Origin of the sequence: Pseudomonas sp. RIT-To-2, from assembly GCF_029623465.1 — a bacterium.
GTDB lineage: Bacteria > Pseudomonadota > Gammaproteobacteria > Pseudomonadales > Pseudomonadaceae > Aquipseudomonas > Aquipseudomonas silvicola.
Genome location: NZ_JAPYKM010000027.1, coordinates 1 through 57,671, shown reverse-complemented (window position 1 = coordinate 57,671; position 57,671 = coordinate 1). Strand labels below are relative to the sequence as shown.

Here is a 57,671-nt window from a genome sequence, read left to right as displayed (position 1 = left end):
TGGCGGTGGCTCTCCAGCAGCGACAGGTGCACGCAGATCGCGTGCACTTCCTCATGCCCGGGCACTTGCAGCACACAGTGCAGCAGCCCGCGGCGTTCGGGGCCGGTGATGGACACGTCGAGGTTGCGGTAGTGCAGGATGGGGTATTTGGACAACAACGCATTGCCGTGGTGGCCGTCGGGGTACACGGCGTTGCGGCCGTAGGCGAAGTCGCTCCACATGCTGTCGGCGAGAAATTCGTACTGGGACATTTGCGGCCAGTTGTGGTGGCGTTCGGCGTGGCGGTCATGCTCGCCCAGCACCTCTTGCAGAAACACCAGGTCGGCGCCGGTGCTGCGTACCGCTTCGCGCAGTTCGGGCAGAATGAAACGGCGGTTGAAGGCAGTGAAGCCTTTGTGCGTGTTGACGGTCAGGATGCGCATGCGATGCACCGCCACAGGGGGCTCGGGAGGGTGCTGGCGGCTGGCCTGGCCGGGGGCTTGGGCGGTCACGGTTGCTCCTTGGATGACAGGGCGCTCATGGGTTGGGACCGGCGGCGCCTGATATCGGTTCCCCTTGAAGCGGGCAACGCGGTCGATCCGGCAGCCCCCTTCCCGAGCTTCGCCCGGTCTTGCAAGATTGCCGTGACCCGGTAGCAGCGTGGCGTTGTGGGACTGGACGCAAGCTCGGGAAGCGGACAACGCGGTGGACCTGACAGTCCTCTTCCCGATCTTCGTCCGGCACTGCCTCAGCGCAAGCCTTCGTGCTGGGCCACCGAACGCGGGTCTCGGCCCCACAGCTGCAGGACGAAATCAGCTTCCCGGTGCTCCAGCAATGAGGTCATGCCCAAGCCAATGCCTAGCCGGTGATGCACGGCATCACCGTCCAGGCTGCAGCCGTGAATGGGCGTGCGCCAGTGGCAGGCCAAGACCTGGCCGTCGTCGCTGAGGCTGGCGCGGCAGGCTTCTATCAGGTGTGTCAGGTCGGCGTCGTCCAGGTAGTAGCCCAGTTCGTTGATCACCACCAGGTCGAACGGTCCCTTGGGCCATTGACCGGGCAGCCGGCCTTGCTCGACGCTGGCATGGGGCACGGCGGCCAGCTTTTGCCGGGTCAGGGCGACGGCTCGCTCGGCCGTGTCGGAGCACAGCAGGCGTCGGCAACGCTGGGCAAGCACGGCGCTGGTTTCGCCATTGGCACAGCCAGGCTCGAAGATCGACTGGTATTCGGCGCGCGGCAGGCAAGCCAGCAGCAAGGCCCGCTTGCGCTGTTCGTACCAGCGCTGGCGCATGGCCCAGGGGTCGTCATTGTTGGCGAACAGGCGGTCGAATTCGGTATCGGCGACACTCATAACAGCACCACTTCGTAGGATTGCATCAGGCGCTCCAGCACCGTGGCAGACAGCACCGGTGCCAGCCCGGCCTCGGGGTCGCCCTGCAACTGGCTGGTGAATGCCTGCGCCGCATGGCGCTTGCGGGCGAGCATACCGGCACTCAGGGGGACTTTACGGGCACGTTGCCACGGCACTCGAGGGTCACCGGGCGTGGCCCAGTGCCACGTCCAGATCGGCAGTTCATGTACCGTGGCCCCCACGGCTTCGGCCGCAGCGCGGCTGGCCAGGCCGACGGCTTCGTGGTCGCAATGGCCGTCCTGGCTCCAGGTGGCGAACACCACGTCGCTGGGCAGCAGGTGGTTCTCCAGGAAGGCCTGCAGCCGGCCCTGGCCGGCCGGCACCTGGCTGTCGCCGAGGCCAACGCGCAACCAGGGCAATTCTCCCGGCTCAAAGCCCAGGCGTCGCAATGCCTCAGCGCTTTCGCGAGGCCGCTCAGCGGCCAGTCGCGCCACCGGCCATTGCTGCGAACCCGGGTGGCTGGCGGTGCCATCGGTGACCGATATCAGTTGCACGGGCCGGCCCAGGGCCAGCAGGTGTTGCAGCAGGCCGCCGCAGCCCAGCACCTCGTCGTCCGGGTGGGGCGCAACGATCACTGCACGGGCGCCCGCCGGTACCAGCCGGTCCACCTCGCAGAACGGCAGGTTCGCCAGCAGCGGGCAGGCCTGCCAGGCTTCGGGCGCGGTGCCTTGGCCGACAATGGGGTTGGCTTTCATAGGTTGAACTCGCTAGGGCCGGTCTGGCTGGCCAGGGCGCCCAATTCAGCCAGGTCGCGCTCGGCATGGCTCTGGCGCAGGTACACGGGGAGGTCGGCGGCCAGGCGGGCAAAATGGGCGTCACGGCAGAACGGCGCGGCGCCCAGGGCATGGCCGACATGAATGAGGGTCTGCTCGCACGCCTCTTCCGCCACGGCGCGTACCCGTCGGGCCAGGTATTCACAGGATTCGTCGGGTGCCGCGTCGACGCTGGCGGCGGCTTGGCGCAGCACAGTGCGCAGCGCAAACAGGGCGCTGTCGACGGTACCCAGGTGCGCACGGGCGTGAGGCTCGTCGCGCGGATGAGCCTGCAGGCGCAGGGCCAGTTGCTGGGCGGCACCATACCAGCAGGCGGCGATGCCGATCGCCCCCTGCCAAAACCCAGGGCGCTCAAGGTACTCGCCCGGGCCACCCACCGGCGTGCCTTCGGCCTGGTCGAATTGCACCTGAACGCTGGCAGTGGCGCCCATGCCGACCGCTTGCCAGCCTTCGTTGACCACGGTCACACCGGGCTGACGCAGGGCCACGGCCACCAGTTGCTGCTGGCCGTGTTCATCCCAGGCGGTGAGCAAGGCGTGGCTGAGGTGCCCGGCGCCGGAACACCACGCCTTGCGGCCATTGAGCTGGTAGCCGTCGCGGTGGCGTTTGACAGTGACCCGGGCGTTGGGCGGTTCGGCCGCCCACATGCCCCAGGTGCTGCCCACTGCCACGCGTGGCGCCGCCAGCTCGGTCATGATCGCCAGGGCATCGGTGTGCCCTTCGTAGAACTTGCACAGGCCCAGGTCCTGGCCCGCGACCACGGCCAGGCAGCGCCAGCGCTCAAGGGTGCGCCCGCTGCCCGGCAGGGCCAGGCGGTCGAGGCCGTCGGCCACCAGGGCCTGCAAGGCCTGGTGCAGCGCCGCGGCGTCCGGGTAGCCAGAGGCCGGGCGTTGCAGGCTTGCCGCGAGCACCCGGTTCATTCCTCCACTTCCCGGTGCAGCTCGAACAGCAACAGCGAGCGGCCCGTCACCAGGAAGTCGCTGCCGAACGGCAGCGGTTCATGGTCGCGCAGTTCCGGGCGGTTGGTATCGACCAGGCAGGTCCAGTATTCGCCTTCCGGTACCTCGGGCAGGACAAAATTGACCACGTCGTGGTGGGCGTTGACGATGAGCAGCAAGGTGGCATCGGCCCCCGGTTTGCGAATGCCGCTGGTCTGCGCGCGGCCATCGAGCAGCATGCCCAGGCAGCGGCCGTTGCCGTCTTGCCATTGCTCGGTGGTCATCTCGCTGGCGTCGGGGGCCAGCCAGGTGACGTCCTTGACGCCAATGTCTTCGTTGTAGGTACCCACCAGGAAGCGGTTGCGACGCAAAATGGGGTAGGAATTGCGCAGGCGGATCAGGCGGCGCACGAAGCGCAGCAGGGCCTTGCCGTCTTCGTCCAGGTCCCAGTTGACCCAGCCGATCTCGCTGTCCTGGCAGTAGGCGTTGTTGTTGCCGTTCTGGGTACGGGCGAACTCGTCACCGGCCACGATCATGGGCGTGCCTTGGGAGAACAGCAGGGTGGCCATGAAATTGCGCATCTGGCGCAGGCGCAATTCGACGATTTCGCGGTCATCGGTGGGGCCTTCGACGCCGTGGTTCCAGGACAGGTTGTTGTTGCTGCCGTCCTGGTTGTTCTCGTCGTTGTCTTCGTTGTGCTTGTCGTTGTAGGAGACCAGGTCGCGCAGGGTAAAGCCGTCGTGGGCGGTGATGAAGTTCACCGAGGTGTAGGGGCGCCGGCCGCGCTGGTTGAACAGTTCGCCGGAGCCTGTGAGGCGCCCGGCGAAGTCGGCCAGTTGGCCGTCGTCACCTTTCCAGAAGGCGCGGGCGGTGTCGCGGAAGCGGTCGTTCCATTCGGCCCAGCCGGGGGCGAAGCCGCCCACCTGGTAGCCGCCGGGGCCGCAGTCCCAGGGTTCGGCGATCAGCTTGACCTGGCGCAGCACCGGGTCTTGGCGGCAAGCCACCAGGAAGCTGTGGCGCTCATCGAAGCCCTCGTGGTAACGGCCCAGGATGGTTGCCAGGTCGAAGCGGAAGCCATCCACGTGCATTTCCGTTGCCCAGTAGCGCAGCGAGTCGGTCACCATCTGCAGCACGCAGGGGTGGCTCAGGTCCAGGGTGTTGCCGGTGCCGGAATCGTTGATGTAGAAGCGCTTGTTGTCCGGCATCAGCCGGTAGTAGCTGGCGTTGTCGATGCCGCGCATGGACAGGGTGGGGCCCTGCTCGTTGCCCTCGGCGGTGTGGTTGTAGACCACGTCGAGGATCACCTCGAGGCCCGCGTCATGCAGGTGCGCGACCATTTCCTTGAACTCGGCGATCTTGCCGTTGGCCAGGTAGCGCGGGTGCGGGGCGAAAAAGGTGATGGTGTTGTAGCCCCAATAGTTGTTCAGGCCTTTTTGCAGCAGGTGCTGGTCATTGACGAAACCGTGGATGGGCAGCAGCTCGATGGAGGTCACCCCCAGTTTGCGGATGTGCTCAACCACTTCAGGCACCATGAGGCCGGCGAAGGTACCGCGCTGATCTTCGGGGACCGCCGGGTGGCGCATGCTGATGCCGCGCACGTGGGTCTCGTAGAAAATGGTCTTGTCCCACGGCACGTTGACCCGCTGGTCGCGGCCCCAGGTGTAGGCAGGGTCGATGACGCGGCACTTGGGCACGAAGGGGGCGCTGTCACGCTCGTCGAAGCTGAGGTCGCCGTCGGGGTGGCCGATGGTGTAGCCGAACAAGGCTTCGGACCACTTCAGCTGGCCCACCATCTGTTTGGCGTAGGGGTCGATCAGCAGCTTGTTGTGGTTGAAGCGGTGGCCGTTCTCGGGGTCGTACGGGCCGTACACGCGGTAGCCATAGGTCAGCCCAGGGTGGGCGTCGGGCAGGTAGCCGTGGAAGATCTCGTCGGTGTACTCCGGCAATTCGATGCGTTCCAGTTCCGTTTCACCGGTGGAGTCGAACAGGCACAGTTCCACCTTGGTGGCGTTGGCCGAAAACAGCGCGAAATTGACCCCCAGCCCGTCCCAGGTAGCCCCGAGCGGAAAGGGCAGGCCTTCACGAATGCGGGTTGGATCGGTGCCGGGGGCGGGGGTGAACTTCTTTTGACGGCTCATGGGATGTCCTTTGCACTGCGAATTCAGGGCGATAGCGGGCCGTACCGGCGCAGTGGCCAGTGAGGCGGGTCAGAGAGCGAGTGACGACGCACGCTGCTCCAGCCAGCCCTGGGTGGGCTGGCCGGAGCAACGGGAGCGTTGCCGGAATCAGCTGGCGGGCGGTTTCTTCGCGCCGGTGCGAGGTTTTTTCTCGGCAGCCGGTTTCACCGGGGCAGGGGTCGCGGCAGGTTTGGGTTTGGCCGCCGCGGCTGCCTTGGGCGCGGCCGGTTTAGCGGCGGGCGCTGGCTTGGCCTTGACGTCGGCGGCGTTGGCGGCCGGCTTGGCTTTGCCTTCGGCGCTGCTGGCGACGGCCTTGGGTTTGGCAGCGGGCTTGGCTTTGCCAGGCTTGGTGGGCGCCAGGGCTTCGGCTTCAGCCAGCTTGCGCGCCATCTCCCAATGGCGGTCTTCGTGGCCTTCGGGTTTGCCTTCCGATTCCCAGATCTGATAGGCAAATTCGCGTATACGTTTGTCGTCGGCACTCATTTCAACGCTCCTGATCACAAGTCACTTTGTACTAAGAGATTGACGGGAAAATCCTTCAGAGCGGCATCGAGCCGCAGTTCCTTATTGGCTGTGACTGCCACGTCTGAAAAAAGTCCCTTAAATGTAGGCAGAGTGTAGTTGGACGGTAGCACGACGCAGGTGTCTCCCCACTTGGGTGCCTCGATAAGCGGGCTGCCGGTGTCCCCCAGCAGTTCGCTGGCCAGTCGTGGCACGATGACGATGGCCAGTTCGTCGTCGCCGATTCGGGCAAAGGCCAGTACGCGTTCAGCCTGTTCGCCTCGGAGTTCCAGAGGCTGATAAGCGCCCCGGGCAAACAGCGCCACGTGCTCGGCACGGCGGCGCAGGGTACGGGCGATCAGCTGCTGTTTGAGGTGGCCGTCCTGCCAGCGCGCCAGCAACTCGGCGGGGCTGGCGGGTGTGGCCAGCGCCTGCTCACGAGCAGCGTAGTCCACGGGGCGACGGTTGTCCGGGTCCACCAGGCTCAGGTCCCAGAACTCGGCGCCCTGGTACAGGTCGGGAATGCCTGGGACGGTCATGCGCAGCAAGGTCTGCACGAGGCCGTTGAGGGCGCCAGCCACGCTCAGGCGTTGCACGGCGGCCACCAGTGAAGCACGCAACTGTTGGCCCTGCGGGTCAAGCAGCAGGCGTTCCAGGTAAGCCTTGCAGGCCTGCTCGTAAGACTCGTTGGGCGCGCTCCAGCTACTGGCCAGCTTGGCTTCGCGCAGGGCTTTCTGCTGCCACTGGAACAGACGCTCGGCGTAGGCTTCAAGCCCCGGCGTGTCATCGCTGCCCAGGCCCAGGGGCCAGCTGCCGAGCAGTGCCTGGAACAGGATCAATTCATCACCCGGGGTGGGCGCGACGTTATCGGCCACCTGGCTGCGCAGGGGCTCTGCCAGTTCCTGCCAATGGTTGACCCGGCCCGGGTACCAACTGCTGCGCTCACTGAGCACGGCCAGGCGCGCGCGGGTATCTTCGCCACGCTTGTGGTCGTGGGTGGCGGTGGCCAGCAGGTTGTCGGGGAAGTCCGCCAGGCGCTGCTCGCAGGCCTGGTGGAACACCTCGGGCGGCGCACTGAAGTGTTCAGCATCAAAACCCACGTCGTTGCGTGAAAGCAGCACCGCGCTGCGGTAGAACGCGGTGTCCTCCACGGCCTTGGCCGCAGTGGGTGACGTCAGCTGCTGGAAGCGCACGCAGGCATGGCGCAACAACTTGCGCGGCCGGCCCGGTGGCAGGTCGCGCCAAGGCTGGCCGCCCAGCCAGCGCGCGAGGTAGTCGAGCACCGGCCAGTCGGCCTCGCCGAGGCTGGCGCGGGCGCCTTCCAGGGCTTGCTGGAAATAACCTTCATCCTCGGCGGGGCGCCCGCAGGCACTGATGTAGGTGCGGTACACCGGAAAGTGCACCACCAGCGCCTGCAAGGCGCGGCGGATGGCGCCCAATGTCAGGTCGCGGCTCATCAGGTCGCCCCTGGCCACCTGCAGCAGGGCCTGGGCGACGGATTCGAAGTCACCGGCCAGGCTGCCATTGATCACCAGGTGGCGGGCGGCCAGGGCTTCTTCCTGGAACACCGCCGGGCGACCGCTGAGGCTGCTCCACAGCTCGGCCAGAGGCTCGGCGCCAGCGGGGTCATGCTGCAGGCGCGAGACCTGGTTCATGAACTCGTAGCCGGTGGTGCCATCCACGTGCCAGTCGCGGTGCAGACGTTCGTCGGCGCCCAGGATCTTCTCCACGTAGATGGGGAAGTGCGCCACCGCCGCGTTGGGCGGGCGCTTGCTCAACAGGCGTTCGACTCGCCGGCGCAGCTTGCGGCAGTAACCGCGGGGGTCGGCCAGGCCGTCCACGTGGTCAATGCGCAGCCCGTCGATCAGGCCTTCTTCGATCAGCTCGAAAATCTTCGCATGGGTGGCTTCGAACACTGCGGCGCGTTCTACCCGCAGGCCGCCCAGTTCGTTGACGTCGAAGAAACGCCGCCAGTTGATGTCGTCCCCCGCCGTGCGCCAACTGGCCAGGCGGTAGTGCTGTTTCTCCAGCAGCCGGTGCAAGCGTTCGAAGCCTTCCGGCGTGGTGCTGTCAAAGCGCTGCAGCAGGGCATCCAGCGCCTGCTTGTGGCTATGGCTCAGGGCGGCCAGCTCGGCGCGCAGTTCCACCGCCTTGTCGTAGGCATGGGGGTCTTGTTCGAGCGCACCAAAGCGCCCGCCCAGCTTGCTCAGTACCGGGTCATCGGCCGCGCTGAGCAAGTCGGCGTAGTCGGGTGGCGATACCGGGAAACGGTGCTCGTAGTGCTCGATGAAGAACCGCCCTTCACGGGCATCCAGCCGCACCGGAATATCCCCGGCAGACAGGCACGCGCCGTAGTCGTTGCCCAGGAACGGCAGCAGCAACTGGCCTTCGAGCAGGGGGTCGGGAGAGTGCCACTGAATATCGAAGAACTCCGAGTAGGGGCTGCGCCGGCCCCACTCCAGGAGGTCCAGCCACCAGGGGTTGTGCCCGCCGCCCACCGCCATGTGGTTGGAGACGATGTCCAGCACCAGGCCCATGTCGTGTTCGCGCAGGGTCTTGACCAGCCGGCGCAGGGCCGGCTCGCCGCCCAACTCAGGGTTGATGCGCGTGGGGTCGACCACGTCGTAGCCGTGCATGGAACCGGGGCGGGCCTTGAGGATGGGCGAGGCATACAAATGGCTGATGCCCAGTTGCTTGAAGTACGGCACCCTGGCAGCGGCATCGTCCAGGGTGAAATCTTTGTGAAACTGCAGCCGCAGGCTGCCGGTCATGGCCTTCATCGATCACGCTCATTGGCTTGTTGGCGGGCGCAGGCCAGCAGTTCAAGGCGCCGCGCGGCGTCTTCATCCTCCAGCAGGGTCTGGCTGTCACCGGTGAAGCGGCGGCGCCAGTTGGGGTGGCTGTCGGTAGTGCCGGGCAGGTTGGGTTGCTCTTCCACGCCCAGGGCGTCTTCCAGTGGCAGCAGTACCAGGGGGGCGCGGGTGTGCCCGAGGAAACGCACGCAGGCATCGATGACCTGATCGGTCTCGCTGCCGGCTTCGACGAAATTCTGGCTGTCCTGGGCCAGTACATGACGCAGGCCCCGGCGCTCGTGCTCGCGGGTGTCGCGCCATTGGTGCTCGGTGTGTGCATCGATCAGGCTGAGCTTGTGGTTCCAGTCGATGTCACGGGCTTTCCACCAGCCGTGCAGGGTGGGCAGGTCATGGGTAGTGCTGGTGGCCAGGGCGTTGTCGGGCCAGTGCAGCACGGGGTGGAAATGCCCGGCGTGGGCTTGTTCGAACAGCAGCACGCGCATGCCCAGCATGTGCCGGGCGGCGAGTTTTTCGCGCAGGCCGTCAGGCACCGTGCCCAGGTCTTCGCCCAGGACAATGGCCTTGTGGCGGTGTGATTCGAGGGTCAGCAGGCGCAGCAGGTCATCGATGGGGTAGTGCAGGTAGGCGCCTTCGCTGGGGGGCGAGTCCATGGGGATCACCCACAGCCGTTGCAGGCCCATCACGTGGTCGATGCGCAGGCCGCCAGCGTGGGCGAAGTTGGCTCGCAGCATTTCGATGAAGGCACGAAAGCCGTTGCGCACCAGCCCTTCAGGGGAAAACGCGGAAATACCCCAGCCTTGCCCGGCACGATTGAGGATATCGGGTGGGGCGCCGACGGTGAGGTCGGCCAGCAGCTCGTCCTGGCGGCTCCAGGCCTGGCTGCCGGCGCCGTCGGCGCCCACCGCCAGGTCGGCTATCAGGCCGATGCGCATGCCGCTGCCCTTGGCGGCGTGGTGCGCGCGCTCCAGGCTGCGGGCTACCAGCCATTGGCAGAAGGCGTAGAAACCCACTTCGTCGGCGTGCTCGCGGGCAAACGCAGCGATGGTCGGGTGGCGCGGGTCGTGCCATTCGGCCGGCCACTGGCGCCAGTCCTGGCTCACGCCGCGGGCGGCGCAGTCGGCTTGCAAGGCCTCGAAGCGGCAGTGGTTTTCCAGCGCTTCGCCGCCGGCATGGCGGAAACTGGCGAAATCGGCGGTCAGCGGGTGATCGCCGTGGCGGAAGCCGTTGTACAGCGAACGCAGCAGGCGGAACTTGGCGTCGGCCGCGGCGGGCCAGTCAACCAGTGGCAACTGTTCCAGCTCTTCCAGGGTGGCGCCCAGGTCGGCATCGTCCAGGGCCACGCGCAGGGCACGCTCCCCGAGGATGGCGCCCGGGGCGGCGTACAGCACGTTGAGAAACAGCCGGCTGGAGGGGGAATAGGGGCTGTAGCGGTGCGCATCGCTGCTGAACATGGCGTGCATGGGGCTGATGGCCAGGGCGTCGCAGCCACGCTCGCCGGCGCTGCGCGCAAAGGCTTCCAGGGCCTGGGTATCGCCGAAGCCGCCGTCACCGGGGCGGCGCAGGCTGTACAACTGCGCACTCAGGCCCCAGGCACGCGGGGCCGATTCGGCCAATGCATCAGCCACGCTGTAGCAGCGTGCCGGGGCCACGGCCAGGGTGAACTGCTGGCCCTCGATGCGCACGTCCTGGTAGCCCACCGGCACCAGCCCGGGCAAGGCCCCCCGGGCATCCAGACGCAAGTCCAGCACGGCGCTGTTTTCCAGGTGCACTTGCAGGGGCGTGTGGGGCGGGAAGTAGTGGCCCAGGTCCAGCGGCTGGCCGTGGTCGACGGTCAGCAGTGGGGGCAGGTGGGTGTCGCGGCGTACCTGTTCCAGGTCCTTGAGGCTGGCCTCTACCGCATCGGCGTCATGGGCGCGGTGGCCGAGGCCGGCCAGCACCTTGCGCAGCACCGGGTCGGCCACGGTCTGCGGCCGGCCGTTGGCATCGGTCCAGTGCACGGCCAGGCCGGCGTATTGCGCCAATTGCCGCAGGCGTTCGTCACTCATGCATCATCTCCGGCTGGGGTCAGGCTGACCAGGGCGCTATAGGGGGGCTGTACATCCAGCGGGGCCGCGTCGGCAGGGGCCAGGCGGCTGTCGAACAGCCGGTGGCGCGGCGCGGGCAAGTGGGTCGCCACGGCGCTGTCGCTGAGGTTGAGGTCGATACGCAACACGCTGCCGTTGCTCAGTTGCCAGCGGGCGTACAGGGCACCCGGGGCCAGCACCTCTGCACCCAGCGAGCGGCTGCCGGACAGGTGTTCGGTAATGTGCTGGTGACGCAGGCCCAGCAACGTACGGTACAGGGTGGGCCAGGCATCGTCGGGGGCCGCCACGCTGGGCAACGAGGCGCTGAAAGTCGACTCGGCGTTGGGGTCGGGAATGCGCTCGCGCTGCTCGGCGTCGGCGAACACGGCGAAGTGCTTGAACTCGGCGCGTCGGCCTTCGCGTACCGCTTCGGCCAGCTCACCGTGGTGGCTGGTGAAAAACAGGAAGGGTTCTTCGGCGCCGCTTTCATCGCCCATGAACAGCAGCGGGGTCATGGGGCTCAGCAGCAACAAGGCGGTGGCGGCGCGCAGGGCCTCCGGGCTGCACAGCCGGGTCAGGCGTTCACCAAAGGCCCGGTTGCCGATCTGGTCGTGGTTTTGCAGGAACAGCACGAAGGCATTGGGTGGCAGGTGAGCGCTGGGTTCACCACGGGGTTCGCCATGGCGGTTGCGTTCGCCCTGGTAGATGAAGCCTTCGCTCAGGCAGCGCGCCAGCTTGGCGGTGGGCTGCTCTGCGAAGTCGCTGTAGTAGGCTTCGGTCTCGCCAGTCAGCAACACGTGCAAGGCGTTGTGGCCGTCGTCGTTCCACTGGGCGTCGAAGCCTTCCTCCAGCAGGTGCGCCTGGTTGAGCTCGTTTTCCAGGGTGAGCCACACGTGCCGCGGGCCGTCTACCTGCTGACGAATGCGCGCCGCCATCTGCTTGAGGAAACCGGGGTCTTCGATGGCGTGCACGGCGTCAAAGCGCAGGCCGTCGAAGCGGTATTCCAGCAGCCACATCAGGGCGTTGTCGATGAAGAAGTCGCGCACCTGGGGGCGGCGGAAATCGATGGCGTCGCCCCAGGGGGTGGTCTGGTCGTGGCGAAAGAAGCCCTTGGCGTAACGCCCCAGGTAATTGCCGTCAGGGCCGAAGTGGTTGTACACCACGTCGAGGATCACCATCAGGCCGTGGCCGTGGGCGCAATCGATCAGGTGCTTGAGTTGCTCGGGAGTACCGTAGGAGGACTGCGGGGCGTAGGGCAGCACGCCGTCATAACCCCAGTTGCGCTCGCCCGGAAACTGGGCAATGGGCATCAGTTCGATGGCGGTCACGCCCAGATCGGCCAGGCGCCCCAGGTGTTTCTCCACTGCGGCGAAGCCGCCGAGCACGCCCACATGCAGCTCATGAATCACTGCCTCGTGCCAGGGGCGGCCCTGCCATTCGGGAAACTGCCATTGGTAGGTGTTGGGGTCGACCACCAGGCTGTGGCCGTGGACGTCGCCTTGCTGGGCTCGCGACGCGGGGTCGGGCACCAGCAGTTCGCCGTCGATGAGGTAGCGGTAGGGAGTACCGGGGGGGCAGGGCGTGTTGATCACGAACCAGCCGTCGTCCTGGCTCAGCATGGGCAGGGACTGGCCGTCGCCCAACTCGACGCTGACGGCGAATGCGTCAGGCGCCCAGAGGGCGAAACGGGTCAACCCCGAGTCCAGCAGATGTGCACCATGTGACCAGGTTTCAGGTGTCGGTAGCGGCATCGGTGAAACCTCTTCCGTTTAGTGGCTACCTGATACGGCCACCGATTTGTGCACGAGTTCCTCGTAAAGTTTGGCGTAGGGTTCCACTGCCTGGCTCCAGTTGAATGGCTGGGTCATGGACAGGCAGCGCATGGCATTGAGCAGCTCGGGTTTGCCGTAAACGTAGAAGGCCCTGCGCAGGGCTTCTTCGTAGCTGGCTACCGTGGATTCGTTGAACAGAAAGCCGGTGACGCCGTCTTCGATGGTGTCGGCCAGGCCACCGGTATTGCGTGCCACGGGCAGCGAACCATAACGCTGGGCGTACATCTGGCTCAGGCCGCAGGGCTCGTAGCGCGACGGCATCAGCAAGAAGTCGCTGCCGGCGAACATGCGCCGTGCGTCGGTTTCATTGAAGCCGATGCGCACGCTGATGCGGCCGGGGAAGCGGGTGGCCAGTTCACGCATGGCCTGTTCTTCCTCGGGCTCACCGCGGCCAATGATGGCGATCTGGCCGCCATTGTTGACGATGAACTCGGCCACACCCTGGGTCAGGTCCAGACCTTTCTGGTACACCAGGCGCGATACCACGGCAAACAGCGGGCCGTCGGAGTCGTCCAGTTCGAACAACTGGCGCACGTGGTCAGCGTTGACCTTCTTGCCTTCCCAATCATTCAGGCTGAACGGGCACACCAGGTGCGCGTCGGTGGCCGAGTCCCAGCTGTCGTCGATGCCGTTGGGAATGCCGCCCAGCAGGCCCTGGTAGGCCTTGCTGCTGAGAAATCCGTCAAGGCCGCAGCCAAATTCCGGGGTGGTGATTTCCTCGGCATACGTGGCGCTGACGGTGGTGATATGGCTGGAGTACGCCATGCCGGCCTTGAGGAACGACAACTTGCCGTAAAACTCCATGCCCTCCTGTTGCAGCGCGTGTTCGGGCACACCGAGTTCCGGGCAGCAGGCGCGGCTTACCACGCCCTGGTACGCCAGGTTGTGAATGGTGAACAGGGTAGGGGTGTTCAAACCACGCCAGTGCATGTAGGCCGGTGCCATGCCGGCCGGCCAGTCGTGGGCATGCACCAGGTCGGGTTTCCAGTGCACCATGCCCAGGCCTGCGGCAATGTCGGCGGCCGCCAGGCCCAGGCGGGCGAAACGAATGTGGTTGTCGGGCCAGTCGCGGCCGTTGTTGGCGCCGTAGGGGGTGCCATCACGCTCGTAGAGTTCGGGGCAGATCAATACATAGATGACCAAGCCATCCTTGAGGTCCATGCGCCCGATCTTGCACGGCGGCAGTGCGGCGTGGCCGCCCAGTTCGCCGACGATGTGGATCGGGTTGTCACTGTTGAGTACTTGGGGGTAGCCGGGAATCAGCACCCTGACATCGTGCAGCGGGCTCATCGCCCGGGGCAGTGCCTGTGACACGTCGCCCAAGCCACCGGTCTTGACCAGATCGGCGATCTCGGACGTTACGAACAGCACTTTCTGACGGTTGGGGTTACCGCGTGCTTCGGCGTGATGGATCTTGCCTGTCGAAGCGATCTGCGCCAGTTGTGTCGGCTCGCTTTCCTGCTTGTTAAAACGCTCTCCATGGGTTTCGACAGCGGCACTGATCATCGTTCTCTCCCGTGCATTAATGCAATGTGGCAAGCACCTGTTTTGTGATCCAGCGCCCCACAGTCAAGCGCGCAAGCGCAACGCTTACCGGCGACCCTGCCGGTGGCGAATTGACGGAGTGGGGTGGTTTGGCCGCAGAGACGAACAGCATTTCCATGGCCTACCTTTAACCTGACCTGCCGCAATTTCAGAAGTTTCGACTTTTTGCGTACGAAGATTCCGAGCGGTGTGCGGGCTGAGTTTTGAGTGTAGGAAATATTTGCGACCCTGTGGTCATGGTGCGACTGACGGATGGTAATGCCCTACGGTGGCGGTCGGGCATGGGTTGGCAAGGGCTTTGTTTTCAAGGGGTTGGGCGGGGTGCTGATTAGAGGGAGATTTCTAGAAGTGTGCGCATTGGGCGCCGATCCCCGGGGAGATCTCCCCGTGGGACCGGGCGAAGCTCGGGAAGGCCGCGCCGCGATTGACCTGTTGCACTGCGGCGTCTCGTTCCCGAGCTGGTGCCCGGTCCCACAGCGTCGGCTGCTATAGGGGGACGCTGTTCAATGCGCAGGTTCAGGCATCAGCGAGGAATGATGGCTTGCGATCAGCCATTGCTGGCCATCCCAGTGGTAATTGAAGCTGTAGCGAGCCTGGACGGTCTCGCCGGTGGTGGCGAAAGTGAATTCGTAGATGCCGGCGTCCAGTGCGCTGTCGCAAGCAGCCTGCGACGTGCGGCTGACGATGCGGCCCGAGGGTTTGTTGGCCAGAAAGTGCTGAAAGTAGTCCAGGCGTTCGTCGTGGGTCAGGCGTACGCGGTTGGACAGGGTGGGCAGCAGCACGGCATCGGCGCCGTAGGTGGCGGCCACTTGGGCTGGCTCGCCCGTCAATAGGGCTGCGTTCCAACGTTCGAACAGGCTGGCGACATCCGGTTTCGCGGGACACTGAGGGGTGGCATGAGCTGCGAACGGCAGGGCCAGCAAGGCAAACAACGTGATTCCTTTCACGGTCGAACTCCATCAACGGCGCGCCACCGCATGCGGCACGCTCAGGCCTGGCAATCTAGCGCCAACCGGGCATCAAGTGTTCTACGCAAAGGTTACAGCGTGTGCCGACAGGCGGTGGCCTGCCGGCGGGCGGGACAGGGAAGGTCAGGCGATCTGGGCCTGGGCACCACCGGCGATACCGGTGTCCTGCTGGGACTGCAAGAGCATCATGGTCAAATGGGCGACCTTCTTTTGCAGCTGGTCGCGTTCTTCTTTCAATTCGCGCAGTTCGTCGCGGCGTACCGTGACATAGAGGGTTTGGGGGCGTGTTGCTGGCAGTAAAGTTCCCATTGCTCACCTCGCAAATGGCATGTCTCACAGTTGAGGATAGCCGACCTTGAGCGTTTGCCAGTCGGGGCTGTTCCTCTGTCGGCGCGGATTCTGATTTCTTTTTTTGGTGAAGGGAACTTTTTTATTTTTCACGGTCTGCGTGTCTTTTTCTTCATGTGGCGGCAAGTGCCCGTCAGCGTTGAAGAACGCTTGATGACACCCCCCTGATGAAAAAAAAGGCGCCGACGAACGGCGAAAGTCGAAACTAACTCTGGCAACCCTGTACTAAGCTTTGAGACCATTAGCGCTTTGAAGGTGTGACACACCTATTTACGCATCAGTGGAGCACCGGCATGCAATTGGGAATCGTGGGACTGGGCCGCATGGGCGGCAATATTTCGAGAAGACTGATGCGCGGAGGCCACCAGACCGTGGTCTGGGACCGCGATCAGTCTTCCGTGGCAAAACTGGGTGAAGAAGGTGCCGTCAAGGCTTCCGACCTCGCCGACCTGGTGCGTCAGATGGACGCACCTCGTGCTGTATGGGTCATGCTGCCTGCTGGCGCGCCTACCGAGGACACCATCCAGCAACTGGCCGATCTGCTGGAACCGGACGATGTGATCATCGACGGCGGCAACACCTTCTACAAGGACGACATCCGTCGCGCCAAGGAGCTCGCCGAGCGCCAGATCCACTACGTCGACGTCGGTACGTCCGGTGGCGTATGGGGCCTGGACCGCGGTTTCTGCATGATGATCGGTGGCGAAGCCGCGATTTTCGAGCGACTGGACCCGCTGTTCGCCTGCCTGGCCCCTGGCGTGGGTGACATTCCGCGCACCAAGGGTCGCGAAGGCGAGCACAACAATGCTGAAAATGGCTACATCCACGCAGGCCCGGCCGGTTCCGGCCACTTCGTGAAGATGATCCACAACGGTATCGAATACGGCATGATGCAGGCTTTCGCCGAAGGCTTCGACATTCTGAAAACCAAGAACAGCACCGCGCTGCCGGAAGATCAGCGCTTTGACCTGAACCTGGCCGAGATCGCCGAAGTGTGGCGCCGCGGCAGCGTGGTCTCCTCCTGGCTGCTGGACCTGACCGCCGACGCGCTGGTCGGTGACCCGGCGCTGGACGGTTACTCGGGTTCGGTGTCCGACAGCGGTGAAGGTCGCTGGACCATTGACGCTGCAGTGGAGCAGGCCGTACCGGTACCGGTGCTGGCAGGTTCGCTGTTCGCACGTTTCCGTTCCCGCCAGGAAAGCACCTACGGCGACAAGTTGTTGTCGGCGATGCGCTTTGGTTTCGGCGGCCATATCGAGGTTCCTAAATGACACGGGCAAAGTCCAAGGTAGACGCAGCACCCCCCACCACGCTGTTTCTCTTTGGCGCCCATGGCGACCTGGTCAAGCGCCTGCTCATGCCGGCGCTGTACAACCTGAGTCGCGACGGTCTGCTGGACAATGGCCTGCATATCGTCGGTGTCGACCACAACGAGGTCAGCGATGCTGACTTCGCTGCCAAACTGCACGATTTCATCATCGAGCAGGCGCGCAGCAAGAACCCGGAGGGGGCCGACCAGGCCCTCGACCCGGCCTTGTGGGCCAAACTGGCCAAGCGCATCAGTTACATCAGTGGCGATTTTCTCGACGATGGCACCTACCAGGCGATTGGCGAGCGCATCGCCGCCAACCGCACCGGCAATGCCGTGTTCTACCTGGCCACCTCGCCGCGCTTCTTCAGTGAAGTGGCGCAGCGCCTGGGCCATGCCGGGTTGCTCCAGGAGCAGCCCGACGCCTTTCGCCGCGTGGTGATCGAAAAACCCTTCGGTTCCGACCTGCCTACCGCCGAAGCCCTCAACGCCTGCCTGTTGAGTGTGATGAGCGAGAAGCAGATCTACCGGATCGACCACTACCTGGGCAAGGAAACCGTCCAGAACATCCTCATCAGCCGTTTTTCCAACGGCATCTTCGAGGCGTTCTGGAACAATCACTACATTGACCACGTGCAGATCACCGCGGCGGAAACCGTGGGTGTTGAAACACGCGGCAATTTCTATGACAGCACCGGCGCCCTGCGCGATATGGTGCCCAACCACCTGTTCCAGTTGCTGGCCATGGTCGCCATGGAGCCGCCGGCCGCCTTTGGTGCCGACGCGGTGCGCGGCGAGAAGGCCAAGGTCGTGGGGGCTATCCGCCCCTGGTCCAAGGCCGACGCCTTGAAGAACTCGGTGCGCGGCCAGTACACCGCCGGCGAGGGCGACAAGCCCGGCTACCGCCAGGAGCCCAAGGTCGACCCCGAGAGCCGTACCGAGACCTTCGTGGCGCTCAAGGTGATGATCGACAACTGGCGTTGGGTGGGCGTGCCGTTCTACCTGCGCACCGGCAAGCGCATGAGCGTGCGCGACACCGAGATCGCCATCTGCTTCAAGCAGGCGCCCTACGCGCAATTTCGCGACACCGAGGTGGAGCGGCTGCAGCCTAACTACCTGCGTATCCAGATTCAGCCCAACGAGGGCATGTGGTTCGACCTGATGGCCAAGCGCCCTGGCCCGGCGCTGGTGATGGAGAACGTCGAACTGGGGTTTGCCTACAAGGACTTCTTCCAGATGCAGCCATCGACCGGCTATGAAACGCTGATCTATGACTGCCTCACGGGCGACCAGACCCTGTTCCAGCGCGCCGACAACATCGAGAACGGCTGGCGTGCGGTGCAGCCTTTCCTGGATGCCTGGCGCGACGCTGGCAAGATCGACAACTACGCCGCGGGCGAAGATGGCCCTGAGTCGGCCGACGAACTGCTCGCCCGCGACGGCCGCGCGTGGCACAGCCTGGGATGAGTGAGCGCCCGAACGACCTCATCCGCCTGGTGCTCAGCGACATGGACGGCACGCTGTTGCTGCCCGACCACAGCCTGGGCGACCGGGTGGTCGATGCCGTGGCGAAGTTGCGCAATGCCGGGGTTGCGTTCAGCCTGGCCAGTGCGCGGCCGCCACGGGCGATGCTCGATATCGTCCGTGAGCTGGGCATCGATGTGCCGTTCGCGGCGTTCAATGGCGGCACCCTGGCCAACCCCGATGGCAGCGTGGTGGAACGCCACAGTGTCGACCGGCGTGCCGTGGATACCAGCCTGGCGCTGTTCGACCGCCATCCGGTGGCAGTCTGGCTGTTCGCCGATGACGAGTGGCTGCTGACCAATCCCGATGCGCAATTCCTGCAAAAGGAGATCGACGCCCTGGGGTACGGCTATGTGCAGGTTGAAGATTTCACGCCGTACCTGGACCGTGTCGACAAAATTGTCGCGACCTGCGGCGACTTCGAGCTGCTGGCAAGGCTGGAGCATGAACTGGGCGGCCTGATCGAAGGCCAGGCCCTGGCTGCCCGTTCCCAATCCTATTACCTGGACGTCACGGCATTGCTCGCCAACAAGGGCGATGCCCTGGCTGCGCTGGCCAAACACCTGGCTATCCCTCTCGGGCAGACCGCCGTGCTGGGTGACGGCGGCAACGACGTGGCGATGTTCAAGCGCGCCGGGCTGTCGGTGGCCATGGGCCAGGCCGACGACGCGGTCAAGGCTCATGCCGACCACGTCACCGCCAGCAACCGCGAACAGGGCGTGGCTGACGCTATCCGCGACCTGATTTTGCCGAGGGCGCCGCATACCCCCTGAATTCCCCTGCACAAGGTTGACCCCACCATGGCCGCATTGATTGAAGACTATGCCTTGCTCGGCAATTGCAGAACTGCCGCGCTGGTCGACAAACAGGGCTCGCTGGACTGGTTGTGTTTTCCCCGTTTCGATGCGCCCGCGTGTTTCTCCGCCTTGCTGGGCGACGAGCACAACGGCCGCTGGCAACTGCACCCGGTGGCGCCGGCCGAAACTCGCCGGTGTTACCGCGACGGTACGCTGATTCTGGAAACCACCTTCACCACAGCCTCGGGCGAGGCCCTGCTGATCGACTTCATGCCCCCGGGCGAGCACAGCAGTGTGGTGCGTATCGTGGAGGGGGTCAGCGGCAGCGTCGAGTTCGACATGGAGCTGATCATTCGCTTTGACTACGGCAGCAGCGTGCCATGGGTGGAGCAGGCTCATTCCCAGGTGCTCACGGCAGTGGCCGGCCCGGAGATGCTGGTGCTGCGCAGCGCCGCGCCCCTGGAAGCGGTGGACCATGCCACGGGCAGCCGTTTCAGTGTCGCCCCGGGGGAGCGCCGGGAGTTCGTGCTGACCTACCAGGACTCCAACCTGCCGGTGCGGGAGGCTTTCGACGGTGACGAAGCGCTGGCAGAGACCGAAACGTTCTGGCGCGCTTTTTCCGATCGGTGCCCCGATGTCGGCCCCTACACCGCGCAGGTCAAGCGTTCGCTGATCGTGCTCAAGGCGCTCACCTATGAGCCCACGGGCGGTATCGTCGCGGCGGTCACCACGTCGTTGCCGGAGTTCCTCGGTGGCGAACGCAACTGGGACTACCGCTACTGCTGGCTGCGCGACGCCACCATGACCTTGCTGGCCTTCATGAACCTGGGTTATTTCGAAGAAGCCAGCGCCTGGCGCGAATGGCTGATGCGCTCGGTGGCGGGCAACCCTGAGCAGATGCAGATCATGTACGGCCTGGGAGGCGAGCGGCGCCTGCCCGAATACACCCTCCCTTGGCTGAGCGGTTACGAAAACTCCCGGCCAGTGCGCATCGGCAACGCCGCGGCCACCCAGTTGCAGCTGGACGTGTACGGCGAAGTGGCCGACGCCATGACCCAGGCCATTCGCGGCGGCTTGCCGCGCCACCCGCGCAGCCGGGCGATCTTCCAGGTAATCATGCCGTACCTGGAGAGCATCTGGCAGCGGCCCGACGAAGGCCTGTGGGAGATTCGTGGCGAGCCGCGCCATTTCGTGCACTCCAAGGTCATGGCCTGGGTGGCGTTTGACCGCTCGGCCAAGCTGCAGGCCAGTGACGGCGGCGACGCCGAGCGAGCGCAGCACTACCGAGCGGTCGCAGACCAGATCCACGCCGACGTCTGTGCCCAGGGTGTCGACCCGCAGCGCGGCTGCTTCGTGCAGTCCTATGGCTCGTTGCAGACTGACGCCAGCCTGTTGCAGATTGCACTCACTGGCTTCCTGCCTGCAGACGACCCGCGTTTCCTGGCCACCCTGGCCAACATCGAGCATCGCCTGATGCGCGACGGCCTGTTGCTGCGCTATGACACCGAGACCGGATGCGACGGCCTGGATCCGGGTGAGGGCACCTTCCTGGTGTGCTCGTTCTGGTTGGCCGATGTGTACGCCATGCTGGGCCGCATGGATGATGCCCAGGCCCTGTTCGGCCGCCTCAGCGCCCTGTGCAACGACGTCGGCCTGCTGGCCGAGCAATACGACCCGCGGGGCGGGCGCATGCTCGGCAACTTCCCCCAGGCCTTCAGTCACATCGGCATCATCAACACCGCCCTCAACCTGCACCGCGCCCAGTGCCCCGCCCAGGACCGCGCCAAAAGCGCTTGATGGACCTGGGAGCCCGCCTGGTAGAACGCGCCGCCCGCTTCCCGAGCTGGCGCCCGGCCCCATAGGGTTGGCTGCGGTGTGGGCGTTTTCCCTGTGGGACCGGGCGAAGCTCGGGAAGGCAGCGCCGCCGTTTCCCTGGTTCCCACCAGGCAACAGGGCAAATTGGCCAAGTTCGGGTAAGTGGTTTTCCCAGCGCCGCGCCTTGGTATAGTCCTGCCATCGCCCATTTCAACAAAAAGGATTTGCGCCATGACCGACTACCAGGCTTTCCATGTCGAACTCAATGACCACGTCGCTCACGTGCAGATCAACCGTCCCGACAAGGTCAACGCCATGAACGCAGCGTTCTGGCGCGAGATCGTCGAGATCTTTCAGTGGGCCGATGATACCGAGGCCGTGCGCGTGGTGGTGCTCAGCGGTGCCGGCAAGCATTTTTCGGCTGGCATCGACCTCAGCCTGCTGGCCTCGGTGGCCAGCGAACTGGGTAAGGACACCGGTCGCAACGCCCGCGCCCTGCGACGCAAGATTCTCGAGATGCAGGCCTCGTTCAACGCCGTCGACCACTGCCGCAAGCCTGTACTGGCCGCGGTGCAAGGCTATTGCATCGGCGGTGCCATCGACCTGATAGCCGCCTGCGACATGCGCTATGCCGCCGCCGATGCGCATTTCTCCATCAAGGAGGTGGACATGGGCATGGCCGCCGACGTCGGTACACTGCAACGTTTGCCACGTATCATCGGCGATGGCATCCTGAGGGAACTGGCCTACACCGGGCGCAAGGTCGACGCCGAGGAAGCGCGCAGCATCGGCCTGGTCAACCGCGTTTACCCTGACACCGCCAGCCTGCTGGAAGGCGTGTTCGGCATCGCCCGGGAGATCGCCGCCAAGTCGCCGATCGCGGTCAGTGGCACCAAGACCATGATCAGCTACATGCGCGACCACAGCATCGCCGACGGCCTGGAATACATCGCCACCTGGAACGCGGCGATGCTGCAAAGCACTGACTTGCGCGTGGCCATGGCCGCGAGCATGAGCAAACAGACACCGCAGTTCGACGACTGATATCACACAAGGAGCCCCTGATGTCTCAACGCTGGACCACCGCAGTACTGGATACCAGCCAGCCCGGGGGCTGGGCCGTGGCCCGTTGCGCCCAGGGCTTCGCCTTCGACGCCAATGGCGTGCTGTTTCCCCGTGAATGGCTGAAAAAGCAGAACCTGGAAGTACTGGCCGAGCACGGCATCGGCCATTTCGACGGCGAGCCGGTGTACTTGCTGGAGCTGCACGGCGCGGCCGAATGGGAAGGGGTGCAATGGCAAGGCCTGCGCCAGTTCATGATGCAGGGCGACTTCGATACCTACAAAATGCTCGCCTATGCCGCCCAGATCGGCACCTGGGCACGCGAACATCGTTTCTGTGGCAGTTGTGGCCAGGCCATGACCCAGATTCACTGGGAGCGCGCCATGTACTGCCAGGCGTGCGACCTGCGCAGCTACCCGCGTATCTCGCCGAGCATGATCGTGCTGATCACCCGCGGCGACGAGATTCTGCTGGCCCGTTCACCGCGCTTCGTCACCGGTGTCTACAGCACTCTGGCAGGCTTCGCCGAACCGGGCGAGTCGGCGGAAGACTGCGTGCGCCGCGAAGTGATGGAGGAGGTGCAGGTCACGGTCCGCAACATCCGCTACATGGGCAGCCAGTGCTGGCCGTTCCCCCATTCGATGATGCTGGGTTTCCACGCCGAGTACGACAGCGGCGAGATCGTGCCCCAGGCGGACGAGATCGAGGATGCGCAGTGGTTCAATGTGCACGACCTGCCGCCGTTGCCGGCGTCGCGGTCGATCGCCCGCTACCTCATCGATCACTACGTGGCCGAACGGCTGGGCCTGCCTGCGCCGGTCCTCCCGGGCTGACATCGGTCCCACGGGGGCCGCTTCAGGCGAACCAGTGTTGCCAGGCCAGGCGCACGGTGAGCCCCAGCACCACGGTGATGAACACCGGGCGAATGAACTTCGCCCCACCGCTGATGGCGCTGCGGGCGCCGAAGAAGGCCCCCACCATCAGGCAGATGCCCATGCTCAGGCCGATCAGCCAGTCCACGCTGCCATTGACGATGAACACCACCAGCGCCGCTGCGTTGCTGATGAAGTTCATGCTGCGAGCCACGCCGCTGGCACGCACCAGGTCGATGGGGTACATCAGCATCGAGGTCACGGTCCAGAAGGCCCCGGTACCGGGCCCCGCCACGCCATCGTAGAAGCCTAGCGCCAGCCCCTGAGGAATCTGCCGTTTCTGCTTGATCACCGCATGGCTGTCCACCGGCCCCTTGGGCGTGCCGCCGAACAGCAGGTAAATGCCACAGGCGAAGACGATCACCGGCAGCATCTTGTTCAGCCACTCCGAGGGCATGTAGTGCGCGGCCACGGCGCCGATCAGCGAGCCCACCAGGGTGAAGATCAGCGCCGGCCACCATTCACGGGGGTGGAACAGTTTGCGGCGAATGAACGTGAAGCTGGCGGTCGCCGAGCCGAAGGTGGAACTGAGCTTGTTGGTGCCCAGCACCAGATGCGGTGGCAGGCCGGCAGTCAACAGCGCCGGGGTGGTCAGCAGTCCACCGCCGCCAGCGATGGCATCGATGAAACCGGCCACGAAGGCGACGATGGCGAGAATGAGCAGGGTAGTGGGGTCGGTACTGAGTTCGAAGGGCATGGGGTAGATCATTGTTTTTGGCGGGGCGCGCATTTTAGCCCCTTGGGGCGTAAAAAGCTCGCTGGCACGCCAGCGAGCTTCCGGCTCAGGACAGGAAACCACCATCTACGTTCAACGCCACGCCTGTGGTGTAGCTGGACGCATCACTGGCCAAGTACAGCACGGTACCGGCCATTTCGCTGGGGGCGGCGACACGTTTCAGGGGGATCTGCGCCAGAGCGGTGTTAAGGATGGCGTCGTTCTTGACCAGTGCCGAGGCGAACTTGGTGTCGGTCAGGCCTGGCAGCAGGGCGTTGCAGCGGATGCCGAACTGCGCGCACTCCTTGGCGAATACCTTGGTCATGTTGATCACCGCAGCCTTGGTCACCGAGTAGATGCCCTGGAAAATCCCTGGTGAGATGCCGTTGATGGAAGCTACGTTGATGATGCTGCCACCGCCGTGCTCGCGCATCAGCTTGCCGGCTTCCACCGACATGAAGAAGTAACCGCGAATATTCACGTCCACGGTCTTCTGGAATGCGCCGAGGTCGGTGTCCAGCACGTTGCAGAATTGCGGGTTGGTGGCGGCGTTGTTGACCAGGATGTCCAAGCGCCCGAACTGCTCGCGGATGGCGGCGAACACCTGCTGGATCTGCTCCATCTCGCCAATATGGCAGGCGATGGCGGTGGCCTTGCCACCCTCGGCGATGATGGCATCGGCCACTTGCTGGCAACCGTCCAGCTTGCGGCTAGAGACGATCACATGGGCGCCCTGTTGAGCCAGCAGTTTGGCGATGGCTTCGCCGATACCGCGGCTGGCGCCGGAAACGAAGGCGATCTTGCCGTCGAGGTCGAACAATTGCGTCTTGGACATCTCGGTTTCCTTACAGGGTGGAGTGCTTGATGACGTTCAGGCTCATCTGTTCCAGCAGCGTGTTCATGTGAATGAACTGGGCGAAGCGCTTGTCCTGGGTCTGGCCATGGAAGAAGCGGTAGTAGATCTGCTGCACGATGCCGGCCAGGCGGAACAGGCCATAGGTGTAATAGAAGTCGAAGTTGTCCACCTGAATGCCGGCCCGTTCGGCGTAGTAGTCGACGAATTCGCGGCGCGTCAGCATGCCGGGTGCGTGGCTGGGCTGGCGGCGCATCAGTTGCACCGGCGCCGGGTCATCGGCCTGTATCCAGTAGGCCAGGGTGTTGCCCAGGTCCATCAGCGGGTCACCCAGGGTGGTCAGTTCCCAGTCCAGCACGCCGATGATCTGCATCGGGTCCCGGGCGTCGAGGATGACGTTGTCGAAGCGGTAGTCGTTGTGCACGATGGCAGGCTTGGGGTGGTCGGCCGGTTGCTTGTCCGCCAGCCATGCCTTGACGCTGTCCCACGCCGGGGCATCCGGGGTGCGGGCCTTGTCGTAGCGGTCGGTCCAGCCACTGATCTGCCGCGCCACGTAGCCCTCGGGCTTGCCCAGGTCGGCCAGGCCACAGGCGGCATAATCCACCTTGTGCAGGTCCACGAACTTGTCGATGAAGTTATGGCACAGGGCGCTGGTCTTTTGCCGGTCCAGGCCCAGCTCGGCGGGAATGTCCGAGCGCAGGATGATGCCTTTGACGCGCTCCATCACGTAGAACTCGGCACCGATCACCGATTCGTCGGTGCAGTGCGCGTAAGCCTTGGGGCAATAGGGAAAGCCGGCGTTGAGCTGGTTGAGGATGCGGTACTCGCGGCCCATGTCATGGGCAGACTTGGCCTTGTGCCCGAAGGGCGGGCGCCGCAGGACGAACTCCTGGTCGGGGTAGGTGACCAGGTAGGTCAGGTTTGAAGCGCCGCCAGGGAACTGGCTGATGACGGGCGTGCCGGTAAGGCCGGGAATCTGCGCCTTGAGGTAAGGGTCGATGCGTGCGGCATCGAGCTCTTCACCGTTGCGCACGGCGGTGGACTGGTCGGTTAGCGCCATGGTTATCCCTTTTGCTTATTCTGGAGGCGTCAGATCATTGAACAATCTAATGCGCGGCAGGGCAGGGGACAAGGGCGGCAGGGTGTTATTGGCGGGGGTGTTGCAGGACGATCAGTTCGACCGATGTAGCCGCTGCCTTCGGCAGCGGCTACAGGCGCAACCTTAGTTCAGACCCAGCTTGCCACGCAGGGTGGACAGGTCTTCAGCCAGGGTGTTGACCGGGCCGATGAGGGCCTTGCGGTCAGCGTCCTTGACCTTGTCATAGGTCTCGTAGCCGCCGTCCTTGGTCTTGTACTTGGCCAGGATCTTGTCCACGGTGCCGAAGTTTTTCTCCACCTTGGTCACGAAGGCAGCGTCTTTCTTCTGCACTTGTGGCTTGAACAGTTCGAAGATTTTCTTCGCGCCGTCAACGTTGCCTTGGAAGTCGTACAGGTCGGTGTGGCTGTAACGGTCTTCTTCACCGCTGACCTTGGTGGCCGCCACTTCTTCCATCAGCGCGGCCGCGCCGCCTACCACTTTCTCAGGTGGGAAGGTCAGGCCGGCCACGCGGGTCTGCAGGTCCTTCACGTCGTTGTTCAGCTTGTCAGCCAGGGCTTCCAGGCCTTTGGTGGTCTTTTCCGAGTACAGGCTGTATTCCAGGCGGTGGAAGCCGGTGAAGTCCTCGGCGGTTACGCCCTTCTCGTGGTCGTCGACGCGGGAGTCGATCGAGGCGTCCAGGTCGCTGAACAGCTCGGCGATTGGCTCGATGGATTCATAGTGGACGCGAGTCGGGGCATACAGCTTCTTGGCGGCTTCCAGGTCGCCTTTCTTGATGGCATCGGTGAAGGCCTGGGTCTGGGTGCCCAGTTTGTCCAGCTCATCAGTCACGTAGATCTTGTAGTCGGAGATCGGCTGGACCAGGTCCAGGGCCGAATTGTCGGCGGCGAAGGCCGAGACCGGAGCGTGCAGCAAACCAAGGGACAGCAGCAAAGCGAGTGGCGACTTCTTCATGAAAGGATCCCCGATGTTGTCAAAGACTTAAGCGTTTTTGGTTTTGGAAGCTTGCAGCAACGAACGACCGATGAAGTCCTGGTCGTTTTTTACCCCCGGCAGAGTGAAGAAATAACCGCCGCCCATGGGCTTGAGGTACTCCTCCAGCGGCTCGCCGTTTAGGCGGGTCTGCACGGTGATGAAACCTTTTTCCAGGTTGGCCTGGTAACAGATGAACAGCAGGCCCATGTCCAGCTGGCCGTTCTTGTTCACGCCATTGGAGTAGTTGAACGGGCGACGCAGGATCAGGTTGGCCTGGGACTCGGGCGTGCGCGGGTTGGCCAGGCGAATGTGCGAGTCCAGCCGGGTGAGCTTGCCTTCCGGGTCTTTGTGGTAGTCCGGTACGTCATGCTCGGTGGTGCCATCGAATGGTGCGCCGGTGATTTTCTTGCGGCCGAAGATGCTTTCCTGCTCTTGCAGGGGGGTACGGTCCCAGCGCTCGACGAAATTGCGGATCAGGCGCACGGCCTGGTAGCTGCCGTTGGCGGCCCAGGCCGGCTCTTCGCTGCCCGGTTGCACCCAGACAATGGCGTCCATGGCCTTGTTGTCGTTGGAGTCCGGGTTGGCCGAGCCGTCGCGGAAACCAAGGAAGTTGCGCGCGCTTTCGGCCGGCTCGCTGGGCTTCTTCGGCGCTTGGGCCGGCACGGTGCCTTCCTGTTTCCAGCGCACCAGCAGCAGGTCCGGCATGTTCTTGACGATGTCACGCAGGGCGTGAATGTTGGTGTCCGGGGTGTTGGAGCAGAACTGCAGGGTCAGGTCGCCGTGGCACAGGGCAGGCTCCAGGGCGTCGTTGGGAAAACCGACCATCTGGATCAGGTGCTTGGGCTTGGCGTGTTCCAGGCCGAAACGCTCGTCGAACAGCGAGGCGCCCACCGACACGGTGATGGTCAGGTTGTCCGGGGTGACGACCGGGCCCAGGATGCCCGAGTCCACAGGTGGCAGCTTCGGATCGATCTCCTGCACTTCGCCGCCGGTCATCAGGAACTTGATGCGCTGGTCCAGCAGCTTGAACAGGCGCTCCAGGTCCTTGTGGTCGGCCGCCAGCACGTCGAAGGCCACCATCATGCCGGCCGCCGGGCGCGGCGTGACGATGCCGCTCTGGTGCAGGCCGTGGTAGTCGTGGCGGTCCTGGGTCTTGTCGCTTTTCGGCGCTTCAGCCACCTGGGCCTCGCCGGCCGCCATGGCCGGGCAGCTCAGGGCGCTGCCGGCCAGGGCGACGCCGGCGGCGCCCATGCCCATCAATACACGGCGCCGCTGGGCGTCGACAGGGGTGTTGCTGTTTTTCGAGTCGCTCATGTGTGTCTGTCGTCTGTGTTACAGGGCCGAGAGGCCCAGGGCGGGATCGATTCCATCGAGTGCATCGGCCAGTGCCTTGGCCTTGTCGGCGATCTGCTTGCGCTGATCCGGGCCGACCTTGTCGTACGCGCGGTAGGTGTCGCCGTCGCGCAGGCTGTCGAGCTGGGTACCCAGGTCGTTCAGCGCCGTGTCGATTTTCGGCAGCAAGTCGGCCGCCGACTTGGCCAGCAATGGCCGCAGCAGGTCGACCACTTTGCGCGCGCCCGCCAGGTTGGCGGCGAAACCGCTCAGGTCGGCGTGGCTATAACGCTCTTCCTCGCCGTTGGTGCGTACCTCGGCCAGGCTGCGGATATTGCGCGCCACGATGCTGACCAACTGCTCGGGCGGCAGGTTCTGCGCCAGCAGTTGGGTTTTCAAGGCAGCGACGTCGGTGGCCAGCTTCTGCGCCACAGGGGCCAGGCCGTCCAGGCTCGACTGCTGGAACAGGCCGTATTCCAGGCGGTGGAAGCCGCCGAAGCCTGGGTCCTGCTCACGTTTCTCGTAGTAGTCGGCACGGGCGTTGATGGCGTTATCCAGTTCCGAATAACGCTGGGCCGCGGCCGCCAGGCTCTGGTAGGCACTGCGGGCCGGCACATAGGCGGCGCGGGCGGCAGCCAGGTCACCCGCGGCAATGGCCTGGTTCAGGGCGTCGACGCCACGCACCAGCGCGCTGCCTTGCAGGCTCAGGTACACGCGGTATTCGGACAGTGGGCCGATGAAGGCGACCATGGCCGGGCGGGCCTTGGCGCTGGCTTCGGACTCGGCGGTAGGGGTGACCTTGAGGGTGCCGCGCGGGTTGCTTAGCAGGCCGCAGGTGATGGCGTAGTCGCCTGGCGCCAGGTTGGCGTTGATCACCTGGCTCATGCCCGGGGTAATGTTCTCGCGCTCTTCGACCACCAGCACGCCGTCGAGGATCTCCCACTCCACCGCGCGCTCGGATTTGTTGACGATGCGAAAGCTCGCATGCCCGGCCGGGATGGTCAGGGCGTTGGGCTCGCAGCTGTGCGGGTGGATGTTGACGACGATTTCATCGTGGTTGGCCTGGCGCTTGGACGAGGCCACCTGAGAGGCGTAGTAGAACAGTGCACCGGCGGCGAGCATCACCACCACGGAACCGGCCACGGCCACGCGCAGCACGCGTGGCGACAGGCCTGGGGCTTGATTGGACATTGACGGAAGAAGCCTTAGGAGTGAGTAGCGGGAGCCGGCTTGCGCCCCACGGGGGCGCTGGCGGGCAGGAAGAACATGATCAGGGCAAACACCAGGTACAGCAGGTACGCGCCCAGGGTGCTGATGGTCGGGGCGTCCTGGTAACCGAACATGCCGGCCAGCACCGAGCCCACCGGGCCGTCCATCGGCAGCACCGAGCTGACGTCGAAGACCACGTCCTGCAGGGAGTTCCAGACACCGGCTTCATGCAGTGCCTGCACCGAGTTGGCGAGGATGCCCGCCGCCACCACCAGGATGAACAGGCCGGTCCAGCGGAAGAACAGCGACAGATTCAGGCGCATGCTGCCGGTGTAGATGCCGAAACCAACGGCCACGGCCAGGATCAGCCCCAGCAAGGCGCCCAGCGGCGCGCCGGCGCCTTCGCTCTGCTGGAACACCGCCAGCAGGAAGAACACGGTCTCCAGGCCTTCGCGGGCCACGGCGAAGAACACCATGGCCACCAGGGCGATGACCTGATGGTTGGAGTTGGCCAGGGCGCGGTCCATGGACTCGTGCAGCGAGTGCTTGATGGAGCGGGCTACCTTGCGCATCCAGAACACCATGGAGCTGAGGATGACCACCGCCACCAGGCCCACCAGGCCTTCGAACAGTTCCTGCTGTTTCTGCGGGAACTCGGCACTCATCAACTCCAGGCCACCCCCCACCAGCAGGGCGATGGCGGCTGCCAGGAACACGCCGATCCACACGGCAGGCATCCACTGGCCGCGGCCGGTCTGTTTCAGGTAACTGGCAATGATGCCAACGATGAGCGCGGCTTCAATCCCTTCGCGCAGCATGATCAAGAATGGAACCAGCACTTCGCACCACAATCTTAAGAAGGATGCTAACTTGTAACATAATGAGACTCATTATTGAACTGCGTCGCCCCCTTTTTGCGAGGGTTTCGCGCAAATTTTATGAGAAGGGCTGGCAATAGGCCGTCAGTTTCGGCTAGCGCTGACAGGGGTGCTGGCTAGCAGCAGACAAAAAAAGACCCCGAGCAGGCACCCAGGGTCTTTTTTGTTACAGCAAATGTATCAGCCGGGAAACAGTTCGCTCAGTTTCATGGCCAGCATCATGTCGCCTTCAGCGCGCAGCTTGCCGCCCATGAACGCCTGCATGCCGTCGGTTTCGCCGCTGACGATACCTTTCAGGGTTTCTTCGTCCATCACCAGGGTCACCTGGGCGTCCGGGTTCTCGCCTTGCTGCAGTTCGCAGGTCTTGTCCTTGACGATCAGGGAGAAGTGCTTGGTTTCATCGATGCGAAAACCAAAGACCAGGTCCAGACCGGCGGCGGCGGAGGGGTCGAATTTGGCCTTCATGGCTTCTACGGCGGTGTCTAGGGTGCTCATGGTTCGATCCTTTCTTTGAAGGGCTAACGACAGGGGTGTGGCAGGGCCGGGCTCATCGATAGGTGATGAGCTCCGGCGCCTTCAGCAGTTGCAGGTGAGTGTGACTGTTGAAGGAAGCCAGGGCTACCTCGCGGCCACGGAATTTCAGCTGGCTGAGCGAGGTGTTGACGATCTGCCAGTTCAGCTCGAAAGCCTGGGCGGCAGAGATTCCGGTAATCAGGTGCAGCAGGGCGGCGATGGTGCCGCCAGAGGTGAACACGGCGATGTTGGCCCCGCTGCCGGCCTGGTCCAGCAGGCGGTGCAGCCCGGCCTCGACGCGGGCGACGAAGGCGGCCCAGCTTTCAGTGTCCGGGCTTGGGTGCTGCCCACCGTGCCAGCGGCCGATCAACAGCGAGAACAGGCGCTGGAACTCACTGCGGTTGTGGGCTGCGTTGCGCAGGGTATGCAGCGCTTCGGGCTCGTGGGGCAGCAGGTCAGGCAGCATGGCGCGGATGACCGCTTCGGCATCGAACTCGTTGAATGCCGCGTCGGTGTCCACGCCAAGATGGCTGGCGCCCATGGCTTCCAGCGCCAGGTGGGCGGTGGCCTGCTGTCGGCGCAGGCTGCCGGCCACGCACCGGTCCAGCGTCAGCCCCAGGTCTGCCAGGTGCGCACCCAGTACCTGAGCCTGGCGCATGCCCAGCGGCGACAACACGTCGTAGTCGTCGGCACCGAAACTGGCCTGGCCATGTCTAATCAGAAAGATGCTGCCCACGTCCGCGTCGTCCGGGTACGTTGAAAGTGCCTTGGAGGTTATGGGGCTTGCGGGGGGCTGTCAATGAAAAAACATACGCTTGTTTGAATTGGGGTTTGGCAGTGGCGACCGTGGGAGCGAGGGGGGCGCCGAGCCCTTGCTCGCGAAGCGCCGCGCGGGCGGCGCACGGTTTCGAGGGTGCCGGAAAAACCAAGGCATGCACATGGAGGCCCTGACCCAAACTCCAGGCGGACAATCAAGGCGGACCAGGCAATGGCACAGACATAACTGGCCCGAAACAGATGTAGGAGCTCGCGAAGCGCCGCGCGGGCGGCGCACGGCCTCAAGGGCGCTGGAGAAACCCAAGCCATGCACCTGGCAGCCTTGATACGGTTCCAAGCCGAAAAAACAAGGCGGACCAGGCAATCCCACAGACATAACTGGCCCGAAACAGATGTAGGAGCAGAGCTTGCTCGCGAAGCGCCGCGCGGGCGGCGCACGATCTCAAGGGCGCCGGAGAAACCCAAGCCATGCACCTGGAGGCCCTGATACGGTCTCAAGCCGGAAAAACAAGGCGGTCCAGGCAATGGCACAGACATAACTGGCCCGAAACAGATGTAGGAGCAGAGCTTGCTCGCGAAGCGCCGCGCGGGCGGCGCACGATCTCAAGGGCGCTGGAGAAACCAAGGCATGCACCTAGAGGCCATGATGCGATTTCATGACAGGCTCTTAGGGCCCCGCTGGAGATCTCATCATGGCCACCAAGCGCTAGTCGATGGTGTTGTAGCGCCCTTGAGACCGTGCGCCGCCCGCGCGGCGCTTCGCGAGCAAGCTCTGCTCCTACATCTGTTTCGGGCCAGTTATGTCTGTGCCATTGTCTGGACCGCCTTGTTGGTTTGGCTGGGGATTGGGTCAGGGCCTCCATGTGCATGCCTTGGTTTTTTCGGCGCCCTTGAGACCGTGCGCCGCCCGCGCGGCGCTTCGCGAGCAAGCCCGCTCCTACATCTGTTTCGGGCCAGTTATGTCTGGGGGATTGCCTGGTCCGCCTTGTTGGTTTGGCTGGGGATTGGGTCAGGGCCGCCAGGTGCATGCCTTGGTTTTTCCGGCGCCCTTGAGACCGTGCGCCGCCCGCGCGGCGCTTCGCGAGCAAGGGCTCGGCGCCCCCCCCGCTCCTACATCTGTTTCGGGCCAGTTATGTCTGTGCCATTGCCTGGACCGCCTTGTTGATTTGGCTGGGGATTGGGTCAGGGCCTCCATGTGCATGCCTTGGTTTTTTCGGCGCCCTTGAGATCGTGCGCCGCCCGCGCGGCGCTTCCCGGGCAAGCCCGGTCCCACGTCTGTTTCGGGCCAGTTATGTCTGTGCCATTGCCTGGACCGCCTTGTTGGTTTGGCTGGGGATTGGGTCAGGGCCGCCAGGTGCATGGCTGGAGATATCCGGCGCCCTTGAGACCGTGCGCCGCCCGCGCGGCGCTTCGCGAATGTCTGTCAGATTACCTGCGCCACCCAACCGTTAGACACCCGCCAGATACTCCCCGTAGAATGAGGCTTTGAAGCCTTTGAGGTACCCCCCGTGGAGTTTCTCTCCGAGTACGCGAGTTTTCTCGCCAAGACCGTCACCCTGGTGCTGGCGATCATCGTGGTGTTGACCGCCATCGCCGCCCAGCGTGGCAAGGGCCGCCGCAAGGCTGCCGGACAGTTGCAGGTCAGCAAGCTGAACGATTTCTACAAGGGCCTGCGCGAGCGTCTGGAGTCGGCGCTGCTGGACAAGGACCAGCTCAAGGCCCTGCGCAAGCAGGAAGCCAAGGCCGAGAAGAAAAAGGCCAAAAAGAAAGCCGAGACCAAACCGCGGGTGTTCGTGCTGGACTTCGATGGCGACATCAAGGCCTCGGCCACCGAGAGCCTGCGCCATGAGATCACCGCGCTGCTGACCCTGGCCACGGCCAAGGACGAAGTGGTGCTGCGCCTGGAAAGCGGCGGCGGCATGGTGCACAGCTATGGCCTGGCCAGCTCGCAACTGGCGCGCATCCGCCAGGCCGGCGTGCCCTTGACCGTGTGCATCGACAAAGTGGCCGCCAGCGGCGGCTACATGATGGCCTGCATCGGTGAGAAGATCATCAGCGCACCGTTCGCCGTGCTCGGTTCCATTGGCGTGGTGGCGCAGTTGCCCAACGTCAACAAGCTGCTGAAAAAGCATGACATCGACTTCGAAGTCCTGACCGCCGGCGAGTACAAACGCACCTTGACCGTCTTCGGCGAGAACACCGAGAAGGGCCGCGAGAAGTTCCAGGAAGACCTGGACGTGACCCACCAGTTGTTCAAGAACTTCGTTGCCCGCTATCGCCCGCAACTGGCGATCGACCAGGTGGCCACCGGTGAGGTGTGGCTGGGTATTGCCGCGCTGGAGAACCAGCTGGTCGACGAACTGAAGACCAGCGACGAATACCTGGCCGAGCGCGCCGCCCATGCCGAGGTGTTTCACCTGCACTATGCCGAGCGCAAGAGCCTGCAGGAACGGGTCGGCATGGCCGCCGCCGGGGGCGTCGAGCACCTGGCTTCGCGCGTTTGGACCAAACTGTCGCAACAGCGCTTCTGGTAAAGCGCGCTCGGGTGCCTGGCCTGCCAGGTATCCCTTCCCCCAGCAATAGATACCGCCTTGCCCCACGCGCGGAATGGTTTCCTGAGGTCCTTCACAAGCCTCAGGAAAATCATCCCCATGTCTGCAGAACCTATTGCCGCACCTACCCCCCTTGCTCACCATGACCTGATCAAGGAAACACTGCCCGCCTGGCTGACGGGTGCTTCTTCGGCACTGCGCAAGGCCTATCTGGCCAGTGCAGGCACCAGCCTGTACTCAATGCTGGCCGCCCAGGCGCGGCTGGCCCAGTTGCAATCCCCCCTCGATTTCGCCCGGCCTTTGCTTCAGGCCGAACTGACCCGGCTTTACCCGGACGTGCGGGTCGATGTCGACCAGCATGTGCTGGTGCGCACGACCTACACCAGTGGTATCCGCCTGGATGGCGGGGTGGTGACCGGCGAGCTGCACGCAACCCAGCAGACCTTGCTGGAAGCGGCGCTGGTCAACTTCGAGCCCCATGAAGCCCAGCGCATGGAGCCATCACCGGGCTACGCCGTGATCCTGCCCGTGGGCGAGCATCGGTTTGACCTCGATGACAACTACAAGCGCACCTACCGTTACCACCCCTCCAAGGTGGTGGGTATCAGTGCTGAGGGCTTTGCCGCGCTCTGCCGTTCCCTGGACCTTGGGGCGCGCTACGAAGAGCACGTTGTCCGCACGCTCAACCCGCGCATGCACAGCACCCAGGGTGTCGATAACGAGGCCGACGGGGTGACCGCCGACCTGCTGTTTTCCCTGCGGGACGAGTTGAACGTGCAGGCGCACATTGCTCGCATGAAGGGCGGCGTGGACGACGACGCTTATCAGATGCTGTTGGCCGTGAGCGGTCCTGAACCGGAAAAGGCCCGCTGGAAGGGCAAACCGCTCAGCTTTTGTCAGGTGACCCTGCTCGATGCGCTGGGCCGCCTGCCTTACTCGTTGCTGGGCATGGCCGTGATTCGCTGCGCTGACACGGGCGCCTGCGTGGTCTACAGGCCGGGTGAACCGGACCATGTGTTCCAGCAGTACGCCAGCGTCGACGCTTTCGCCACCGCGCTGCGCGCCAGGTTGCGCGACAGTGGCTACCAGACCTATTTCCGCCGGTTCGTGTTACGCCGCGACCAAGTGCCGTTCCTGAAACGCCTTGATGACGTGCTCCGGCCTGAACCGCTCTTTGGCGGTATGCGCCTGCCCGACCCGAATGCCAACCTGGACCTGAAACTGACCCCCCACGACACCTCGCTGCTGCGCATGCTGCACCAGCACATGCTGTCCAAGGTATCCATCGATGCGCGCATGGCGGTAGTGCCCACGGCCATCAAGAACCGCGAGGAACGCGATGCCCGACTGGCCTATTACCTGGGGATGGAAATGAACGCGCTGACCCTGGCGTCGTTTTTCGTGCCGGGGGTCGGCGAGTTGATGGCAGTGGCAGGGGCTGTGCAGCTCATCGATGAAGTGTGTATTGGCGTTTCCGAATGGCGGCACCACCAGCGCACGGAAGCGGTGGCGCATTTCATCGGGGTGGCCGAGAATCTTGCCGCGGTGGCGGCCACCGCGGGCGCCGCCCATGTGCTGCAACGGTCGGTATTCGTCCGGGACATGGTGGTCGTGAAGGACGGCGCCAGGCCCCGGCTCTGGTACCCGGACATCAAGCCCTATGAAAGTCCGGTGGCACTGCCGATCGACGCGCGGCCCAATGACCTTGGCCAGTATGAAGTCGCCGGGCGGACCTATGTGCGTATCGAGGGGCGGGTGTATGAGCAGGTGCGCGACCCGGTCAGCGGCCATTGGGAGGCCGTCCACCCCGTCGACAAGACGCGCTATCGCCCGCCGCTTCGCGACAATGGCGCCGGGGCATGGCGCCATGAGCACGAGTCGGCGCTGAACTGGAAAGGACCGCGGTTGCTGCGCCGCCTGGGGCCGTTGGCTGAAGGGTTGGACGATCTGGCATTGGAACAGGCTCGCCTGGCCAGCGGGACGCCGGAGGAGCAAGTGCGTGATTGCCTGGTCAATGACCGCCAGCCGCCTGCGCTGCTGGGCGAGAGCCTGCGGCGGTTTCAGGTGGATGAGCAGGTCGAGGCCCTGATAGAAGGCATCCGTGAACATGTACCGATTCCGTCCGCAAACAGCTATCCGGCACTGTTGTTGGTGAAGCTGACCGGCTGGCCGGTGGAGGTGGGGGTGCGCCTGACCGCAGAAGCGCTGCCTGGCACCCTGTACGAGGCGGTGGCGGGGCAAACCACCGAAACCGTGACCATCACCCGTCAGGAACTGGAAGCGGGACGGCTGGCCGAGCGGGTCGTGGCGCAGTTGAGCACTACACGGCAGGAACAGTTGTTCGGCAGCACGGTCGCCAGCAGTGCCCAGGCGCGGACCGACGTCCTTGGCCAGCGGCTGGCCGATGAGGCCCGGCGCGAGCGTGCCGCCATCTTCGGCAGCATGGACCAGGCCCGCCAGCCTGAGCCCGACGAGGGTGCCCAGGCGCTGCTGGAGGCGTTTCCCGAACTCAACGCCAGCCTGGCCCGAGGCATCGTCGGGCAGGCCACTGATGCCGAGCGCGGTGTGCTCACAGCCACCCGCCAGCCGCCGGTGGTGATGGCCGAGGCCGCGCGCCTGGCCATTCGCGAGGCGCGCCTGGGGCGTGCCATCGATGGCTTCTATCGGCCGCAGTTGCTCAGCACTGACACGGCCCGCCTGGGCGTGCGCGGTATGTCATGGCTCAAGGGGTGGACGGGCAAGGTGCGCCTTGAGCTGCGCGAGGGCACTACCCATGGCGAGTTGCTGGTAAGCGCCGGTGATGGCACCGATGCAGAGCGCAAATACATCCTGCGGCGCGGCCAGCGGTACCAGGCCATGGACGAAGCGGGTCAGGAGCTGGGTAACGAGCAAGGCCTGTTCGCCGCCATCCTGCGTGCCCTGCCCGACAGTGAGCGCGAAGCGCTGGGCCTGAAGGTCAGTGACAGCGATACGCTGTTGGCGCAGCTCACCCAGGTTGTGGGGGAAGACCGTGAGCGTGCCAGCCGAACCCTTGGTCAAGTGGTGGAGGTGGCGTGGATGAAGCCGCGCACGGTTCGGGTTGAACATATCGAATACCAGGGCAGTGGCCGCGGTTCGAGTACACCCCTTGAGCGCTTGCGGGCGCTGTACCCCGGCCTGAGCGAGTTGGACTGGGCGACCCTCAAGGCCGAGTGGCGTGCGCAAGGCAAGAACCTGGAAACCCACGCGATGCAAATGGAACAGGAGTACCGTGTGCTGGATCGCTCGTTGGCTGACTGGACACGTCAGGCTTCCAGCCGTGTGAACGAGCAGGGGCAAGCCATCGGGGTGCCTGAGCAGAGCCGTCGCCAGGTGGCCGAGCGGATCCGTGAAGTGTGGCGCCGTGAAAGCTGGCATCCGTCCCCGCTCAACTTCGTGCCAGCGCTGACCCTGGACCTGCGCGGCATGGAGGTGGGGGAACTGCCGGTAGTAGTGGCCAATTTCGAGCATGTGCAGACGCTGCTGCTCAACGACATGAGCATCACCTCTGACGCCGAAGCCGCGGCACTTGAACTGTTCCTCAGGCAGTTCAGCAACGTGCGGTCGGTCCGGTTGTCCGGTAACCGTCTGACCCGCGTGCCCACGACGCTCGGCCAGGCGCGGGAGCTGACGTTCCTGGACCTGGAACACAACCGCATCAGTGAAGCCAGCGGCGGCCTGGAGGCCCTGCGCGGCGCATCTCGTTTGCAGCAGTTGTTGCTGCAGGGCAACAGCCTGACCCTGGACGCACGGTCGCTGGAAATATTGGCCAGTTGCGGCGACCTGCGTGAGCTGGCGGTAGAGAACAATGCGGTACGCCTGGACACCCACGGCTTTCGCCGCCTCGCCAGCCTGCGGCGCCTGACCTACCTGCGCCTGGGCAATAACCAGATCACCCTGACGGCCGAGAGCGTCGAAGCCCTGGTGTGGGTAAACGGGCTGCGGGAGCTGGACCTGCGTTACAACCCTCTGGAGCTGGCGCCACGGGTCACTGGCATGCTGCGCCTGCAATTGCTGAACCTGCGCAACACCGGTATCAGCCAATGGCCCGTCGGCCTTACCGAGCTGATGTTCGACCCCGGCGCACGCTTGCAGGCCCTGGACCTGGCGAACAATGCCATCGTCGAGGTGCCTGAGCTTGCCGGCAGCCACTTTGCCGAGCAGTACCGCCTGGAAGACGGCGGTGAGCTGGATGAAGACTATTCGTTCTCCATTGCCAACAACCCGTTGTCAGACCAGGCTCATGAGCGCTTGGCCGCCGCCCGCCTGAACCCGGGGCCCAACGGCGCGGGGCTGGTGGTCGACGAAGACGGCCTGCTGGCCGGCGAGCGCCATCAGGACCGCTGGTTGCAGGGCTGCCCGGAACCGCTGTTGTCGAGCATTCGCACGCTGGAGCGCGACCCGGAGGCCAATCATCTGTTCTATGTGATGCGCCGCTTGATCGAGACCCAGGAGTTCCGTGTGCGGGGCGATGCCGCGCTGCGCGATATGTGGGACGTGCTCAAGGTGCTGGTCGCGCCGACGGCTGAGGACGCGTCACTGGGGTTGGTGGAACTGCGTGCCCAACTGTTTCAGTTGGGTGAAGACGCCGCCACTACGTGCGGCGATGGCATCGCGTTGCTGCTGCAGCGCTGCAAGACACTGGTCACGGTGTGGAAGGCAGCGGCAACCGCGGCATCCCGAGGCGAGCAGTTGCCGTGGGGCCTGTTGGAGGTGTCCCGCAATCTGTACCGTCAGTCGCTGCTGGAATCGGTGGCCAATGACATCTACATGTCCCGCTCGGCCCGTCGCCAGTTATTGCTGGTGGAAGGTGAAACCGCGCCACCGCTGTACCCCGGTGACGACCTCGGCGATGGCGACTTGCGCAGCCATGTGCCCGACCGCGCGGAAATCATGCTCAAGCTGAAGATGTCATTGGGCGCCCGCCTGAACCTGCCGGAGCAGTACGGCGGCATGATCTACGAGGCCTACGTCAGCGAACGCGTGGTGGCCGCGGCGGAGCGGGACGTCAAGGCACTGGAACGCACCAAGGGCAGGCCCGGGTTGAAGCAGTGGCTGGTGCGCCAGCGTTACTGGACCCGTTACCTGGAGAAAATCAACGCCGAGCGTTTCGACGCGCTGCTTACCTGGCGGGCGGACGCTTTGGAGTGCATCGAGGGCCTGGGTGAGCTGCCAGCCTCGCGCACCGGCACGCCGCCATCTGGCCTGGTCGACGAACTGCAACTGCAATTACCCGGGCGCCTGACGGTGGTGGACGGCGTGATTCAGCCGGTGAGCCTGACGGAAGGCGAGCGCTCGCGGCTGATGATCTGGCTTGGCGAACGCTTCGTGCTGCGCCAGGCAGCGCTGGTGCTGGAGTTGACCACGCCGTTGCTGCCGAACTGATCGGCCCGCCACCCTTACCCTGGCGCCCGCCGGCCATGCGGGCGCCTTCTAGTGCAGGAGCACACCATGTCCACCACTTCGAACGGCGCCTCCACTTTCGTGGGGACGCGCCACGACGGCCTGTTGGCCGCCAACATCCCCGCCTGGCTGCGCGACGCGCCTCAGGCCCTGCGCCAGGACTACTGGCACTGGGCGGCCGTCAGCCTGCGCAGCAGTGCCACCGTGCAGGCGTTGCTGGTCCGGGTGCAGACGCCTGATACCTTCGCCGAGGACCAACTGGTCAACGCGCTGGCCCAGCAGTTCAACCGCACCGTCGCCGTGCGCGACAGCGAGCTGGTGTGGTTGCACCATGAGCCTGGGCTGCCCAACCTCACGGACCGCCAGCGCACCCGGGTCACCCGGCACAACCTGTTGCAGGCCGCCATGGCCAACTTCGCCCCCGACCAGTTGGAGGTGACGGCATTCGGTCCCGGTTCCGTGATTCTGCCCCAGGGCCGCTACAACGAACACCGACACCCTGCCTTTCTCGAGGCCGACCGGCTGGGTATCGAGCCCCGGGCTTTCGCCCGCCTGTGCCGCGAGCTGGATCTGGGCGCGCGTTATCAGCAGCACCTGGTCGAGACAGTCGGCCCCGCGCTAGCCAATGAAGGTGATGATGCGCAGGCCTGGCGAGTGCGGGTGTTCGAACAGCATCTGCAGGCCGAACTGCAGGTCCGCGCCCGGGAAGCCCATTTGCGTGGGTGGCTGGGCGATGATGCGTTGCAATGCCTGCTGGGCACGCCGGGCGCGACCTGGCAGGGGCGGGCTGTGCAGTGGGGCAGCCTGCGGGTGCTGGTTACCCGCCACCATGACGGTTTCGCGGTGCAGCCGACCGTGCTGATGCGCCAGGCTGGCGAGGAACCGGCGCGTTGCCTGGTCTATACCCCCGGTGACGGGCCGTTGGCACTGCGCGAATACCCCGATTGGCAGGCCCTGTGCGAGGGGTGGCGACTGGCGCTGCTCGATACCCAGGCCAGTGCGCGCCTGCAGGGGCGGGTGGGGCAGGGGCAGCAGGCCGAGTTCGCCCGCCGCCTGCTCGACACCTTGCAGCCGGCTGGCTGGTTCGGGGGCGAGCGCCGTGTAGATGCCACGGCCGACCTGGGCCTGCGCTGGGCCGCCAGTACTGGGCCCGTGGCGGCGCAGCTGCGTCGGCAATGGCTGGAAAAAGCCCTGGGCGATGCCCGCACCTGGGTGGTCCCTAGCGCCGAGCAGGACCGCCAGGCCCATGCCGCGCTGATAGCGCGCCTGCAAGCCACCGGCATGAACCTGGCCACCCTGGGGGCACTGTTCGTTCCGGGCCTGGGCCTGGTGATGGCCGCAGTCGGTGCCGTGCAGTTGCTGCGTGAAACCTACCAGGGCGTGGATGACTGGACCCATGGCCAGCGGGCCGAAGCCCTGGGGCATTTTGCCGACGTTGCGTTCAACCTCGGCTTCATCGCTGTCACCGCGGGCGCGGAGCGGCTGGGGCAGGCGCCGGCGTTCGTCGACGGCATGCTGCCAGTGGTATCGCCAGACGGCAATCAGCGTCTGGTCGCCCTGGACCTGGAAGCGCTGGCGGTCAGCGACGAGCCGCCCGGGCAAACCCCAATGGATGCATCGGGGCAGTACCTCCATGAAGGCCAGGCATACATCTGCATCGATGGGCGGTGGTACCTGCATGCCGCGGACCAGGGGCGTGACTGGGTACGCCCGCCTCAAAGCGATGCCGACTGGAAGGTGGCCATCCAGCACAACGGCCAGGGCGGCTGGCGTGCCACTCACGAAAACCCCGCGCAGTGGACCACCGAGCAACTGATGCGCCGCTTCGGCCCGGCACTGGAGGCTGTCGATGCCCCGGTACTGGAGGCCGTGCGCCGTGCCAGCGGCTTGAGCCGTGAGCGCCTGGTGCGTTTGCATCTGGATAGCCAGCCCCTGCCTGTGGAAGCTCAGGCGGGCCTGGAGTACCTGGCGCTGGCGCCGGTGGCCACGCCAGCCAGCCTCGGTGCAAAGCGCCTGGTACAGCAGTTCAGCGGGTTGTCCGCGGCGGCCGCCGACGCCATCGCCGGTGGCGCGCGACGCGGCGAACGTCAGGTGTTGGCGGCCGGCCGGGTGCCGCTGCGGTTGGCCGAGCAGGGGCACCTGGCCCAGCGCGAGGCGCGGTTGAGCCAGGCGCTGCTGGCGCTATGGCGGCCCGCAGGCCACAGCCGTGCCGCTGACCGGCTGTTGATGGCCGGCGCTGCGCGGTTGCCCGGTTGGCCAGCCGAAATCCACCTGTCGCCTGGCGAGGCAGCAGGCCAAGGGGAGGTTGCCCAGTGGCTATGGCGGCAACTGTCAGAGGCACAGCGCGTGGCGCTGGAATGCCCGGATGCCATCCATCTGCGGCAGAAAGTGTTCGAGCACCTGGCGGCCGACCGCACGTTCGCGGCGCAGGCCATTGGCCAGGTGCGCGTGCTGCCCTGGCTGCGTCCGCCCGCGCGCCAGGCGGGCGGCCTGTGGGGTTACGCCTTGAGCGGCCGCGGCTCGCTGCTCGGTGGTAGCCGCCTGCGCAGCCGCCTGCAGCGCCTGTACCCCACGCTGGACCTGGTCCACCTGCAGGAAATCGAGGTAGGGCTGGGTGACAACACCGAGCTGGGCCTGCTGCAACTGGAAGCCGAATTCGGCCGCCTGAATGCCGCCCTGGAGCACTGGCGCCAGGCCCTGGTGGACGTGGCCGATGACGGGGCCGGGGAGCGTTTGCAGGCACGGGTGACGGCCGCCGACATGATCCGCCGCGCCTGGCAGCGCGACACGGGACGAGCCTGGGGTGAAGAATGGGAGGGCCTGGGTTACATGCTGGATCTCAGTGACCTGGACATGGGCGACTTGCCGGCGCTGGAGGCGGATTTCAGCCATATCGACCTGCTGATCCTCGACAACGTGGGTTTGCACGCGGACCCGTCGCCGTTTCTGGAGGCCTTCACTCACTTGCGTGCCCTGGACCTCACCGCGAACCAGTTGCCCACCGTGCCCGCCGCTGTCGCGCGCATGCCCTGGCTGAGCAGGCTGCATCTGGACCACAATGCCTTGCAACCGCACGAGGCATTGTTCGCGCCCCTGGCGGGCCTGCAACACTTGCAATATCTGTCCCTCAACGACAACCCGATGACGCTGCCCGCTACCGCGATGCCTGCCTTGGGGCCCTGGGCAGCTTGCGTCAGTTGCACATGGACAATTTCGCCCAGGAACTGACGCCTGCCCATATCGTCCAGGTGGCGCGGCTGGCGAACCTGCGGTTTCTCAGCCTGCGTGACAATGACTCGCACCTGGGGCGGCAAGGGTTGCTGGCACTGGGGCGGTTGCCGCGCCTGCAAGCCCTTCGCCTGGGGGCCAACACCCTGGCGCCGGATGCCACCCTCGCCGGCTTTCCGGCCTTGCGTGAGCTGGACCTGGAGGGCTGTGAGCTGGCGCATTGGCCCGATGGCCTGTCCGTGTTGATGAACCGGGTGCCCTTGCGCCTGCAATGGGTGTCGATGCTGGACAACCCCTTGGTGGAGCTGCCGCCGCTGGCACACCTGAGGTTTTTCCGCGGGCCGCGCGACCCAGGCATGCAGCCGCTGGACATAGAGCAGGGCAACCTGGACAACACCGCCTTGCAGCGCCTGTTGGAAGCCGATATCGAGCCGCACCTGGCGCCGCCGCTGGTAGGCGGTGCATTGCCCCTGCAGGGAGCCACCTGGCGCCCAGGGCTGGACGAGCCGCTGCGCCATACGGTGGATGAGCTCGACGCCTTGCCCCAGGCCCAGGACTTCCTGCAAGCCCTGGACCGGCTGGCTACTTCACCCGCCACTGCGCGCGCCCGTGCGGCCATGCGACAACGTATACATGAACTGCTGCGCGCCATCAGTGTGCCCGTGGCGGCGGATATCGAGGCGGGCCTGAGCCACCTGCGTGACGACCTGTTCGCCCTGGCCGATGATGCACTCAATACCTGCGGTGATGGCCTGGAACTGGTGTTCAACCGCTGGGAAACCCGCGTGCTGTTCTACCGCGCCAGCATGGCCGTGGTCGAAGGCCCGGGGGCATTGCAGCCGGTGGTCGATATGGCCCGTGGTGTGCTTCGCGGCGAACTGCTCGACGAGCGCGCCATGGCCATCATGCGCCTGCGCGCTCAGCGGCGCACGGCGCTGTTTCCCGAGGCCCACTTGCGCGCAGCCTACGCCCATGAAATCGCCGAGTTGACCCCTGAACGGTCAGCCGCGGCGCCCGCGCTGGATGCGCTGGACGACCTGGTCGACCTTGACTTGGCGGCGTTGCCCGACGAAGCGGAAATGCGTCTGCTGCTGCGCCGCTCACTGGCCACGCGCCTGGGCTTGCCACTTCAGCCTCAGCCGCTGCTGTACGGTGAGCTCGCGTCCGCGCAGATGATCGACCGCGTGGCCATCTGGGTCGAGCAGCAGGCCACCCCCGAGCGGTTGCTGGACTGGCTGGTGCATCAACCCGCCTGGCGCGATTTGCTGAGCCGGCGCTCACCGTTGCCCTTCGAGCAGGTGCGCGAGCACTGGAGCAGCGGGCAGGACTACTTGTTCGAACTGGGCCGGCCACAGCCTGAGATCCAGCCATTGGCAGCGGATGTATGGGCGGTGATCGCCGACCAGCCGCCCGCCGGCGATCAGCCGGTCATGCCGGACATGCACTTGAGCGAAGCAGATCAGGAAGCGGCGCGCCAGCGCCTGAGCACCGCCGAACGCGCGGCAGTCGACGCCCTGGTGCGCACCATGACGCAGCAAACCCTGTAACAGCAACGGCCAGCCCCGGAACAGGACTGTGGCTGCCACGGATCACGCTGCCCTCGCCCGCAAGGCGAGGGCAGCGCTGTTTTCAGCGGCGACGGAACAGCGGCAGCGGTTCGTCGGTGGCGGCCTGGTAGGTCACCGAGAAGTCCTTGAGGCTTTCAAGGGCCTCGTACGGGTCTTTGTCAGCGCGCAGGGCGAAGGCATCGAAACCGCAGCGGTGCAGGTAGAACAACTGGTCGCGCAGCACATCGCCAATGGCGCGCAGCTCGCCTTTGAACTGGTAGCGGTCACGCAGCAGGCGCGCATTGGAATAGTTGCGCCCGTCGGTGAAGGCCGGGAAGTTCAAGGCGATGACCTGGAACTTGTCCACGTCGGCACCGATTTCCTCGGCTTCCTCGTCGCTGTCCAGCCACACGCCCAGGCCGCCATCGCGGGCTTGCAGGGCGTGGCCGTGCTCGCGCCACAGGGCCAGCGGCACGATCAGGTCGTCGCAGTTGCTGATGCCGTCCAGGGTCGCGTCCTTGGGCAGCAGGTGCCAGGTTTCGTCGACCACTGCGTTGTTCTTAATGATTCGCTGCATAGACGCGCTCCTTGAAGGGCTCGATACCAATACGCTGGTAGGTGTCGATGAAACGTTCATCTTCAGTGCGTTTTTCCACGTACACGTCGATCAGCTTGCTGATCACGTCAGGCATGGCTTCCTGGGCGAACGAGGGGCCCAGGATCTTGCCCAGGCTGGCGTCGCGGCTGGCGCTGCCACCCAGGGACACCTGGTAGAACTCCTCGCCTTTCTTGTCCACGCCCAGAATACCGATGTGGCCCACGTGGTGGTGACCGCAGGCGTTCATGCAGCCGGAAATGTTCAGGTCCAGTTCGCCGATGTCGAACAGGTAGTCCAGGTCGTCGAAGCGGCGCTGGATGGATTCGGCGATCGGGATCGACTTGGCGTTGGCCAGGGAGCAGAAATCACCGCCGGGGCAGCAGATGATGTCGGTCAACAGGCCGATGTTCGGGGTAGCGAAGCCGCCCTCGCGCAGTTCCAGCCACAGGGCGTGCAAGCGGCTCTGCTCGACGTCGGCCAGGATGATGTTCTGCTCGTGGGACGTACGCAGCTGGCCGAAGCTGTAGCGGTCGGCCAGGTCGGCGACGGCGTCCAGCTGCTTGTCGGTCAGGTCGCCTGGCGCCACGCCCGTGGGCTTGAGCGACAGGGTCACGGCCACATAGCCCGGCTTCTTGTGGGCCAGGGTATTGCGTGTGCGCCAGCGGGCGAAGCCCGGGTGCTCGGCGTCCAGGGCGCTCAGCTCGGCGCTGAAGTCCGCCAGGGCCTTGTAGTCCGGGTCGACGAAGTGCTTGGCCACGCGGTGCAGCTCGGCTTCGGTCAGCGTGGTGCTGCCGCCGCGCAGGTGTTCCATCTCGGCATCGACCTTCTGGGCGAACACCTCAGGGGTGAGGGCCTTGACCAGGATCTTGATGCGCGCCTTGTACTTGTTGTCCCGACGGCCATAGCGGTTGTACACCCGCAGGATGGCGTCCAGGTAGCTGAGCAGGTCTTGCCACGGCAGGAATTCGTTGATGAACGAGCCCACCACCGGGGTACGGCCCAGGCCGCCACCCACCAGCACGCGGAAGCCCAGCTCACCAGCAGCGTTGTGCACCGGCTCCAGGCCGATGTCATGCACTTCGATGGCGGCGCGGTCGGTGCTGGCACCGTTCACGGCGATCTTGAACTTGCGCGGCAGGTAGGCGAACTCGGGGTGGAAGGTGGTCCACTGACGCACGATTTCGCACCAGGGGCGCGGGTCGATCACTTCATCGGCAGCAACACCGGCGAACTGGTCGGTGGTCACGTTGCGCAGGCAGTTGCCGCTGGTCTGGATGGCGTGCATCTGCACCGTGGCCAGTTCGGCCAGGATGTCAGGAATATCTTCGACCGCTGGCCAGTTGAACTGCACGTTCTGGCGAGTACTGATGTGGGCATAACCCTTGTCGTAGTCGCGGGCGATCTTGGCCATCATGCGCGTCTGGCGCGACGTCAGTTGGCCGTAAGGCACGGCCACCCGCAGCATGGGCGCGAAGCGTTGGATGTAGAGGCCATTCTGCAGGCGCAGCGGGCGGAACTCTTCTTCGCTGAGCTCCCCGGCCAGGTAGCGTCGGGTCTGGTCACGGAACTGCTTGACGCGGTCCTCGATGATCCGTTGATCGTACTCGTCGTAAACGTACATAGGTGTCCTGTTCTCAGGCTGCTTACAGCATTTCGCGCGCACGGCCGCGCACTCCCAGCGGAGCCGACGAAAGATACCAGTTTCGGGTTATGCGCAAAAGTGATGTTTGAATATAAGGAAAGATCCAAAAGTACTAACGTTAGTACTTTAGTCTCAAATCCTTACTTGCCGTGAGGGCAAGGCTGAACTTAACTGCGAAGGCGTCCTGATAAAAATCATAAAGAGGCGACCGCACCATGAGCAACCCCGTGAAAAGCCGCAAACCTGACAGCAGCGTCGATGCCTGGGCGATTCTGTTCCTCATTATCCTGGTGGTGTCCGCCGCCGTGTTCTGGGTCAGCCACCAGTAGGGGCTCACACCCCGGCCAGGTGTACCACCAGCTTGACCACTGCAAACAGCCCCAGTGCGAACACCACCGTGCACACAATGCCCAGCGCAATGAAATGCGCTGGTTTGCCGTGGGTAAAGTCGCGTTCGCGGTTTTTCTGGCTTTGCACGCCGAAGGCAGCTGCAATGATGCTGTGCAGCATTTGCCAGAGGGTAGGGGGCTTGGTCGTGGGCATGGTGGCGACTCCTTGCCCGACAGTGTAGCCCCGTTCCACAGGGGTTACGCGTCGTAGCCCAGGTTTGGCGCCAGCCAGCGCTCGCTCACGGTCAGGTCCTGCCGCTTGCGCTTGCTGTAGGACTGCACCTGGTCCTTGTCCACCTTGCCCACGGCGAAATACTGCGCCTGTGGGTGGGCGAAGTACCAGCCGCTCACGGCCGCGGCCGGGAACATGGCGAAGTGCTCGGTCAGGGTCACGCCGCTCTGGCCGTTGTGGTCCAGCAGTTCGAACAGGGTGCCTTTCTCGGTGTGGTCAGGGCACGCCGGGTAACCCGGGGCAGGGCGGATACCCTTGTACTGCTCCTTGATCAGCGCTTCGTTGTCCAGCACCTCTTCGGGGTCGTAGCCCCAATGCTCTTTGCGCACCTGCTGGTGCAGCCATTCGGCGCAGGCCTCGGCCAGGCGGTCGGCCAGGGCCTTGACCATGATCGAGTTGTAGTCGTCGCCCTTGTCCTGGTACGCCTTGGCCACTTCCTCGGCGCCGATGCCGGCCGTGGTGATGAAACCGCCCACGTAGTCGGTCACGCCGCTGTCCTTGGGCGCGACGAAGTCGGCCAGGCTGAAGTTCGGCTTGCCGTCGGGCTTGATGGTCTGCTGGCGCAGGTGGTGCAGGCGTGCCAGCGGGCGACCGTCGTCGGCATACACTTCGATGTCGTCGTGGTCCACCTGGTTGGCAGGCCAGAAACCGAATACCGCGCGTGCGCTGATCAGCTTTTCATCGATCAGCTTGCGCAGCATTTCCTTGGCGTCCTCGTACAGCGCCGTGGCGGCTTCACCCACCACTTCGTCGGTGAGAATGCGCGGGAATTTGCCGGCCAGGTCCCAGGAAATGAAGAACGGTGTCCAGTCGATGTACTCGGCCAGCACGTTCAGATCGATGTCGTCCAGTACCTTGGCACCGGTAAAGGTCGGCTTCACGGGCTGGTAACCGGCCCAGTCGAATGTCGCCTTCGCCGCGATCGACTGCTCATAGGTCAGGCGCTCGGTACGGGCACTGCGGTTGGCGGTGCGCTCGCGTACTTCCACGTAGTCCTGGCGGGTGCGCTCGACGAAGCCGGGCTTGAGTTCCTTGGACAGCAACTGGGTGGCCACACCCACGGCACGCGAGGCATCGGTGACGTACACCACGGCGTCGTTGCTGTACTTGGGCTCGATCTTCACCGCCGTGTGGGCCTTGGAGGTGGTGGCGCCGCCGATCATCAGCGGCAGGTGGAAGCCCTGGCGCTGCATCTCGCGGGCCACGTGGACCATTTCGTCCAGCGACGGGGTGATCAGCCCGGACAGGCCGATGATGTCGCACCGTTCCTCCTTGGCCACCTGCAGGATTTTTTCCGCCGGCACCATCACGCCCAGGTCGACGATGTCATAACCGTTGCAACCCAGGACCACGCCGACGATGTTCTTGCCAATGTCGTGCACATCGCCCTTGACCGTGGCCATCAGGATCTTGCCCTTGGCTTCCGGCTTGTCGCCCTTTTCCTCTTCGATGAAGGGGATCAGGTGCGCCACGGCCTGTTTCATCACCCGCGCCGACTTTACCACTTGCGGCAGGAACATCTTGCCCGAGCCGAACAGGTCGCCAACGATGTTCATGCCAGACATCAGCGGGCCTTCGATTACCTCGATAGGGCGCTTGAACGACTGGCGCGATTCTTCGGTGTCTTCGACGATGTGGGTGGTGATGCCCTTGACCAGCGCATGTTCCAGGCGCTTGTTCACCGCCCAGCTGCGCCATTCTTCGGTCTCGGCTTCCTTGACGCTGCCGTCGCCCTTGTACTTGTCGGCGATGGCCAGCAGCGCATCGGTGCCTTCGGGGGTACGGTTGAGCACCACGTCTTCCACGGCGTCGCGCAGCTCTTGCGGGATCTGGTCGTAGATCTCCAGCTGGCCGGCGTTGACGATACCCATGGTCAGGCCATTGCGGATGGCGTACAGCAGGAACACCGAGTGAATGGCTTCGCGCACCGGGTTGTTGCCGCGAAACGAGAACGACACGTTGGACACGCCACCGCTGCTCAGGGCATAGGGCAATTCGTCACGAATGAAGGCGCAGGCATTGATGAAATCGACCGCGTAGTTGTTGTGTTCCTCGATACCGGTGGCCACGGCGAAGATGTTCGGGTCGAAGATGATGTCTTCCGGCGGGAAACCCACCACGTTCACCAGAATGTCGTAGCTGCGCTTGCAGATTTCCTTCTTGCGCGCCTCGGTGTCGGCCTGGCCGGCTTCGTCGAAGGCCATCACCACCACGGCGGCGCCGTAGCGCTTGCACAGTTTGGCGTGGTGAATGAATGCATCGACGCCTTCCTTCATGCTGATGGAGTTGACGATGCCCTTGCCCTGGATGCACTTGAGGCCGGCTTCGATCACTTCCCACTTGGAGGAGTCGATCATGATCGGCACGCGGGAGATGTCCGGCTCGCCGGCGATCAGGTTGAGGAAGGTGACCATGGCCTTCTTCGAGTCCAGCATGCCCTCGTCCATGTTGATGTCGATCACCTGGGCGCCGGCTTCGACCTGTTGCAGGGCCACTTCCAGCGCTTCGGTGTAGTTCTCTTCGCGGATCAGGCGGGCGAACTTGGCGGAGCCGGTGATGTTGGTGCGTTCGCCGACGTTGACGAACAGCGAGCTGCGGTCGATGGTGAACGGCTCCAGGCCCGACAGGCGGCAGGCCTTGGGAATGTCTGGAATGGCCCGCGGCGGGTACTTGGCCACAGCCTCGGCGATGGCCTGGATGTGGCCTGGGGTGGTGCCGCAGCAACCGCCGATGATGTTCAGGAAGCCACTGGCGGCGAACTCCTCGACCACCACAGCCATTTCGGCCGGGGTCTCGTCGTATTCACCGAACGCATTGGGCAGGCCGGCATTGGGGTGGGCGGACACGTGGGTGCCGGCCTTGGTCGCGAGCTCTTCCAGGTAGGGGCGCAGGTCCTTGGCGCCCAGGGCGCAGTTCAGGCCCACGGAAATGGGCTTGGCGTGGGCTACCGAGTTCCAGAAGGCCTCGGTGGTCTGGCCCGACAGGGTGCGGCCGGAGGCGTCGGTGATGGTGCCGGAGATCATGATCGGCAGTTCGAAGCCGATTTTCTCGAACACGCCCTGCACGGCGAAGATCGCCGCCTTGGCGTTGAGGGTGTCGAAAATGGTTTCGATCAGGATCAGGTCGGCGCCGCCCTCGATCAGGCCTTCGGTGGCCTCGGTGTAGTTTTCCACCAGTTCGTCGAAGGTGACGTTGCGGTAGCCCGGGTCGTTGACGTCCGGGGAAATGGAGCACGTACGGCTGGTAGGGCCCAGCACGCCGGCGACGAAGCGCGGCTTGTCCGGGGTTTCCAGGGTCTTGGCGTCGGCCACCTGACGCGCCACCCGGGCACCTTCCACGTTCAGCTCGTACACCAGCGACTCCATGCCGTAGTCGGCCTGGGACACCTGGGTGGCGTTGAAGGTGTTGGTTTCCAGAATGTCGGCGCCAGCGTCCAGGTAGGCTTTCTCGATGGCGGCGATGATGTCCGGGCGGCTGAGCAGCAGCAGGTCGTTGTTGCCCTTGACGTCGCTCGGCCAGTCGGCGAAGCGCGTGCCACGATAGTCGGATTCCTCCAGGCGGTAGCTTTGGATCATAGTACCCATGCCGCCATCGAGAATCAGGATGCGCTCTTTGAGGGCTTGCTGAAGTGCTTGGAGACGAGCGCTGCGGTCAGACATTGGGCTACCTGTCGGGACAAAAGACAAAAAGAAGCGAAACAAAAGATGCGAAATAATACCAAACCTGCGCGCTTTTAAACGCTTCTGTCTTTTGCATGAATTTCATTCATGTTTGAGGGGCTCCTCCAAAGGTAGAATCGGTCCCACAGTTACCGAGTTGCCAGATCCAACTTCACAATCAGGACCCCGCCACATGGTGCATCGCTTCCTTGCCGCCGCAGTCATTCTGCTTGCTAGCCTGACTGCCCACGCGCAGGACCCCGCCGCCAGCCCGGCGATTTCCTATACCCGTGACATACAGCCGATCCTCACCGAAAAATGCGTCGCCTGCCATGCCTGCAACGATGCCGCCTGTCAGCTCAACCTGGGCAGCGCCGAGGGCGCGACCCGCGGGGCCAGCAAGGTGCCGGTGTACCAGGGGGACCGCAGTACCGCCGTCACCCCCACGCGCATTTTCTACGACGCCAGCGGCCCCGAGGCCTGGCGCCGCAAGGGCTTCTACTCGGTGCTCGACGCCCAGGGCAGTCAGGCGGCGCTGATGGCGCGCATGCTGGAGCTGGGCCACGACAACCCGTTGCCGCCCAACAGCAAGCTGCCCGACAACATCGTGCTGGGCCTGAACCGCACCAATATGTGCCCAATGCCCGGGGAATTCGACGCCTATGCCGCCGCCCATGTGCATGAAGGCATGCCGCTGGCCGTGACGGGCCTGACGGACGCCCAGTATGCCACGGTCAAGCGCTGGATCGCCGCGGGCGCCCCGGTGGACCAGCAAGCGATCCAGGCCAGCCCCAAGGAAGCGGCGCAGATCGCCGAGTGGGAGGCACTGCTCAACCGGCCGGGTTCCACGGAGGCGCTGGTGGCCCGCTGGCTGTACGAGCATCTGTTCCTGGCGCACATCTATTTCACCGGCGGTGAGCCGGGCCACTTCTTCCAGTGGGTGCGTTCGCGCACGCCCAGTGGCCAGCCCATCGACCTGATCGCCACCCGCCGCCCCGACGATGACCCAGGCTCGGTGTTCTATTACCGCCTGATGGCGGTGCAGGGCGTGATCGTGCACAAGACCCACATCACCTACCCCATGGGGCCGGCCAAGCTGGCGCGGGTCAAGCAACTGTTCTACAGCGGTGACTGGCACGCCACGGCGCTGCCCGGCTACGGGCCGCGCCACCGTGCCAACCCGTTCGAGACCTTCCAGGCAATCCCGGCAGTGGCCCGTTACCAGTTCATGCTGGATAACGCCGAGTATTTCGTGCGCACCTTTATCCGCGGGCCGGTGTGCCGCGGGCAGATCGCCACCGACGTGATCCGCGACCATTTCTGGGCGCTGTTCCAGGAGCCGGCCCGCGACCGCTACGTGACCGACGCCGCGTACCGGGCCAAGGCCACGCCGCTGCTGGAGATGCCAGGCCAGGACGACAACGTCGGCAGCATCCTGTCGCTGTGGCTGGCCTACCGTGACAAGCGCAATGCCTACGAAGACCTGCGGCGTGACGCCTACGCCGACATGCCGCCGCCGAGCTGGGCCACCCTGTGGGCCGGCAACGACAACGCGCTGCTGACCATCTTCCGTCACTTCGACAGCGCCTCGGTGAACAAAGGTCTGATCGGCGACGTACCGACCACGATGTGGCTGTTCGACTACCCGCTGCTGGAGCGCACCTATTACCAGCTGGCGGTGAACTTCGACGTGTACGGTAACGTGGCGCACCAGGCGCAGACGCGCTTGTACTTCGACCTGATCCGCAACGGCGCCGAGATCAATTTCCTGCGCCTGATGCCGGCGGACAAGCGCGGCAAGCTTCTCGACAGCTGGTACCAGAACAGCGGCAAGGTGAAGATGTGGCTGGACTACCAGAAAATCGACACCAGCACGCCCAGCGGCATGCAGCTCAATGAGCATGACCCCAAGCGGGATTTCGGCCTCAAGCTGATTCAGCGCGCCGGCACCCTCAACGCCAGCCCCGACCCGATCAACCGCTGCACGGGCGCCTATTGTTCGCGCACCGGCATCAGTGAGGAGTTCAAGAACGTCGAGCAGTCCCTGAGCCGCCTGGTGTCGCGCCCGGCCGCAGGGCTGAAGGTCATCGACCGCTTGCCAGAGGCCACCATGCTGCGCATACCCGGCAAGAGCGGGCGCATGGTCTACAGCCTGCTGCGCAACCGCGCGCACACCAACGTGGCGTTCCTGCTGGGCGAGGCCTACCGCTACGTACCGGGGCTGGACAGCCTGACCCTGTGGCCCGGTGTGCTCAGCAGCTACCCCAACTTCATGTTCAACGTACCGGCCGACCAGGTGCCGGCCTTTGTCGACTCCCTGGAACAGTCCCGGGACCAGGCCAGCTTTGACAAGATCGTCGAGCGCTGGGGCGTGCGCCGCACCAACCCGCAGTTCTGGGATTTCTTCCATGACCTGAGCACCTACATTCAGGAAACCGAGCCCCAGGAGGCGGGGGTGCTGGACATGAATCGGTACGAGAACCTGTAGAACGGTGTTGCCCGTTTCCCGAGCTTCGCCCGGTCCCACAGGGTTCAACGTGGGGCTGGGACCAAGCGCTGGGAGGGCACCGCTGGTCAATCAGGCTGACCTTTGCCCCTTTTTTGTAGTCGGACCTAGTGAGCGTGCACCGAAAGGGCGCACAGTCCGGTGACAAAAAAGGCGGTAAACATGCTGATTTCGCTTCAAGCCCTCCGGGCCCTGGCAGCCTGGACGGTTGTCTGCCATCACTTCATGCAAATCTTTTTCGACTTCCATGCCAGCGGGCCGATCGGTCAATTCTTCGTTGATCGTGGGGCTGTCGGCGTCGACATTTTCTTCGTCATCAGCGGCCTGGTGATCTACCTGTCCACCCAGGACAAAGATATGCCTGCCGGGCGCTTTCTGCTCAACCGGGCGATCCGCATCGTGCCGGCCTACTGGTTCTATACCTTGCTCATGGGCCTGATGATCGTCGCCCTCGGGCAGCAAATGCCCCACCAGGTGGTGGATCTGCCGCACTTTATTCTGTCCCTGCTGTTCATCCCTTCGGAAAACCCCGGCGGCTATGGCCTGTACCCCACGTTGAACGTGGGCTGGACGCTGAACTACGAGATGTTCTTCTACTTGATGTTCTCGCTGGTGTTCGTGGTACCCCGGCGCCTGCGCCCGGTGGTCGTGGCCGCCGCGCTGTTCGCGGTGTGCGAGATGGTCAGCACTTATGGGGTACTGAGCCGTTTCTACGCCAACAACATCATTTACGAGTTCCTGCTGGGCATCGCCATCGGCTGGGCCTACCGCCGCGGCTGGGTCGCCCAGGGGCTGTGGATGCCACTGATGCTGATCGCCGTCTCGCTGGTGGCCATCTACAACCTGCCTGCCAGTGACCGCTTGCTCAACTGGGGCGTACCCAGCGCCATCATCGTGGTGTCCTGCGTGGCCATGGAGCCGTGGTTCAAGGGCAATCGCGTGCTCAAGACCCTGGGCGACTGCTCCTACTCGGTGTACCTGATTCACGTGCTGGTGCTTTACACCGGCTGGTTCGCCAGCGAGCGGCTGAACATCAACCCTTACCTGGTGTTCGCCATCTGCGTGCCGGTCATCGCCTTGATGTCGTGGGCCAGCTACATCTGGATCGAAACTCGCCTGTACCGGCGCATGAAGGCGTGGGCCGAGGCGCGCCTGGCCCCCATGCCAGACCGGTCCATAACCTGACAAAAATACTGGGACTTTGTGCCGCGCCTGGTTTGGCGTAAACTGCAGTCAAGTCTGTGAGGAACTTACATGAGCGCCATAACGATTACCGACGCGGCACACGATTACCTGGCTGATCTGCTGGAAAAGCAGAACACCCCGGGTATCGGCATTCGAATTTTCATCACCCAGCCTGGCACTACCTACGCTGAAACCTGCATTGCCTATTGCAAGCCAGGCGAGGAGAAGCCGGAAGACAGCGCCATCGGCCTGAAAAGCTTCACCGCTTACCTGGATGCGGTCAGCGTGCCGTTCCTGGAAGACGCGGTGGTCGACTACGCCACCGACCGCATGGGTGGCCAGCTGACCATCAAGGCGCCGAACGCCAAAGTGCCGATGGTCAATGAAGACAGCCCGGTCAACGAGCGCATCAACTACTATCTGCAGACCGAGATCAACCCTGGGCTGGCCAGCCATGGCGGTCAGGTAACCCTGATCGAGGTGGTGGAAGACGGCGTCGCCGTGCTGCAGTTCGGTGGCGGTTGCCAGGGCTGCGGCCAGGCTGACGTAACCCTGAAGGAAGGCATCGAGCGCACTTTGCTCGAGCGTATCCCCGAGCTCAAGGGCGTGCGCGACGTGACCGACCATTCGCAGAAAGAAAACGCCTACTACTAAGGCGTAACCTGCGAGCCCGAAAAACGGCGCCCCGTGAGCGCCGTTTTTTTATGCCGAAGGTAATGTCGTGCGTGACGGCACGTTCAACCAAACCGCTCGGCGTAATGTTGCGGGCTGATACCCAGGGTCTTCTGAAAGCTGCGCCGCAAACTCTCCGGGTGCCCAAACCCGCACAACCGCGCCACGCTCTGCACCGAGGCCTGGCCACCGTGCAGCAGGGCGCGGGCCGACGCGAGCCGTACTTGTTCCACGTACCGCGCTGGGGTGGTGCCCAGTTCCGCTGTGAACACGCGGTACAGCGTGCGCGGCGCCATGCACGCCTGTTCGGCCAGCGCTTCCAGCGACAGGTCGTCGCCCAGGTGCGCGGGTATCCATTCCAGCAGGGCCGCCAGGCGCGGCGCCCGGCTGGCCTCGGGCGCCAGGTGCGGGCTGAACTGCGCCTGGTCGCCGGGGCGCTTGAGGAACATCACCAACCGGCGCGCTACCGCCAGGGCCACGGTGCGCCCCAGGTCGTCTTCCAGCAGCGCCAGGGCCAGATCGATACCGGCGGTGACCCCGGCCGAGGTGAACAGGTGCGGGGCACTCGGTTGGTAGGTGTGCAGCCGTTCGCCCTGTACCTGAATGCGGGGAAAGGCCCGCAGCGCTTCGACATCGGCCCAATGGGTGGTGGCCGTGTAGCCGTCGAGCAGCCCGGCATGGGCCAGGATCAACGCGCCGGAGCAGATGGAGCCCAGACGGCGCACGCGGGGTTCGGCGTCGCGCAGCCACTGCAGCAGCGGTTGATTGTCGAACTGGGCTTGTTCACCTTGGCCACCGGGCACCAGCAACGTGTCAATGGTGCTTGGGTCGGTGGCGTGAAAGGCGTGTTCGGCGTGCAGGGCAAAACCGGCCGAGGTCACCACCGGGCCGGTGCTTTCGGCCAGCAGGTGCAAGGTGTAGGCGGATGGCAGGCCCAGGCGCGCCCGCTCTTCGTTCGCCGAGGCGAACACCTGCAGGGGGCCGGTGACGTCCAGGCTCATGACCCCGGGGTAGAGCAGGCAGGCGATGTGGCGCATGGTTCGTGTCACTGCCGGTACAGGTGTGCGTGCCCGGCGCGGTACAGTGCCGACTCGCCAAAGCAATCGGTGTCCAGCACGCGGCCCACCAGAATCAGCGCCGTGCGCCGAAACCCCTTGGCGGCCACTTGGGTTTCGATGTCCGCCAAGGTGCCTACCACCCAATCCTGATCCGGCCAACTGGCCTTGTGAATCACCGCGATCGGGCAATCCTCTCCATAATGCGGCAACAGTTCGCCGACAATCCTCGCCAAATGCTGTACGCCCAGGTGAATCGCCATGGTCGACCCATGCCGCGCCAGGTCGTGCAGGGCTTCGCCCTCAGGCATCGGCGATTTGTCGGCATAACGGGTCAGAATCACGGTTTGCGACACCCCCGGCAAGGTCAGCTCCGCGCCCAGCAGCGCCGCGCAGGCGGCCGTGGCGGTCACCCCGGGGATGATCTCGAAGGCAATGCCGCGCTCGCGCAGGCAGCGGATCTGCTCGCCGATGGCGCCATACAGGCTGGGGTCGCCCGAGTGAACGCGCGCTACGTCCTGGCCTCGCGCGTCGGCGGCGGCGAGGAGTTCGATGATCTGTTCCAGGTGCAGCTCGGCGCTGTTCACCACCTGCTCGGCGCGGTGGCCTTCGAGCACGGCGGTGGGCACCAGGGAGCCGGCGTAGATGATCACCGGGCACTGGCGAATCAGCCGCTGGCCCTTGACGGTGATCAGTTCCGGGTCGCCGGGGCCGGCGCCGATGAAGTAGACGGTCATGGGGAAATCCTGAGTGAAACGGTCACGGCGTGAATGAAATTCATGTGGCTCACGCTTTATAAAGCTCGATTATCCGGGATTTGTGCCCGGCTGCGCCAATGCCAGGGTCGCCTGGGCATTTTTTTGTCGCGTGACCCGCAGCGTGGCGCCCCTGCCCGCCATGGCCAGCGCAGTGCTTTCAGCCACCCCGTGGCAGCCAGTGTGGGCGAACGCCAGGGCAGAGCGATGGGTCAGTTGGCCCTCGAAGGCCGCCAATTGCGCCGCGCTGAACACCACCAGCTTCAGTCCCAGTTCGCTGGCCAGTTGCAGTAGGCCGGGCTCGTCGGCCTTGAGGTCGATGCTGCCGATGCCGGCCAGGTCGGCGCGGGTCAGGCCGTGATGGGCGAGGGTGGTGTCGAGCAGGTCAGCCAGGGCGCTGGCGGGGCAATTGCGTTGGCAGCCGAGGCCGGCGAAAAGGGAGGGCATGCTGGGTCCTGGGGTTCGGCTTGGGTTGCTTGATGATTGTGGGGTGTTTTTGAGGTGCATGTCTTGGGTTTTTTGCGTTCTCAAGATCGAGCGCCGCGCGGGCGGCGCTCGATCTCAAGGGCGCCAGAAGAATCAAGGCATGCACCTTTCGGCCCCGACCCGGTTGCAAGACGGGCCATCGGGGATTCGTCGATATGTCTCGCCGGGGATTGCATCAGGGCCTCCAAGTGCCAGGCGATGATGCTGTGGCGTTCTTGAGATCGAGCGCCGCCCGCGCGGCGCTTCGCGAGCAAGGGCTCGGCGCCCCCCTCGCTCCCACATCTGTTTCGGGCCAGTTTTGCCTGTGAGATCACCGCGACCGCCTTGTTGGCTCCAGCACAGAGCTGCAGTGAACCAACAAAGCGGACCAGGTGATGCCACTGGCATAACTGGCCCGAAACAAACGTTGGAGCAGAGCTTGCTCGCGAACGCGCCGCGCGGGCGGCGCTCGATCTCAAGGGCGCGGAAGAATCAAGGCATGCACCTTTCGGCCCCCGACCCGGTTGCAAGACGGGCAGATCGGGGGTTCTTCGATATTCCTCGCTGGGGATTGCATCAGGGCCTCCAAGTGCCAGGCGATGGTGTTGTGTCTTCTTGAGATCGAGCGCCGCC

At 64.6% G+C, this 57,671-nt stretch carries 41 protein-coding genes (1 of these 41 running past the window's edge); 13 read left to right on the top strand and 28 right to left on the bottom strand.

The window, feature by feature from the left end; all coding sequences use genetic code 11:
- From QBK88_RS21570 to QBK88_RS21515, 12 genes are all read right to left on the bottom strand, one after another.
- Nucleotides 1-422 carry the 5' portion of an endonuclease/exonuclease/phosphatase family protein gene (locus tag QBK88_RS21570; RefSeq protein ID WP_268151649.1) on the bottom strand. 310 nt of this gene lie to the left of the window's left edge, so only the first 422 of its 732 coding nucleotides appear in the window; its start codon is at nt 420-422; the stop codon falls past the left edge of the window.
- A 305-nt stretch (nt 423-727) separates the two neighbouring features.
- The gene (locus QBK88_RS21565; protein WP_277963638.1) at nt 728-1,327 is read right to left on the bottom strand and encodes an SAM-dependent methyltransferase; all 600 of its coding nucleotides are present in this window, start codon (nt 1,325-1,327) and stop codon (nt 728-730) included.
- A complete protein-coding gene (locus QBK88_RS21560) occupies nt 1,324-2,082 on the bottom strand; it encodes a PIG-L deacetylase family protein (RefSeq protein WP_268143651.1) in 759 nt (252 codons plus the stop codon). The genes QBK88_RS21565 and QBK88_RS21560 overlap by 4 nt, the downstream gene beginning before the upstream one ends.
- A complete protein-coding gene (locus QBK88_RS21555) occupies nt 2,079-3,080 on the bottom strand; it encodes an acyl-CoA dehydrogenase family protein (protein WP_277963637.1) in 1,002 nt (333 codons plus the stop codon). Before QBK88_RS21555 ends, QBK88_RS21560 begins: the two co-directional genes overlap by 4 nt.
- Nucleotides 3,077-5,236 carry a glycogen debranching protein GlgX gene (gene glgX, locus QBK88_RS21550; RefSeq protein WP_268143647.1) on the bottom strand — a complete coding sequence of 720 codons (2,160 nt, stop codon included), beginning with the start codon at nt 5,234-5,236 and terminating at the stop codon, nt 3,077-3,079. Before glgX ends, QBK88_RS21555 begins: the two co-directional genes overlap by 4 nt.
- Before the next feature lie 147 nt (nt 5,237-5,383).
- On the bottom strand, nt 5,384-5,758 hold the full coding sequence (locus tag QBK88_RS21545) for a DUF2934 domain-containing protein (protein ID WP_277963636.1): 375 nt from the start codon (nt 5,756-5,758) through the stop codon (nt 5,384-5,386).
- A gap of 14 nt (nt 5,759-5,772) precedes the next feature.
- On the bottom strand, nt 5,773-8,556 hold the full coding sequence (locus QBK88_RS21540; protein WP_277963635.1) for a malto-oligosyltrehalose synthase: 2,784 nt from the start codon (nt 8,554-8,556) through the stop codon (nt 5,773-5,775).
- Nucleotides 8,553-10,634: a 4-alpha-glucanotransferase gene (gene malQ / locus QBK88_RS21535; protein WP_277963634.1), complete on the bottom strand. Its 2,082-nt coding sequence runs from the start codon at nt 10,632-10,634 to the stop codon at nt 8,553-8,555. The genes QBK88_RS21540 and malQ overlap by 4 nt, the downstream gene beginning before the upstream one ends.
- Nucleotides 10,631-12,403, bottom strand: coding sequence for a malto-oligosyltrehalose trehalohydrolase (gene treZ / locus QBK88_RS21530; RefSeq protein WP_277963633.1), 1,773 nt, complete (start codon nt 12,401-12,403; stop codon nt 10,631-10,633). Before treZ ends, malQ begins: the two co-directional genes overlap by 4 nt.
- A gap of 18 nt (nt 12,404-12,421) precedes the next feature.
- The gene (gene glgA, locus QBK88_RS21525; RefSeq protein ID WP_268143642.1) at nt 12,422-13,990 is read right to left on the bottom strand and encodes a glycogen synthase GlgA; all 1,569 of its coding nucleotides are present in this window, start codon (nt 13,988-13,990) and stop codon (nt 12,422-12,424) included.
- Between the two features lie 542 nt (nt 13,991-14,532).
- Nucleotides 14,533-14,976, bottom strand: coding sequence for an SgcJ/EcaC family oxidoreductase (locus tag QBK88_RS21520; protein WP_277963632.1), 444 nt, complete (start codon nt 14,974-14,976; stop codon nt 14,533-14,535).
- Nucleotides 14,977-15,120: 144 nt separating this feature from the next.
- Nucleotides 15,121-15,306: a DUF6026 family protein gene (locus tag QBK88_RS21515; protein ID WP_268143639.1), complete on the bottom strand. Its 186-nt coding sequence runs from the start codon at nt 15,304-15,306 to the stop codon at nt 15,121-15,123.
- A gap of 296 nt (nt 15,307-15,602) precedes the next feature.
- On the opposite strand from QBK88_RS21515, the gene gnd reads away from it, so the two are divergent.
- The 6 genes from gnd (at nt 15,603) to nudC (ending at nt 22,685) form a co-directional block, all read left to right on the top strand.
- Complete coding sequence (gnd, locus tag QBK88_RS21510) at nt 15,603-16,616, top strand: phosphogluconate dehydrogenase (NAD(+)-dependent, decarboxylating) (RefSeq protein ID WP_445764976.1); 1,014 nt, start codon at nt 15,603-15,605, stop codon at nt 16,614-16,616.
- Nucleotides 16,613-18,121 (top strand): glucose-6-phosphate dehydrogenase, encoded by a 1,509-nt coding sequence (gene zwf, locus QBK88_RS21505; RefSeq protein WP_277963630.1) that lies wholly within the window; start codon nt 16,613-16,615, stop codon nt 18,119-18,121. The genes gnd and zwf overlap by 4 nt, the downstream gene beginning before the upstream one ends.
- The gene (locus QBK88_RS21500) at nt 18,118-18,951 is read left to right on the top strand and encodes an HAD family hydrolase (protein ID WP_277963629.1); all 834 of its coding nucleotides are present in this window, start codon (nt 18,118-18,120) and stop codon (nt 18,949-18,951) included. The genes zwf and QBK88_RS21500 overlap by 4 nt, the downstream gene beginning before the upstream one ends.
- A gap of 27 nt (nt 18,952-18,978) precedes the next feature.
- Nucleotides 18,979-20,772 (top strand): glycoside hydrolase family 15 protein, encoded by a 1,794-nt coding sequence (locus QBK88_RS21495; RefSeq protein ID WP_277963628.1) that lies wholly within the window; start codon nt 18,979-18,981, stop codon nt 20,770-20,772.
- 249 nt (nt 20,773-21,021) lie between these two features.
- Nucleotides 21,022-21,834 carry a crotonase/enoyl-CoA hydratase family protein gene (locus QBK88_RS21490; protein WP_277963627.1) on the top strand — a complete coding sequence of 271 codons (813 nt, stop codon included), beginning with the start codon at nt 21,022-21,024 and terminating at the stop codon, nt 21,832-21,834.
- A gap of 20 nt (nt 21,835-21,854) precedes the next feature.
- The gene (nudC, locus tag QBK88_RS21485; protein WP_277963626.1) at nt 21,855-22,685 is read left to right on the top strand and encodes an NAD(+) diphosphatase; all 831 of its coding nucleotides are present in this window, start codon (nt 21,855-21,857) and stop codon (nt 22,683-22,685) included.
- Between the two features lie 22 nt (nt 22,686-22,707).
- Here the strand turns inward: nudC and QBK88_RS21480 are convergent, their stop codons facing one another.
- The 9 genes from QBK88_RS21480 to QBK88_RS21440 form a co-directional block, all read right to left on the bottom strand.
- Nucleotides 22,708-23,481 (bottom strand): TSUP family transporter, encoded by a 774-nt coding sequence (locus QBK88_RS21480; protein WP_277963625.1) that lies wholly within the window; start codon nt 23,479-23,481, stop codon nt 22,708-22,710.
- Nucleotides 23,482-23,566: 85 nt separating this feature from the next.
- Nucleotides 23,567-24,334, bottom strand: coding sequence for an SDR family oxidoreductase (locus QBK88_RS21475; RefSeq protein ID WP_158153696.1), 768 nt, complete (start codon nt 24,332-24,334; stop codon nt 23,567-23,569).
- A 10-nt stretch (nt 24,335-24,344) separates the two neighbouring features.
- The gene (locus tag QBK88_RS21470) at nt 24,345-25,412 is read right to left on the bottom strand and encodes a phosphotransferase family protein (protein WP_277963624.1); all 1,068 of its coding nucleotides are present in this window, start codon (nt 25,410-25,412) and stop codon (nt 24,345-24,347) included.
- Between the two features lie 162 nt (nt 25,413-25,574).
- On the bottom strand, nt 25,575-26,402 hold the full coding sequence (efeO, locus tag QBK88_RS21465; protein ID WP_277963623.1) for an iron uptake system protein EfeO: 828 nt from the start codon (nt 26,400-26,402) through the stop codon (nt 25,575-25,577).
- Nucleotides 26,403-26,429: 27 nt separating this feature from the next.
- Entirely contained in the window at nt 26,430-27,737 is a 1,308-nt protein-coding gene (efeB, locus tag QBK88_RS21460; RefSeq protein ID WP_277963622.1) for an iron uptake transporter deferrochelatase/peroxidase subunit, read from the bottom strand.
- Between the two features lie 18 nt (nt 27,738-27,755).
- Nucleotides 27,756-28,946 carry an iron uptake system protein EfeO gene (gene efeO, locus QBK88_RS21455; RefSeq protein ID WP_277963621.1) on the bottom strand — a complete coding sequence of 397 codons (1,191 nt, stop codon included), beginning with the start codon at nt 28,944-28,946 and terminating at the stop codon, nt 27,756-27,758.
- Nucleotides 28,947-28,960: 14 nt separating this feature from the next.
- Nucleotides 28,961-29,803 carry an iron uptake transporter permease EfeU gene (gene efeU / locus QBK88_RS21450; protein WP_277963620.1) on the bottom strand — a complete coding sequence of 281 codons (843 nt, stop codon included), beginning with the start codon at nt 29,801-29,803 and terminating at the stop codon, nt 28,961-28,963.
- Between the two features lie 219 nt (nt 29,804-30,022).
- Nucleotides 30,023-30,337, bottom strand: coding sequence for an SCP2 sterol-binding domain-containing protein (locus QBK88_RS21445; protein WP_268143615.1), 315 nt, complete (start codon nt 30,335-30,337; stop codon nt 30,023-30,025).
- Nucleotides 30,338-30,389: 52 nt separating this feature from the next.
- A complete protein-coding gene (locus QBK88_RS21440) occupies nt 30,390-31,091 on the bottom strand; it encodes a histidine phosphatase family protein (RefSeq protein ID WP_277963619.1) in 702 nt (233 codons plus the stop codon).
- A 1,549-nt stretch (nt 31,092-32,640) separates the two neighbouring features.
- Here QBK88_RS21440 and sohB point away from each other — a divergent pair.
- The 4 genes from sohB to QBK88_RS21420 all read left to right on the top strand — a co-directional run bounded on the left by sohB (nt 32,641) and on the right by QBK88_RS21420 (nt 43,880).
- Entirely contained in the window at nt 32,641-33,666 is a 1,026-nt protein-coding gene (sohB, locus tag QBK88_RS21435) for a protease SohB (RefSeq protein WP_277963618.1), read from the top strand.
- A gap of 117 nt (nt 33,667-33,783) precedes the next feature.
- The gene (locus QBK88_RS21430; RefSeq protein ID WP_277963617.1) at nt 33,784-39,087 is read left to right on the top strand and encodes a dermonecrotic toxin domain-containing protein; all 5,304 of its coding nucleotides are present in this window, start codon (nt 33,784-33,786) and stop codon (nt 39,085-39,087) included.
- Between the two features lie 66 nt (nt 39,088-39,153).
- Nucleotides 39,154-42,333 (top strand): dermonecrotic toxin domain-containing protein, encoded by a 3,180-nt coding sequence (locus tag QBK88_RS21425; protein ID WP_277963616.1) that lies wholly within the window; start codon nt 39,154-39,156, stop codon nt 42,331-42,333.
- Nucleotides 42,309-43,880 carry an NEL-type E3 ubiquitin ligase domain-containing protein gene (locus QBK88_RS21420; protein ID WP_277963615.1) on the top strand — a complete coding sequence of 524 codons (1,572 nt, stop codon included), beginning with the start codon at nt 42,309-42,311 and terminating at the stop codon, nt 43,878-43,880. The genes QBK88_RS21425 and QBK88_RS21420 overlap by 25 nt, the downstream gene beginning before the upstream one ends.
- Before the next feature lie 82 nt (nt 43,881-43,962).
- Here QBK88_RS21420 and QBK88_RS21415 read toward each other — a convergent pair whose 3' ends face one another.
- From QBK88_RS21415 to metH, 4 genes are all read right to left on the bottom strand, one after another.
- Complete coding sequence (locus QBK88_RS21415) at nt 43,963-44,457, bottom strand: DUF934 domain-containing protein (RefSeq protein ID WP_158155664.1); 495 nt, start codon at nt 44,455-44,457, stop codon at nt 43,963-43,965.
- Complete coding sequence (locus QBK88_RS21410; protein ID WP_277963614.1) at nt 44,441-46,099, bottom strand: nitrite/sulfite reductase; 1,659 nt, start codon at nt 46,097-46,099, stop codon at nt 44,441-44,443. Before QBK88_RS21410 ends, QBK88_RS21415 begins: the two co-directional genes overlap by 17 nt.
- Nucleotides 46,100-46,453: 354 nt before the next feature.
- Entirely contained in the window at nt 46,454-46,663 is a 210-nt protein-coding gene (locus tag QBK88_RS21405) for a DUF2970 domain-containing protein (RefSeq protein ID WP_277963613.1), read from the bottom strand.
- A 44-nt stretch (nt 46,664-46,707) separates the two neighbouring features.
- Entirely contained in the window at nt 46,708-50,400 is a 3,693-nt protein-coding gene (metH, locus tag QBK88_RS21400) for a methionine synthase (protein ID WP_277963612.1), read from the bottom strand.
- A 193-nt stretch (nt 50,401-50,593) separates the two neighbouring features.
- On the opposite strand from metH, the gene QBK88_RS21395 reads away from it, so the two are divergent.
- From QBK88_RS21395 to nfuA, 3 genes are all read left to right on the top strand, one after another.
- Nucleotides 50,594-52,888, top strand: coding sequence for a fatty acid cis/trans isomerase (locus QBK88_RS21395; RefSeq protein WP_277963611.1), 2,295 nt, complete (start codon nt 50,594-50,596; stop codon nt 52,886-52,888).
- 180 nt (nt 52,889-53,068) lie between these two features.
- A complete protein-coding gene (locus QBK88_RS21390; RefSeq protein WP_277963610.1) occupies nt 53,069-54,091 on the top strand; it encodes an acyltransferase family protein in 1,023 nt (340 codons plus the stop codon).
- A gap of 69 nt (nt 54,092-54,160) precedes the next feature.
- Nucleotides 54,161-54,745 carry a Fe-S biogenesis protein NfuA gene (nfuA, locus tag QBK88_RS21385; protein ID WP_268143594.1) on the top strand — a complete coding sequence of 195 codons (585 nt, stop codon included), beginning with the start codon at nt 54,161-54,163 and terminating at the stop codon, nt 54,743-54,745.
- 83 nt (nt 54,746-54,828) lie between these two features.
- Here the strand turns inward: nfuA and QBK88_RS21380 are convergent, their stop codons facing one another.
- The 3 genes from QBK88_RS21380 to QBK88_RS21370 form a co-directional block, all read right to left on the bottom strand.
- Complete coding sequence (locus QBK88_RS21380; protein WP_277963609.1) at nt 54,829-55,800, bottom strand: helix-turn-helix domain-containing protein; 972 nt, start codon at nt 55,798-55,800, stop codon at nt 54,829-54,831.
- 8 nt (nt 55,801-55,808) lie between these two features.
- On the bottom strand, nt 55,809-56,555 hold the full coding sequence (gene cobM / locus QBK88_RS21375) for a precorrin-4 C(11)-methyltransferase (protein ID WP_277963608.1): 747 nt from the start codon (nt 56,553-56,555) through the stop codon (nt 55,809-55,811).
- A 69-nt stretch (nt 56,556-56,624) separates the two neighbouring features.
- Nucleotides 56,625-57,020 carry a cobalamin biosynthesis protein gene (locus tag QBK88_RS21370; RefSeq protein ID WP_277963607.1) on the bottom strand — a complete coding sequence of 132 codons (396 nt, stop codon included), beginning with the start codon at nt 57,018-57,020 and terminating at the stop codon, nt 56,625-56,627.
- Between the last annotated feature and the right edge of the window lie 651 nt (nt 57,021-57,671).

Excerpts from the sequence above, each read along its gene's own strand:
- QBK88_RS21560 (WP_268143651.1), bottom strand. The coding sequence starts at position 2,082 with ATGAAAGCCAACCCCATTGTCGGCCAAGGCACCGCGCCCGAAGCCTGG.
- QBK88_RS21395 (WP_277963611.1), top strand. The coding sequence starts at position 50,594 with ATGGTGCATCGCTTCCTTGCCGCCGCAGTCATTCTGCTTGCTAGCCTG.
- zwf (WP_277963630.1), top strand. The coding sequence starts at position 16,613 with ATGACACGGGCAAAGTCCAAGGTAGACGCAGCACCCCCCACCACGCTG.
- malQ (WP_277963634.1), bottom strand. The coding sequence starts at position 10,634 with ATGAGTGACGAACGCCTGCGGCAATTGGCGCAATACGCCGGCCTGGCC.
- QBK88_RS21470 (WP_277963624.1), bottom strand. The coding sequence starts at position 25,412 with ATGGCGCTAACCGACCAGTCCACCGCCGTGCGCAACGGTGAAGAGCTC.
- QBK88_RS21545 (WP_277963636.1), bottom strand. The coding sequence starts at position 5,758 with ATGAGTGCCGACGACAAACGTATACGCGAATTTGCCTATCAGATCTGG.
- QBK88_RS21515 (WP_268143639.1), bottom strand. The coding sequence starts at position 15,306 with ATGGGAACTTTACTGCCAGCAACACGCCCCCAAACCCTCTATGTCACG.
- QBK88_RS21565 (WP_277963638.1), bottom strand. The coding sequence starts at position 1,327 with ATGAGTGTCGCCGATACCGAATTCGACCGCCTGTTCGCCAACAATGAC.
- QBK88_RS21540 (WP_277963635.1), bottom strand. The coding sequence starts at position 8,556 with ATGAAGGCCATGACCGGCAGCCTGCGGCTGCAGTTTCACAAAGATTTC.
- cobM (WP_277963608.1), bottom strand. The coding sequence starts at position 56,555 with ATGACCGTCTACTTCATCGGCGCCGGCCCCGGCGACCCGGAACTGATC.
- QBK88_RS21495 (WP_277963628.1), top strand. The coding sequence starts at position 18,979 with ATGGCCGCATTGATTGAAGACTATGCCTTGCTCGGCAATTGCAGAACT.
- QBK88_RS21410 (WP_277963614.1), bottom strand. The coding sequence starts at position 46,099 with ATGTACGTTTACGACGAGTACGATCAACGGATCATCGAGGACCGCGTC.
- QBK88_RS21555 (WP_277963637.1), bottom strand. The coding sequence starts at position 3,080 with ATGAACCGGGTGCTCGCGGCAAGCCTGCAACGCCCGGCCTCTGGCTAC.
- nudC (WP_277963626.1), top strand. The coding sequence starts at position 21,855 with ATGTCTCAACGCTGGACCACCGCAGTACTGGATACCAGCCAGCCCGGG.
- QBK88_RS21420 (WP_277963615.1), top strand. The coding sequence starts at position 42,309 with ATGGACAATTTCGCCCAGGAACTGACGCCTGCCCATATCGTCCAGGTG.
- QBK88_RS21480 (WP_277963625.1), bottom strand. The coding sequence starts at position 23,481 with ATGCCCTTCGAACTCAGTACCGACCCCACTACCCTGCTCATTCTCGCC.
- QBK88_RS21390 (WP_277963610.1), top strand. The coding sequence starts at position 53,069 with ATGCTGATTTCGCTTCAAGCCCTCCGGGCCCTGGCAGCCTGGACGGTT.
- QBK88_RS21445 (WP_268143615.1), bottom strand. The coding sequence starts at position 30,337 with ATGAGCACCCTAGACACCGCCGTAGAAGCCATGAAGGCCAAATTCGAC.
- QBK88_RS21405 (WP_277963613.1), bottom strand. The coding sequence starts at position 46,663 with ATGCCCACGACCAAGCCCCCTACCCTCTGGCAAATGCTGCACAGCATC.
- QBK88_RS21370 (WP_277963607.1), bottom strand. The coding sequence starts at position 57,020 with ATGCCCTCCCTTTTCGCCGGCCTCGGCTGCCAACGCAATTGCCCCGCC.
- QBK88_RS21380 (WP_277963609.1), bottom strand. The coding sequence starts at position 55,800 with ATGCGCCACATCGCCTGCCTGCTCTACCCCGGGGTCATGAGCCTGGAC.
- QBK88_RS21415 (WP_158155664.1), bottom strand. The coding sequence starts at position 44,457 with ATGCAGCGAATCATTAAGAACAACGCAGTGGTCGACGAAACCTGGCAC.
- QBK88_RS21430 (WP_277963617.1), top strand. The coding sequence starts at position 33,784 with ATGTCTGCAGAACCTATTGCCGCACCTACCCCCCTTGCTCACCATGAC.
- glgX (WP_268143647.1), bottom strand. The coding sequence starts at position 5,236 with ATGAGCCGTCAAAAGAAGTTCACCCCCGCCCCCGGCACCGATCCAACC.
- metH (WP_277963612.1), bottom strand. The coding sequence starts at position 50,400 with ATGTCTGACCGCAGCGCTCGTCTCCAAGCACTTCAGCAAGCCCTCAAA.
- efeB (WP_277963622.1), bottom strand. The coding sequence starts at position 27,737 with ATGAGCGACTCGAAAAACAGCAACACCCCTGTCGACGCCCAGCGGCGC.
- glgA (WP_268143642.1), bottom strand. The coding sequence starts at position 13,990 with ATGATCAGTGCCGCTGTCGAAACCCATGGAGAGCGTTTTAACAAGCAG.
- efeO (WP_277963623.1), bottom strand. The coding sequence starts at position 26,402 with ATGAAGAAGTCGCCACTCGCTTTGCTGCTGTCCCTTGGTTTGCTGCAC.
- treZ (WP_277963633.1), bottom strand. The coding sequence starts at position 12,403 with ATGCCGCTACCGACACCTGAAACCTGGTCACATGGTGCACATCTGCTG.
- QBK88_RS21475 (WP_158153696.1), bottom strand. The coding sequence starts at position 24,334 with ATGTCCAAGACGCAATTGTTCGACCTCGACGGCAAGATCGCCTTCGTT.
- QBK88_RS21490 (WP_277963627.1), top strand. The coding sequence starts at position 21,022 with ATGACCGACTACCAGGCTTTCCATGTCGAACTCAATGACCACGTCGCT.
- efeO (WP_277963621.1), bottom strand. The coding sequence starts at position 28,946 with ATGTCCAATCAAGCCCCAGGCCTGTCGCCACGCGTGCTGCGCGTGGCC.
- nfuA (WP_268143594.1), top strand. The coding sequence starts at position 54,161 with ATGAGCGCCATAACGATTACCGACGCGGCACACGATTACCTGGCTGAT.
- QBK88_RS21500 (WP_277963629.1), top strand. The coding sequence starts at position 18,118 with ATGAGTGAGCGCCCGAACGACCTCATCCGCCTGGTGCTCAGCGACATG.
- QBK88_RS21425 (WP_277963616.1), top strand. The coding sequence starts at position 39,154 with ATGTCCACCACTTCGAACGGCGCCTCCACTTTCGTGGGGACGCGCCAC.